The organism is Pedobacter sp. PF22-3, from assembly GCF_026239555.1.
GTDB lineage: Bacteria > Bacteroidota > Bacteroidia > Sphingobacteriales > Sphingobacteriaceae > Pedobacter.
Genome location: NZ_JAPIVP010000026.1, coordinates 1 through 54,576 on the forward strand (window position 1 = coordinate 1; position 54,576 = coordinate 54,576).

Consider the following 54,576-nt stretch of genomic DNA (forward strand, 5'->3'; position numbering starts at 1 on the left):
TGTCGAAGGGTTTTCTTCGTTTATAGACTTTTTGATACGTATTATTTCCGATCGTTAAGGCGTAAGAAATAAAGGATTGGGCAAAGGTTTTTTTTCTTAATGTCCTTAATCCCTTAATGGTAATTAGATTAATAAATTTTTTCTCACCATTAAGGTGTGAAGCAAAGTTAAGGGTTTGTTCCCACAGACCACGCTGATCTCCGCAGAGACCATTCCATCATCCATTTTACTTCTTCCATGTTCCGACCTAACTAAAATAGCCCTGGTGGAAGTGAGCACGGAGCCAATTCTTCATTGGCGGAGTAAAACGTACAGCAGGAGGGAACCCAACCTAAATGAACAGGAAACTGCGCTCCAAAAAACTAGAAGGTTTTTCTCACCATTAAGGCGTTAAGTAAAGTTAAGGGTTGTTCCCGAAGATCTCCGCAGAGACCATTCCATCACCCATTTTACTTCTTCCATGTTCCGACCTAACTAAAATAGCCCTGGTGGAAGTGAGCACGGAGCCAATTCTTCATTGGCGGAGTAAAACGTACAGCAGGACGGAACCCAACCTAAGTGAACAGGAAACTGCGCTCCAAAAAACTAGAAGGTTTTTCTCACCATTAAGGCGTTAAGCAAAGTTAAGGGTTGTTCCCGCAGATCTCCGCAGAGGCCATTCCATAACCCATTTTACTTCTTCCATGTTCCGACCTGGCTAAAATAGCCCTGATGGGAGCGGTATCCCTTTTGGCTAAGAAAAGTTGTTTAAATAGGATTCCCAAAAGGATTAAGCGCACAGCAGGACGGGCCCCGACCTATGTGCACAGGAAACTGCGCTTCAAAAGAAGATTGAAAACTATACTCTAATAAATGAAATATTTAAATGATAGTGCTAGGCCTTTGCTTCTTCTTTAACTGCCAATTGCCCACAAGCAGCATCAATATCTTTACCACGACTACGGCGGATGTTGGTATTAATGCCCTGGCTTTTTAAATAATTAGAAAAAGCATCAATTTTATCTCCTTCTGCATTAGTAAAATCAGCAAAAGAGATAGGGTTATATTCAATCAGGTTTACCTTGCAAGGAATATGTTTGCAGAATTTAGCTAAATCCATGGCATCAGAAATTTCATCGTTAAAATGATTAAAAACGATATACTCGTAGGTTACCGGATTTTTGGTTTTGGCAAAATAGTATTTTAAGGCCTCCGCTAGTGCTTTTAATGAGTTGGCCTCGTTAATGGGCATGATTTCATTACGTTTTTTATCATCAGCGGCATGCAACGATAATGCAAGATTAAATTTTGCACCATCATCACCTAATTTTTTGATCATCTTAGCAATGCCAGCAGTGGAAACGGTAATGCGCTTGTAACTCATATTTAAGCCGTCAGGAGCAGTAATACGCTCAATTGACTTCAATACATTGGCATAATTTAATAGTGGCTCTCCCATTCCCATATACACAATATTGGTAAGGGGATTGTTATAATTCTGTTTGGCTTGTTTATCAATCAATACTACCTGGTCATAAATCTCGTCGGCATTTAGATTACGTTTACGGTCCATATAGCCGGTAGCACAAAACTTACAGGTTAAACTGCAGCCTACCTGAGAGCTAACACAAGCAGTCATGCGATCTTCCAGTGGAATTAAGACACCTTCAACAATATTGCCATCGGCTAACCTGAAAGTATTTTTAATGGTATGGTCGTTACTGAACTGGGAGTTGTTAACCTGAACAGCATTAATGGCAAAAGTTTCGTCCAATACCTTACGGAGATCTTTAGAAAGGTTACTCATCTGCTCAAAACTCGTTGCCGATTTCTCCCAAAGCCACTGGTAAATTTGCTTGGCCCTAAAAGCAGGCTGTTGCATCGCTACAAGATGTTGTTGTAATTGAGGTAGATCTAATGCACGGATATCGGTTTTTTTTGCTATTACCATTTGTTGCAAAGGTACTTAAAAAAGGCAGAAGGTAAAAAGGTAGAGGATGTAAGGTTGTTAAATACAACCAAATTTTACAATTAATTAGCTTTATCTTGCTCTGCCTCTTGTGTTTGACTTACTTGAAGGTTTACCTTTTGCTGGTTTCGAATTTCTGTTTGCGCTGTTACTTTTGCCGGTAGGTTTTGCGCCTGAGCGACTAACTGTTTTTTTGCCGGTAGATTTTTGAGTAATGGGTTTAGGCTTGAACGCTTTTTTAGGCTGTTCTTCTCTCTGTTCGGGAATTTCCTCCCAGGTGTTTGTTTTTTTCTTAGCAGTGCTTTTTGTTTTCGTTTTAGCTTCTGAAGATGAATTTTCGACACTTTTGGTAATCGCCTTCATTTCTTCTTCGGTAAGTTCCCTAAATTCTCCTGTTGGGATACCTTTAAGACTAATATTCATGATGCGTGTACGCTCGAGTTTGGTTACTTCATAACCAAAATGCTCGCACATTCTTCTAATTTGTCTATTTAATCCTTGAATTAATATAATATTGAAAACAAAAGTGCTGATCTGGCGTACTTTGCATTTACGGGTATTTACGCCCAAAATGGGAACACCGTTACTCATTTCAAATATAAAATCATCCGTAATTGGCTTATTAACCGTAACTACATATTCCTTTTCGTGCTTATTTCCTGCCCTTAAAATTTTGTTAACGATATCGCCGTTGTTGGTTAAGAAGATTAGACCAGAAGAATCTTTGTCCAATCTACCAATAGGAAAGATTCTTTCACTGTGGTTAACATAATCAACAATGTTATCCCGTACACTGCCTTCGGTTGTGCTGGTAATCCCAACAGGCTTGTTAAAAGCCAGCAAGATAAAATTACTTTCTTCTTTAGGTTCGATATTATGGCCGTTAACCATTACTTTATCTCCTGCAAAAACCTGATCGCCTATTTTAGCTCTTTTTCCATTAATAAAGACTGTTCCCTTTTCAATATAACGATCTGCTTCACGGCGTGAACATAATCCACTTTCACTAATAAATTTATTTAAACGGGTTGCAGCATTATTGTTCATACTGCAATTTTACGGAAATAAATTGTGTTATCCATTCTCTATGCTGGCAACAAAAGAACGTACTAGGCTTCTCAGCGATTCTAAAGTTTCATTATGGATAATTACTGCTTCGCTCGTGATCTTAGCTTTTGCAAATGGAATAAGCAGGGGCGATATCCTCGCTTCGATTACTGTTAAAGTATCAATAATAGATTGATAGGCTTTTTCGCCTTGGGTTGAGGCTACGAGCACTAAAATCGGTTTACCAGATAATGTTGAAGAACTTACTGTCCAATCGAGCAGGTTTTTTAACGAACCGGGTAGCCCCATTGCGTATTCTGGTGTAGAAATGATGATGCCATCTGCTAATTGGATGCTTTTACGAAGCTCATAAACAATCTGCGGTGGATCTACCGAATCTAAATCAGGATTGAAATGTGGGATATCTGCAATAGTAGGAAAGATGAAGACTTCAAAATCTTTACCCAGAAGCTGGCTAATAGCCGAAATATAAAGTCCGTTTGTTGATGAAGTTTTGGTGCTGCCGGAAATCGCAAATATTTTTTTCATTGCTAAAAATAACGAAGTGCGGATAAATTAGGAAGCGGGACTGGTAATCCGATAGTCATTTCAAATGAACCATTGAAACGTAACAGGTTTCAACAGCTCATCAGAAAAATAACAATCTAAAAACGCTGATCATCGGCACTTGGGCCATAACTTCCCGGAATTGGGATATTCAACAATCTTAAATAAACACCTAATTGTGCCCTGTGGTGAGTAGTTTGGCTAAGTGAATGGCGGATGGTTTCGTATTTAGAATAATCGGCTAAAACCTGTTTGCCCATGCGCAACACCCAGCGCCCATTTAAATCTTGTTCCGTTGCTTTTTCTAATTCTGCTTTTCCCAGGGCATAATTTTTCTCCAGGATTTTAACCAGATCATCGGCATTTTCTGCAGCTTGTTCTACATAAGGTGCTGTTTCAAAATCCAGTCCCTCAGTCGTTAAAGCCATTGAAACCCAGCTCGGCAAATCGGCAATATGAACGGCGAGCGATTTCATTTTCATACTTTTTTCGTGCGGTGCCCAGTCAAATTTATCTGTGGGTACAATAGCCAGGAATTTTTTCGTGATATTAAATTCTGCTTCTAATTCTTTCAATAGTAAATTAATAATATCCATATTTTTCTGTTTTGTTTTTTCTGCGGTGTGTAATTCCATAAGTAATAAATCAGCGATGCTCATGATTTTTAATGTTTGTTTACACAAAGAAAATACTGGCTACTGACAACCCTATGGCAGCCTAGAAAAAATGTTTTTAATAATTTACCGGAAGTAGGTGCATGTAGTCACTTAGTGGCATGTGCTGTGTTTTTTTAAAAGGTACGCCTAAGTTTTTAAGGCAGATTATCCTCGTAAGGTTAAAATCCCGATATTCATTCCGATGGTGGCACCAGGCAATTAAATGCCAGCTAAAAGCATAGAAAATCAGACCAATTGGCTCAACTTCCCGTTGGCTCACCTCTTCCTTATTATTTTTATAGTCCAGCTCAATGAGGTGTTTTTCGGCAATGGCGTGCTGAATAATCGACAGGTATTCGAAATTAAAATTTAACCTCTGCGGAATCTGTAATTTAATATGTTGATTTAAAGTTTCGAGCTTTTCCTTCTGGCCGGTTTTTAATACTGCCTTTACTTTTGTTAAAACGTTAGAATAATGCATACGGATAGAATTATCGGCAAATCCACTCACTAAACTTTCAACCAGTAGCAGGGCATTGGCCTCATCCATATTAAAAGAAACAGGTGGCAGAAAATAACCCTGTACCAGGTAATAACCTTTATGCTGTTCAAAACTTACCGGTATTCCTTGTTCGCCTAATGCTTTAATATCACGATAAACGGTACGCACGCTCATATCGAACCGTTCTGCAATTTTTTCTGCAGTAACGTATTTTCTGGATTGGAGCAGGGTTAAAATTCCGAAAAGGCGGTCGATACGGTTCATGGTTTATTTTTTGAGGCGATTAAAATTAAAGTTTTTTAATCAATTTTTCTTGTGGTACGTTATTTGTAAAAGATAAATACATATCAATTCTTTAGGTTTAACCGTTATGATAATGGATAACCTACACAATCTAAATCAATGGCGGCTGTTATTCAAAAAAGATTCTTCCGGGCAATTAAAAGTAAAGTGATCATAGGTTTTTTGTTCGCCTGTTTTGCGCTGCTCCTGGCATGGGGTATCAGTAAGTTTGCCTTTACTAGGATGCTGGATACGGTTGAAGAAATTTCAGCACCGAACGATCGGTTAAGGATCGTTAACGACCTCTCCCATAAGATAGCCAGATTGGATCAATTGCAACGCGATGAAGCTTTTAACAAACAGGGCAGCTACAGTTTTCTTAAGGAATCGCGTAGGTTAAGATCAAGTTTAGATACGCTGCGTAAGTTATACCGCGGAGATTCTGCGCAGTTGGCAAGGATAACATCGATCAAAAGTTTACTTTCCGATCGCGATAAACAATTTATGAACTACCTGAAGGTGAGGGAAACATTGGTGAACACCAAATCTTTTTCTGATGAAGTTCGGAAATTGAATGAGTTGGTGGCTACACGGAGCAGACAAACGGATAGCGCTGTATTAACTACGGAAACAACCACATCAACTACGACCGTTGCACCTGAAGAAGAACAAAAATCTAGGGGGTTTTTGAGTAAACTTTTTGGTAAGAAAAAATCGGATGTTTATAAAATTATAAACGAAGAGTTTAAGGTTAAGCGCGATACTTTAAATGCAAAGGCTGAAGATAGTATCATGAAAAGTATGACGGGTTCGCTAAAAAATATTGAGCTGGAACAACGTCAGAAAAGCCAGAAATTTTTAAAGCGGGAGGCCGATTTATCAAGTGCAAGTAATGCCCTAACCGCCAAAATGCTGCAGATCTTAAGAGAGGTTGAAGGGCAAGCGGTAGCGCAGGTAGATTTGAATGGTATCCAGGCTAAAGAAGTAGTTAATGACGGCATTACCCAAATCACAACCATTATTATTATCTTTTTTCTGTTAACGGTTATTTTGCTGTATTTGATTTTGGCAGACATCACAAAAAGCAACAGGTATAGAAAGGCATTGGAACTGGCTAAAGACGAGGCCGAATACCACGGTAAAGCAAAGCAGCGGTTCCTCTCGAACATGAGCCATGAAATCAGAACCCCACTACAATCTATTTTAGGCTATGCCGAACTGATTACCCAGCAGGATGTACCTAACAAAAAAGATGTGGATGCCATTTACCAATCTTCCATTCATTTACTTCAGATTGTTAACGAGGTATTAGATTATAACCGGATCACTTCAGGAGAATTTAGCTTCAATAATCAGGTATTTAATATTAGAAAAGCTTTGGAAGAAGTTGTTTCGGTAATGCGGCCATTGGCAGAACAGAAATTACTCCAGTTGAATACAGAATTTGATCTTGCCGATTTGGAATTTGTAAAGGGTGATCCTTTTAGGCTAAAGCAGATTTTGTTTAACTTATTGGGTAATGCGGTAAAATTTACTTTGAAAGGCGAAATTAAGCTTACGGTAACTTACAAAAGGCAAGGAGAGGATTTGCATTTTCACTTTACGATAAAAGATACTGGAATTGGTTTTGATGAAAAAGATATTCCTAAAATATTCAATGAATTTGAGCAGATAGAATCTCCTGAAAAATATATGATTAACCCGACAGGTACAGGATTGGGGCTACCTATAGTTAAATCTTTGATTGAAACCCAGGGCGGAAGAATTTATGTTAAAAGTAAACCTGGCATTGGTACTACATTTAATATTTACATGAAATATGAAAATACCAACGAACGTATAAATGATGCTTTAGACTTAACGCATTATGCCATTGTAAACCCAGGCAGGGTATGGGTAATTGATGATGATAAACTTATTCTGGATTTATGTGGCATGATTTTTCAGAAAAATAAAATCCCCTACAGGAGTTTTACACAGGTGGCAGATATTCTTCAAACTGAACCCGATACTGATTTAAAATATGTTTTGATTGATATGCGAATGCCTGAAATGACAGGTTTTGAACTTTGCCACTTATTAAAAAAGAAACTGCCACAAAATATTAAATTTTATGCTATTACTGCACAGGTTTTGCCTGAAGAGCGTGAAATGGTTTTGAGCGAGGGTTTTGATGGGCTAATTATGAAGCCGTTTAGGGCGGTTGATATCCTGTCTATTTTTGATAAAACAGAAATATTACCAGAGCAGCCGGAATTTGATTTTTCTTCTATCGAAAAAATGACTTTTGGTGATCAGGAGCTATTGGAAAAAATCCTTAATCGATTTAAACAAGACTCGATTGATGATGCTGCCGAACTTAAAAAACACCTCGATGAAAATGATCAGGATAAAAGCAGGTTATTGGTGCACCGCCTTGCTGGGCGCACAGCGCAGATGGGCGCTAAGACATTAGCCAATACTTTTAGAACCTTTGAAATGGAAATGGTAGAAAAAGGATTAACAGAAAATATTAAATCTGAAGTGTTATTACAGCTTAAAGAATTGGATAATTTAATTGCTTTTATAGAAAAAATCGACTATGCTAATGCCCAATAGTTATTCTATGCCGTAGCGTTCCATTTTGGCATACAATGTTTTGCGGTCAATATTTAAGATCTTTGCGGCTTTTGATTTATTATATCTTACTTTGATGAGCGTTTCTGTAATCAACGCTTTTTCATTCTGCTCGTTAACAGCCTTTAAGTCAGATGAATTGCCCGGTGCCGATTGCTGATGGACAGAAATCATCATTTCATCAGGTAATGCATTAATCTGGGCTACATCGCCCTGGCTCAATAAAACCATTCGTTTAATCACATTGCTAAGCTCGCGGAGATTACCAGGCCAATCATAACTCAACAATAATGCTTTAGCTTCAGCAGAAACGCTTTTAACATTCCGGCCTAAATCGCGGTTTGATAATTGTATAAAGTGGTTAATAAAAAGTTCTAAATCTCCGCCTCTATCCCGCAACGGTGGAAGTTGGATTTTAAATTCATTTAACCGGTGATATAAATCTTCTCTAAATTCTCCCTGTTGCATACTATTGGCCAGATCATCATTGGTAGCCGTGATGATGCGGACATTAACAGGAATCTGTTTGGTACTGCCCAAAGGCTGAATGACCCTTTCCTGTAAAGCCCTGAGCAGTTTAATTTGCACTTCATAACTCAGGTTTCCCACTTCATCTAAAAATAAAGTTCCCCCATTGGCGGCCTCAAATTGACCTTTTTTATCATTTAATGCTCCTGTAAATGCACCTTTAACGTGTCCGAATAATTCGCTTGCAGCTAAATCTTTCGATAATGCACCACAATCTATGGCAACAAAAGGTTGATTGGCACGTTTGCTCTGCTGGTGCAGGGTTCTGGCTGCAAATTCTTTTCCTGTGCCGCTTTCGCCCTGTATAATTACCGACATATCTGTAGGTGCTACTAAATTAATATGTTCATACAGTTTATCTGCAATGGCACTTTTTCCCTTTATAAAATCGCTGTTTACTTCTTTTGGTTCAACACTTTTTAAATCCTTTTTGGTTAAAGAATTTTTGATCACCATTAAAAGCTCATCTGGATTAACCGGTTTGGTAATGTAATCAAACGCACCTAGTTGAATAGATTTTACCGCTGTACGGACATCGTTAAAACTGGTCATAATGATTACTGGAATAGAAAGACCTAAGTCACGAAGATGCGTAAGCACTTCAAATCCGGTTCCATCCGGCAGGCGGTAATCTATTAAAAGTAAATCGAATGTATTGGTTTCAACTTGCTTAAATGATTGCTTTACTTGTGTTACAAGGGTAATCTCGTGACCGTTTTTTGTTAAAAAACCATCAAGTAATTGGGCAAATGTGGTATCGTCTTCTAAAATCAGGATTCTCGCCATGTAACAAAAATAAGAAAAGCCGGACATAATCCGGCTTTCTTATCATAGGTAGATGTAATTATTTAGGTTTTATTGTACAGGCTTACCGTCTTTATCAATTTTAACAGAACCAGTTTCGGCTTCTTTTTTAACATTGATTAGGTAATATTCTTTTGTACCTTCTTTAACAGAAAAGGCTTCAGTAGCTGTCCATCCTTTATATGCATCAGATTTTAATGCTGTGGTTACTGGCGCAGGTAACTCTTCCAATTTAACTGGAGTTTTTACTGCACTATCTTGAACTGCAACAATTGCAGCGTTTTTGATTGTATTTACTTCACTTGCTTGTACTGCTGTGAATCCTGCGAATGCTAAAGTGGCGGCTAAAATGATCTTTTTCATGATATGATGTTTTAAATATGTTGTGTAACTTCGTGTTACGTTAAATACTTGTTAATTGCAGAGCGTTAACTAATCTTATTTATTGAACTGGCTTACCGTCTTTATCAAATTTAAGTGAACCAGTCTCTGCTTCTTTTTTAACATTTACTAAATAATACTCTTTGGTACCTTCTTTAACGGTGAAAGCTTCAGTAGCAGTCCAACCTTTGTAGGTGTCAGATTTTAAAGCCGTTGTAATAGGCTCAGGAAGCTCTTCCAATTTAATTGGAGTTTTTACTGCACTATCTTGAACTGCAACAATTGCAGCGTTTTTGATTGTATTTACTTCACTTGCTTGTACTGCTGTGAATCCTGCGAATGCTAAAGTGGCGGCTAAAATGATCTTTTTCATGATATGATGTTTTAAATATGTTTTGTAACTTGTGTTACGTTAAATACTTGTTAATTACAGAGCGTCAACTAAGTTTAGTTATTGAACTGGTTTACCGTCTTTATCGATTTTAACAGAACCAGTTTCTGCTTCTTTTTTCACGTTGATTAAATAGTACTCTTTAGTACCTTCTTTTACCGACCAGGCTTCAGTAGCGGTCCATCCTTTATAAGCATCAGATTTTAATGCGGTTGTTACTGGCTCAGGTAATTCTTCCAGTTTAACCGGAGTTTTCACTGCGCTATCTTGAACTGCAACAATTGCAGTAGTTTTAAAATCTTTAACTTCACTTGCTTTTACTGTTGAGAATCCTGCTAATGCTAATACTGTAGCTGCTAAAACGAACTTTTTCATAGTATATATTTTAAAATTTAATTTGTGTAACAATACTTGCTAATGTTTCATAATGATGCCAAAAGGAATATTTTAATTAAATTATTGATTATCAATATGTTGTTGGTGTGCCAAAGTTTTAATATTGTGGAGTTTATCTACATTTTGTGGTGAATAACTACAAGTTTTGCAGTCATATGTTGTTATTTCGAGAGTTTAATGTTGCTTTTTTGCTGTCAAATATCACCATCTGTCGGATTTAAAAATCTTTGGAGTGGAATTGCAACTAAAGCAACCCCATCCAACTTTCCTTTAGCTGTGAGATGGTAATATCTGCCAGCGCAGAAAAAAAATCAATTTTTTAAAATGAAGATTTTTTTCTATCATTGCAGCCCGATTAAAGCCTCCTTAGCTCAGCTGGTAGAGCAACTGACTTGTAATCAGTAGGTCATTGGTTCGATTCCGATAGGAGGCTCTTTTTCTTTTCCAATTTTCTTAATTCTTTAGAGAAATTTAAAAATCATTTCATTTTCACAAATAACTCTGGCTAAGAAAAATATTTTTTTAGCTGCTGGTATTGCGCTAATTTGCAACATGCTAAAATACTTTTCAGCCGATTGGATTTTTCCTGTTGCTTCGGCTCCGGTTAAAAATGGGGCGGTAGCTGTACGTCCGGATGGAGAAATCGTTGAAATTTTAACTGAAGAAGAAATTGTAAGCCTTGGTCTAGATATCATAAAAAATAAAGGTGCCATCGTTCCAGGTTTTATCAATACTCATTGCCATTTAGAACTTTCACACATGCTGGGGCAAATCCCTGAGCATACCGGATTAGTAGAATTTGTGCGCAGCATCATTAAAAGCAGGCAGGGCAATGCAGGGCAGATTAAAGCTGCAATGGAAACTGCCGACCAAAAAATGTTTGAAAACGGTATTGTAGCTGTTGGCGATATTTCAAACCAAATTTCCTCTAAAGAGGTAAAAGAAAACAGTAAAATCCACTACCATACCTTTATAGAGGCTTTGGGCTTTAATCCTGAACGTGCAGGTGTTATAATGAATCATTTGAAGGAAATCAAACATGATTTTGAACCTCTGTCCGCAACTATAGTTCCACACGCACCTTACACCGTTTCACCTCAACTCTTCGAATTAATTTGGCAAGAGGCTGAAAAATCAAATGCTTTTATCAGTGTGCACAACCAGGAAACTGTTGATGAAAATGCTTTCTTTGAAAGTAAAAGTGGCGGTTTTTTGAAACTTTATGAATTTTTAGGGATAGATATAGGTTTTTTTGATCCAACAAACAAAACATCATTAAAAAGCTGGTTGCCTTATATTAAAAAACAAAAAACTTTACTCGTACATAATACGGTTACGAATAAAGCAGATGTTGAATTTGCTAAACAAAGCAATCCCAATTTATATTGGTGTCTTTGTCCGAAAGCCAACTTATATATCGAAAATGCTTTACCTGATGTTGATCTGTTAATGGTTGAAAACGTAAAGATCACCCTGGGGACAGATAGCTTGGCAAGTAACCATCAACTTAATATCTTATCAGAAATGATCACTTTGCAGAAACATAAGCAAGTTACTTTTGAAAAACTTTTGAGTTGGGCAACTATAAACGGGGCAGAATTTTTGGAGATTGATCAACAAATGGGGACAATAGAGGTTGGTAAAAGACCAGGATTAAATCTGATCCAACTGTCTGCTGATTATGCAATCGAAAGTGACTTGGTCAAGAGATTGATTTAATTGCGTTTAATTCTACTTATTTTAGGTTGTTTAAGATGATTTAAAAATATATTATTAGGCTGAAAAGCCGGGTATACTATTATACTTGTTTCAACTGACTATGATCAAGGAACCTTTTTCAATAATTAAATAACTAATCTAATCTAATACACAAAGAATATGAAAATAGCCATATTGGATGATTATCAGGATGTAGTTAGAAAGTTGTCTTGTTTTAATTTAATACAGCAGCAGGAAGTTATCATTTTTAATGAAACCGAGAAAGATTCCGATGTCCTGGCAGAAAAAATAAAAGACATTGAAGCATTGGTTTTGATCAGGGAGCGGACAGCCATTACTGATGACTTACTTTCTAAATTACATAAACTTAAGCTAATTAGTCAAACAGGGAAAATTTCCAATCATTTAGATTTAAATGCCTGCTCTAAATATAATGTGGCGGTTGCCGAAGGGGTTGGTTCTCCAATTGCCCCTGCCGAATTAACATGGATTTTGTTAATGAATGTTTTAAGGCAAATTCCCAATGCCATTGAGGGAATGAAAAAAGGCAATTGGCAGGAGAATATCGGGGAAAGTGTGAATGGAAAAATCATCGGGATTTGGGGTTACGGAAAAATTGGTAAAATCATTGCTGGTTATGCAAAAGCTTTCGGTGCAAAGGTTTTGGTGTGGGGTCGTGAGCAATCTATATTGAGCGCAATAAATGATGGCTTTGAGGCTGCAGAAAGCAAAACCAGTTTTTTTAAAACGGCCGATGTGATTACACTTCACCTACGTTTAAATAAAGAAACCACTGGGATTGTAAAACTGGATGACTTAAATTTAATGAAAACGTCATCAGTGCTGATTAATACTTCGCGTGCAGAACTTATAGAAAAAGGAAGCCTTATTAAAGCTTTAAAAGCAGGCAGGCCAGGATTTGCAGGTTTAGATGTTTATGAAAGCGAACCTATTAATGATAGCGGTTTTGAGCTCCTTAATCTACCGAATGTGGTTTGTACACCTCATCTTGGCTATGTAGAAAAAAACAGTTACGAATTGTATTTTGGCAAAGCATTCGAAAATATCATCAACTATATCAGCGGAAAGCCTACAAATATTGCCAACCCCGAGATATTAGATAAAATATAAATGCGATTTATACCTCCTCTTCGCCACCTACCATGGCGGAGTTTTTCATCACGCTAAACAAAATTCCTTATGAACTCAATCTGCAAATTATTTAATATTAAATACCCGATTATCCAGGCTGGAATGGTTTGGTGCAGTGGATGGAAGCTCGCTTCAGCGGTTTCGAATGCTGGTGGCCTGGGCATTATTGGAGCAGGCTCAATGTACCCTGAAGTTTTAAGATTGCATATTCAAAAATGCAAATTAGCCACTCACCAGCCATTCGGTGTAAATATTCCATTGCTTTATCCTAATATTCAGGAAATTATAGATGTGGTAATTGAAGAGAAAGTAAAAATTGTATTTTCTTCTGCCGGGAACCCTACAACGTGGACCAGTTTTTTAAAAGAAAGGGGTATTACGGTGGTTCATGTAATTGCGAATACAAAATTTGCCATAAAAGCGCAGGAAGCAGGTGTTGATGCGATTGTTGCCGAAGGCTTTGAGGCGGGTGGTCATAACGGAAGGGAAGAAACTACCACTATGTGTTTAATCCCGATAATAAAAGAACTTGTTAACATTCCGGTCATCGCTGCAGGTGGCATTGGGAGTGGTAAAGCCATGCTGGCTGCATTTGCTTTAGGTGCAGATGCTGTCCAAATCGGTTCTGCCTTTGCAGTAGCCGAAGAATCGTCTGCTCATCAGGCTTTTAAGCATAAAATTATTGCTGCTAATGAAGGCGATACTAAATTGGCGATGAAAAAACTGGTTCCGGTAAGGTTACTAAAAAATGCATTTGCCGATACTATTGCCAATGCTGAAGCCGAAGGGGCAAGCCGGAATGAGCTGACAGCGCTTTTGGGCCATGCCAGGGCAAAATTAGGGATGTTTGAAGGTGATATGGAAAATGGCGAACTTGAAATCGGTCAGGTTTCGGCAATGCTGAAAGAAATCAAGCCAGCAGGAGTTATCCTGGAAGAAATATGGCAGGAATTTAAAATCAAAATAGCCCAGCTTGCGCAACTGCAAAACGGATTGGATTTTTAGATCGACATGGATCTGGAATGCGAAAGTTCCTTTAACGTATCCAAAAGTTCAGATCAATAACAACAAATTTTTATTGTTTCCGGGAATTGCGGACAAAATAAAGATCAGTAGTTTTGGTTTTTAGGTAACCCCAGTCCTCTATTTTCAATCTATTATCAGATAATTCTTTTTATACCAGGAATCATCAGCACAATTGAGCCCAACAAGAAGCTTCCCATAACCACAAATGGAGCCAGGACTAAAAATTTGATTGCTGGATCTGCCAACCAGTATTTAAAAATAAGCGAAACGCCTGTAATGACCAATGGATGGAAAATATAAGTGGCAAAAGTATATCTAGATAGTTTATTCAGAAATGGCGATGATTTGTTCCAAGAGTTTTTACCGAGGCTCAATAACGCGGTAAGAATCGAAAGTCCTATGCACTGTTCCCAAACAGCATACAATAGTGATTGCCAGTGAAAGCCGCCTGAGTACCAGGCAATGGGCATATTAAGCTTAGCCCTGATCAGAAAGAACAAAGGAAAGAATATTAAACCTAACCAGGCAACCCGCCTGAGGCTTTTACCAAGTTTTAAAGATAAGCCATCAAACCATTGATTCTTATAAGCCAATAAACCTATAATAAACATAACGATATATTGTGGAAAGTGACCTAACTGAAAACCAAATGGTTTAAGCACCCAACCCACCGGAAATGGGATCCTAATAAAAAAGGAGAGCACCCCCAGGAAAACAGCAAAAAGTAAAATGCTGCCAGTACCAGGTGCTGGTATAGATTTTTTAAATTTCATGGTAATGACATGTTTCGCACCAACATAAATCAGTGTAAATAGCAATAATGCTGCAACAAACCACAGTACGCCAAAATCAATCCAGGTATGATAGCCTGAAAGATATTGCAGATAAGTAATGTGATAGCCCTCTGCAAAGTAATAAACGAGGTAACTTAATAATGGTGATAGCACAAAAGAATAAAACAACAATGGGATACCGAGCCTGATGAGGCGATCTCCTAAAAATTGCCAGCTGCCTTTTCTATCATAAGATGGTGCAGTAAAGTATCCTGCCAAGAGGAAAAAAAAGCCCATAAAAAACGATTGGTTTAAGCTTACAAAAATTGTTGATGGTATAATGGCGGCCATTTGGGTTGTTTTTTCGGTATAGTACCATCCACCTGGAGCGCAATACACAATAATAGTATGATGTAATACGACCAATGTTGTTAAAAGTATCTTAAGATTATCAATGTAAAATAGTTTGTTGGCTTTGTTTGGAGCAATTTGCTGAAGTAAAATTTTTGATGGCATAACAGGCGTTTTTTTAATGATTAGGCTTGGTTAACCCAATACATAACGCAAACATACAGTGGAAAGGGCGTGGTTTATTCTAGATGTTGCCAGCAACAAACCTTTGTGATCAATAACTAGGTCTGGTAGTTTGGGTAAGAAGGAGTTCCTGATAAAGGGCATTAAATGAAACAAGGTGTGCCCTTGAAACGGGTACCTGATCAACCGTATGATCAAAGGAAAGGATATAGCCTTGCGAGTTTCCGGTTACATTCTTTATATAACGCATGTTGACCAGAAAGGCCCTGTGGCAACGGAAGAAATTACGATTTGGTAGCAGCTGTGACTCAAATTGTGTTAGGGAAATTCTTTTTAGCGCTATATTTAGCTGGTTATTATTGCGGGTTGCTATCTCAATGTAATTCCCGTCTGCTTTGGCAAAAAGTAAATCGTTTAGATCTAAAGTGAAATCGTCTTGCTTGACTTGGGTTTTAATATAAATTAAGGCGTTTTCTGATTTAAGATCGAGCGGAGTAAACTGGAAAATTAAGGAAATATCTTTTTTTGATTCAAAATAGAATATCGCCATCCTCATAAAAAAATACAAAAGTATTCCTGCTACAAAACAGTTTCTCACCTCTTCCCATAAATAGTGCCATGTCCAATTATTTGGATTGAAGTAAATCAGATCGCGGATCAGGAAGCTAACGATCCCTGTGAAAAGAAGTGAAATGCTTATATGTGCGTATTCTGATATCAAAGACCAGCCTTTGTTTTCAGAATCCTTGTCCCGTAAATAATTTAATGATGTAAAGTAAAAATATAGGATTACTGCAGGTAATAACGCATGGAGACAGCATATTATAATATAATTAACTTTCTGTTCCGATGTGTTAACTTCAAAAGGCTTCAGGAGGATTAAAAATCCGATAATAACGCAAAAAATAACAGAAACGGTTTTAAAAAGATTTTTCTTGAGGTAACGATCTGGATAATCAATTTCTTTAAATAAGTGCTTTCGGTTGAAATAAATCTTCATTTACAAAGTCCGTTTTCAGACTCATTAAATTTATGGAATTTTATGTTAGGTAGATTTGAGAATGGATAACAGTTTAAATTTGTGGAAGGTTTTATCTTGTAAAATGCGAACTTCGATTTTATGGAAAATGAATGATTTGCATTTTCGTCATTCATTTGAATGAGTATCCAAAACGATCACTTGCTCCATCTTCCAAATTAACGGTATTGGACTTTTTCGAGCAAAGAAACGGTATGTGAGAGATTTTGAATCATTTTATCTTTTAGTTCGATCGTTTTGTTTTTCTCACTTAGCAAACTTTTGAGTCTTTTAATTTCTTCTGCTGATGCCTGTGTTTCCTTTTTATTGAGTTCGGAAAAAAGTTTGCCCTTTTCGTAATAACTAAAAAAATTAAAGCCTAGCACCTCACTCACAGTGGCAAGTAAAGAAACATCAAGGGTGGCACTGTTAATGATTTCCTGAGCCCTGGTTTTGCTGATGGCCATTTTTTCTGAAAATATGGAAATGGGAATCTCTTTGGTCTTCATTTCCTTCCAGATCATCAATCCTATGTGTACACTCATTATCGTCTCCGTTTTAAAATTCAAATTACCTAAATGTTAGCCTATTCCGGAAAAATTAGTGTTAATGATAACCAGTCTAATTATAGTTTTGTTTAACGGAGAATTCCATTCTAATAAGCGCACTGCATTTTAGAATAACTTAAGCTTATTATAATGTACACTGTTTTTAACTCTATTCGATATCCACATTACAGGGAAATCGCTTTTAACTTTTCTCTGATCATTCTTCTTCTTTCTGCGCATGCCTAAGTATTATGGTTGCCACGGAAGCACGAAAAACACTGAAAAACTTTAATTTCCTCCGTGATCTCTGTGTTTTCGTGGCTAATTAATTTTTGTACATGTTTTAAAAGCAATTTCCCTGATCCGCATTACCATGTGCTAAAGAATTGTGATAATTCGTTTACCTTTGCGGTTATAAATTTCAACTTTACAACAATAAATGAAACACCTCAATATAAAAGTAACCGGTAAAGTGCAGGGCGTTGGTTTTAGAGAAACCACTAAAATTATCGCCAACCAGATGATGGTAAATGGTTTTGTAAGGAATGAAAAAGACGGATCAGTTTATATAGAAGCAGAAGGTGAAGAAATCTTTTTGGAGGAATTTGTAAACTGGTGCCATGAAGGCCCAGACCGCTCACGTGTAGAAAATGTGGCGGTGAGCGATGGCGAAGTAAAAAACTATCGTAATTTTGAAATTTTAAGAAAATAAATTGCTGAATTGTTGGATTGCTATATTGTTCCGTTAAGGAGCTTATCTCAATACGCAGTACTCAAATCTCAATATAAATGTCTGTATATAAAAAATTCGCTGGGCAAACGCTGATTTACGGTTTAAGTACCATCTTTTCGCGTTTATTCAATTTCATCTTAACCCCAATTTACACAAGAGTTTATCCAACAAGTGTGTATGGGATATTTACCAAGATGTTTAGTTACGCCTCCACCATCAACCCGATTTTGGCGTTTGGAATGGAAACCACATTTTTCCGATATCTAAATAAACACGAGGATAAAAAACAGGAAGTGTACAATAATAGCTTTTTGGTTATAGCTTTTATCTCCACGCTTTTCCTGATAACTGGATTAGTTTTTGCAGATTATTTAGCTAGGTTTACCTTAAACGGAAGTATTTCTGAACTAGCTAACCAGAAATTATATGTACAATACTTTGTATGGATTTTATTTGTTGATGCAATTAGTGTAATTCCTTTTGCTAAACTTAGGGCTGACGGGAAGCCGTTTCGTTATAGCCTGATTAAGTTCTTAAATATTGGCATCTTTGTAGGCTTTAACCTCCTATTTATCTTTGTTATTCCGTGGTTAATTAAAAATGATGGTTTTCTAAGTCACTGGCTAGCCTCTTGGTATAAAAGCAAATGGGTTGGTTATGTTTTTGTTTCCAACTTAATTGCAAGTATCATTACGTTTGTAATGTTGTTTCCACAGTTTTTAGAAATCCGGTTTAAGTTTAATAGAGCGTTATTTAACAAAATGTTTGGTTACAGCTGGCCTGTGCTTGTAGCTAATCTATCGTTTATCATTAACGAAACACTCGACAAAATTTTATTAAGTAAATATTTGCCAACTAGTATTGCCGATCATGACATTGGCATATATGGCGCTGTGAGTAAACTGGCCATTTTTATTAGTATTTTTAATACCGCATTTAGGTTAGGTGCAGAGCCTTTCTTTTTTAGTCATGCTAAAAATGCGAATGCCAAGCAGACTTATGCCACCATTTTATATTATTTTGTATTGGCATTATCGGTACTCTTCGTTGGCTTAACTGCAAATATTGAGCTTATAAAACATTTTATTTCACCACCTTACTGGGTAGGCCTTAGTGCCGTGCCATACTTATTGTTTGGCTATGTTTGTCTCGGTATTTATATGAACTTATCGGTTTGGTACCGTTTATCAGATCAAACTCGCTTCGGTTTATATATATCTTCAGTTGGAGCTATTTTTACTATTATAATGAATATTATTTTAATACCAAAATATAGTTATATTGGCTCGGCATGGGTATCAATGTTTGCCTACCTTATTATTATGATTATTTCGTATGTTCTGGGGCAAAAACATTATCCAATTCCTTACAATTTGAAACGTATGGTTGCTTATCTGTTAGTTTCTGTATTTTTGGTCTATCTTTCTTTTTGGATATTTGAACGCAACATTTATATTGGAAATGGCATTTTAGCGCTATTCCTCTTGGGTATATTCTATTTTGAGAAAAATAACATAATAAAAATGTTAAAAAAATAACCTCATTTTCTCCAATCTCATATCTCAGAAAAAATGGAAATAAAAATCATCAATACATCCGAACACCCACTTCCACAATATGAAACTGCACATGCAGCTGGTATGGATTTAAGGGCAGCGATCACAGCAGAAATAATACTTAAGCCCTTACAGCGCTTATTGGTGCCAACGGGTTTGTTTATTGAATTGCCAATTGGTTATGAAGCGCAGATCAGACCAAGAAGTGGCCTGGCCTATAAACATGGCATTAGTATTGTAAATTCACCAGGTACAATTGATGCCGATTACCGTGGCGAAATAAAAGTTTTATTGGTAAATTTATCAGATACTGATTTTAAAATCGTTAATGGCGATAGAATTGCACAAATGGTTGTCGCAAAACACGAAACTGTGAGTTGGCAGTCGGTTACAGAACTAGGCGAAACAGCACGCGGCGAAGGTGGTTACGGACATACTGGGAAATAGTTTGGAGTTGGCAGTTTTCAGTATTGAGTTAATTTTTTGGATGGATAAAATGATATGAAATACAAAGTACATTTTCTTATCGCAACTACTTTCGTGAGCCTCCAGGCTTTTGGGCAGGGAGCGGTTACGCCAAATAGCAATCGCGACAGCAATATGGTAAAGCAATTATTTTTTGCTGGGCTAAGGGAGAAAATGTCTGAAAATTATGTTGTAGCCACTACCAATTTCAATAAAATTGTTGGGTTAGACCCTAATAACCATGCTGCCTACTTCGAACTGGCCAATGCAGACCTACGTTTAGATAAGCTTTTGGAAGCCGAACAGCATATTAAGCAGGCCATTAAAATAAATGCTGGCAATTTATGGTACTGGCGTTTACTCGGAGAGGTATATAAGCGCACCAATAAAATGCCTGAGCTGATCGAGGTATTTAACCAGTTGATCCGGCTCGATCCTGAAAACGATGCCTATTATTTTGATAAGGCCAATGCGCAGTTTTTGGCTAACCAGCCAGATGCTGCTAAGAAAACCTATGATGAAATTCAATGTAAATTTGGTGATTCAAGGGATCTGGTAAATGCCAGAAAGCGACTGCAATCTAACGGAAGTGCTACTACTGAAAGTGATATTGTGAAGTTATTGGAAGGCAACCAGGCCGATGTAAAGAACTATTTATACGCCGCAGGCTTACTTCTACAGAAAGGAAATAATCCGGAAGCATTAAAAGTGTTAATCAAAGCCCAACAGCTGGAGCCAGGTAATTTTGAGGTGAACTTAGCTTTGGCCGATATTTACCGCAGTCAAAAAAATGATGAGGCCGCATTTTCGTCCTTAAAATTGGCTTTTCAAAGTAATGAAATGCCACTTGTAGAAAAGGTGAAGATTATTGCCGCACTTTTTCCGAAAATGAATCAGCCTGTTGTTGCTAAAAATGTAACCGAACTGAGTAGGTTAGTTGCAGAGAAAAACCCAACTGAGGCAAAAGCAGTGGCACTTTATGGCGATGTACTTTATCAGCAGAATAACTTAAAAGAAGCATTGGCCCAATATCAAGCTGCTTTGAAACTTAATGAACAGGTTTACATCGTTTGGGAACAGGTAATTAACATCCAAACATTGCTTGGGCACTATGATGAAGCGATAAAAGTTGGCGATGAGGCTTTAAGTATTTATCCCAATCAGGCCAGTTTATATTATTATATGGCTTATGCCCTGTTTAAAACCGGTAAATATGAGTCTGCCCAAAACAATTTAAAAACATCTCTACAGTTGGATGTGGATAATAAAAGCCTGCAAGCACAGATTTATGCACTTCAGGGCGATGTCTACATCAGCCAGAATAATTTTGGACAGGCAAAAACAGCTTTCGAAAAAGCCATTGTGATGGAGCCTGATAATTATCTCATCATGAATAACTATGCCTATTATTTGGCATTAAGGAATGACGACTTAACAAAGGCAGCTAAATATGCGGAAACTGCAGCCCTTGCCATGCCAAATAACCCCTCCATTGCAGATACCTATGCCTTCATTCTGTTTAAACAGCAGAAATACGATCTGGCCAAAACATGGATTGAAAAGGCTTTACAAAACAATAGCAATAAAAATGGTGTTTACCTGGAGCGATATGGTGATATCCTTTTTCTGAAAGGTGAAAAAGATGCTGCATTAATCCAATGGCAAAAAGCAAAAGAGGCCGGAAACGGATCAGAAGTATTAATTAAAAAGATCAATGAAAAGAAATATTTTAAATAGTGTATTCCTGTTGGGCGCAGTAATTTTTGTTTCGGCCTGTAAACCTAAAAAAGAAATTGTAGTGGCTCCGCCAACCAAAACGGAAACCAAAACAGATAATTCTAAAGCAGAAGCCTTAACCTTATTAAATAGCAAACAACTTAAATTTAGTACGCTTTCGCTTAAAGCAAAAGCAACTTTGGATATTGCCGGCGACGCAAATGATGTAACCATGAATTTCAAAATGAAAGACAAGGAGACCATTTGGGTAAGCATTACCGCATTAGGTGGAATGGCAGAGGTGGCCAGGGCTTTGATTACGCCAGATAGCATCAAAATCATGAACCGGATGAAAAGCGAATACCTTAAAAAACCGTTCAGTTATATTTATAATTTTACCAACAAACAGGTTAACTTTAATACCCTGCAGGCCATTTTAACAGGCAATGCCATGGGAGAGTTTTTAACTGCAGAATCGGATGTTAAACAGGAAAATGGCGTTTGGGTTGTTTCCGGAAGCAAGTCAGATTTAGATTATAGACTGCTTTTTAATACACTTTTCAAAGTATCTGAAACGAATTTAAATGATGCTAAAAACGGTCAGGCTTTAAAAGTTACCTATACCGACTATCAAAAATTAAACGAATCTTTATTTCCTACTGCCTTAAAAATCAAAACGCTATCTAAAGCGAAAACTATAAATATCGATCTTCAATTTGTGAAAATTGATGGCAATGTTCCGGTAGATTTTCCGTTTAATGTACCGAAGAGGTTTACAGTTGTAAAATAACTTAACTACAGTTAATATTTCATTGTATTGCCAAACAGATCTGCTGCTTTGCAACAGGCTATTTGGCAATCTTTGCATTATATGAAGATTAAGTGAAGAGCATTCTGTAATAAGTAATAATGACTTTACTATCTCAATTTTAATGCTTTTTACTGTAAAAATTTTATACTTTTGGCTTAATGAAGCTACAAAAACTCCTATTTATCCTTTTTTTAAGTGTGTTAACGCTTTCTGCGGTTGCACAAACTGAAAGCCAGCTCAGAAGGAAAAAAGAAGCTATACAACGTGAAATCGAACAGCTTCAAAAGAATTTGAATAAAACTGCTAATGGTAAAAAGCTTACCATACAGCAGATTAATACCATAAATGCCCAGATTAGGTTGCGCCAGGATAAAATTGGCACCATTAATTCTGAAATAAAAAATCTGGATAACCAAATCTCTCAGAACACAAATACCGTACATACATTACAAGGTCAGTTAGGAGATCTTAAAAAAGAATATGCAGGCATGATCCGCTTTGCACAAAGAAATAGAAACTCGTACGACAAAATGATGTTCATTTTTGCAGCAAAGGATTTTAATCAGGCTTATAAACGGATTAAATATTTACAGCAGTTTAGTCAGTACCGTAAAAAACAGGCCGGCTATATAGAAAATACGCAGCAAGACCTGAACGGAAAGATTAAAGTGCTGGATAAAACACTTAGAGAGAAAAGCGACCTCTTGAAAGAGCAGGAAAAAGAGCGCGAACGTTTAAGTCAAGATAAAAGTAAACAATCTGTTGAGTTAAATAAACTGAGCAAAGACGAAAAACAGTTTAGGCAGGATATCAATAGCCGCAAAAAACAACAGGCGCAGATAGACAGGGCCATCAGTGCAGCAATTCAACGTGCAATTGAAGAAGCAAGGAGAAAGGCGGCAGAAGAGGCAAGAAGGAAAGCAGCAGAAGAAGCAAGAATTGCTGCCGCTAAAGCTAAGGCAGAAAATAAACCTGCACCGGCAACTCCTGCTGCACCAACGCCGAAAGCCAAATCGACCGGAGAATTGCTAACGGCAACTCCAGAGACGGCAAGATTATCGGCAGGCTTTGAAAATAACAGGGGAAGGTTACCTTGGCCGGTAGCAACAGGAACAATAACCGAAAGGTTTGGACTGCATAAGTTAGACCAGGCAAGTTATACCAACGATGGTGTGGATATTACGACTACAGATGGTGCAGCGGTTAGAGCAGTATTTGCAGGTAAAGTTGCAGCGGTACAGGTAATGATGGGCAGAACGGTGGTACTGATCAACCATGGTGAATATTTTACAGTATACCAGAATTTAAAATCGGTTAGTGTAAGTGTGGGTAATTCTGTTGATACCAAACAAACCATTGGAGTTGTTGCGAACACCGGTGATGATGCGGTTTTAAAATTTCAGATCAGAAGAGGGCAGGCCGCTTTAAATCCGGAAGCCTGGATCAGTAAGTAAAAGAATAGTTTTTAAAATGTCTATATTTGTATAAATTATATTAGTGATGTATCAAGGCACGTTATTAGAGTTTTTAAACATGGGTGGATCGGAGATCGTGCTCATTTTAGTGGTAGTTCTATTGTTGTTCGGCGGTAAAAAATTACCTGAACTGGCAAGAGGACTGGGGAAAGGGATCAGGGAGTTTAAAGATGCCTCTGATGGTGTAAAGCGTGAAATCCATAGAAACATCAATGCGATGGATCTGGATAAAGAGGAAACAGAAGAAACAGCGGTAAACCATAGTCAGCGCCATCATCCAACAGAAGAAGCACCTGTTGATGAAAAGGTAACGCCAGGTGCAGTGCATACTGAAGCCACTAAACCTGCTGACGAGAAAATTATAACTGACAAAGAAAAAGTTTAAACAAAAAGTTATGTTAAATACAACAATAGCAGCAATGCTTGGAACACCAGAAATTATCATTATTGCGGTAGTGGTATTGTTATTATTTGGTGGTAAAAAAATTCCTGAACTGATGAGAGGTTTAGGTAAAGGTGTTAAAGAATTTAAAGATGGTAAAGATGGGGTTGATGGAGAACAAGTAGATCCGTCTAATCGCGATAAAACTGTTTAATTGCAATAATTTTTAGTTTTGAAGAAATACAGCTCTCTGAAAGAGATTCAAACACTCATTTCGCAAAAGCAATTAACTTTACCCGATTTATTGGCTTATTACTTTAAGCAAATTGAAAATAATGAACACCTCAATGCATTCAATGAGGTGTTTTTTTTATCGGCTGAAGTTCAAGCGAAAGCGGTACAGCAAAAAATAGAAAATGGTACTGCGGGTAAACTTGCAGGGATGGTAATTGGTATTAAAGATAATATCTGTTATGAAGGCCATATCGTTACGGCATCATCAAAAATGCTAGATGGCTTCGTATCTCCATATTCTTCTACAGTTGTGCAACGTTTATTACAGGAAGATGCCGTTATTATTGGCCGTTTAAACTGTGATGAATTTGCTATGGGCGGTTCTAATGAAACCTCATACTTTGGGCCTGCTAAAAACGCAGCAAATCCCGAGCTTGTTCCGGGCGGTTCTTCAGGCGGCTCGGCTGTAGCGGTGCAGGCCGATATGTGTTTATCTGCCTTAGGTACCGATACTGGTGGATCAGTAAGACAACCGGCTGCATTTTGTGGTCAGATTGGACTTAAGCCTACTTATGGGCGTATTTCAAGGTATGGTGTTATCGCTTATGCTTCTTCTTTTGATCAGGTTGGTCCCATCACCTCTTCAGTAGAGGATGCCGCTTTGCTTTTACAGGTTTTAGCTGGTGCGGACGATTACGATTCGACAGTTTCGCCTCTTACAGTACCCGATTATCCTATTCTGTTGAATGAACAGAAAAAACATAAGATAGCGGTATTAAAGGAAACTATAGAGAGCGAAGCCCTTGATCCCGAAATCAAATCTGCTATTTTAAAATCGATTGAGCAGCTCAAAGCTAATGGACATACTGTTGAGTATGTTTCTTTTGATCTGTTGGATTATCTGGTTCCGGCCTATTATATTTTAACAACAGCCGAAGCTTCTTCAAATCTTTCACGTTATGATGGTGTGCATTACGGACACCGTAACATGGAAGCGAAATCCCTGAATGAACTTTATAAATTATCACGTGCAGAAGGTTTTGGCGAAGAAGTAAAACGCCGCATCCTTTTAGGTACTTTTGTTTTAAGTGCAGGGTATTACGATGCATATTATCAAAAAGCACAGCAGGTTCGTCGGTTGATCAGGGAAAAAATGGATGCTTTGTTTCAGGATTTTGATTTAATTCTTTCTCCTGTGGCACCAACAGCAGCTTTTAAAATTGGCGATCAGGTTCAGGATGCAATTGTAATGTACATGGCCGATATTTTTACTGTGCTACCTTCTTTAAGCGGAAATCCGGCAATAGCTTTACCAATAGGCAATAATGCAGCAGGTTTGCCGTTAAGTATACAATTTACAGCCAAACATTTTGAGGAAGATAAGCTTCTGGCTTTTTCTCAGGCATTTTTATCATAGTTTTATCGTCATTGCAATTACGAAGCAATCTTAATGCAAAAAGCATTATCGTTAAGTATGGCAGTGGCATTTTATTAACTGTTTTCCAGGCATTGTCTGGAAGGTTCGCAGGTTCTTAACTTTTCTTTATTATGGAAAAAAAAGGGATCTGTACAAAGGTTTGTGAGGACACAAACCACGGTTAATAAAAATTTGAACCAATAGCCCATGATTAAAAAATTACTTTTTGCTTCAATTTGTGCTTGTTTAGGATTTGTTTCTTCCTCTTCTGCGCAGCAAACGCTCAAACTGGATAGCCTACCAAAGATTCGTAACAACATCTTTATCAATACCGATACCGTAGCCGTACCTGTTGTTTCAGAAAACCCATTGAGCATGGGGCAAAACTTTATCTACAAACTCAGGTTAGATTCTATTGCTAAAACAGTACCACTACCTTACAACGAATACGTTCAGCAGTATATTGATATTTATGCCAAACGCAAAGATATGTTTGGTAAAATGATCGGTTTATCGAGCTATTACTTCCCGATTTTTGATAAAGCCTTAAAGGATTATAACATTCCGCAGGAAATAAAATACCTTACCATTGTAGAATCGCAGATGAATCCGCATGCTATTTCGAGAGTAGGTGCAACGGGTATCTGGCAGTTTATGTTCGGCACGGGAAAGGCCTATGGTTTAAAGATGGATAACTTTGTAGATGAACGCAAAGATCCAATTCAGGCCAGTTATGCTGCTGCAGCTTATTTTAGAGATGCTTTTGAGGAACTTGGTGACTGGCTGTTGGCCATTGCCGCTTATAACTGCGGAAAGGGGAATGTAAACCGGGCCATTGATAAAGCAGGATCTAGGGATTTTTGGGTAATCAGGCAGTTTTTGCCTAAGGAAACCAGAAATTATGTGCCTGCCTTTATTGCTGCGGTTTATGTGATGAATTATTCCCACAAGCACCAGATTACGGCACAGGCTTCGAGTATGTTTTTGAAAACCGACACGGTGCAAACTACCCGTTTTGTATCTTTAGCCACCCTGGCCAAAGCACTTAATATTGAAGAACAAGCCATGTTGGCTTTAAACCCATCATACAAGAAAAAAATTGTTAACGGCACGGATGAGGATCCCAAGCGTATTGTAATGCCTAAATTAAGGGATATCGATTATGCAGGTATATACGATGTGCTGAATAACCACGATATAGATGTTGACATGAAAGTGGTGGCTGCCAGTACGGACGATGTAAGGGATTTAAGAAAGAAAAAGAACAAAGTTATAGCCACATCAGCTGTAGTTTATCATAAAGTTACCTCAGGACAAAGTTTAACAACGGTTGCCGATAAATATGGTGTAGAAGTGCAGGATTTAAGGGTTTGGAATGGTTTAAAAAGCAAAACCCTGGTGCCTGGACAAAGATTAAAAATCTATGCCAAAAACCGTATACCATTAAAAGCACCATCGTCGTTTTTAAGTTACAAAGTGAAAACGGGCGATACCTTATCCGAAATTGCAGAAAAATTTGATGGAGCAACTGTTCAAAGTATCAGAAGAGATAATCATTTATCAAAAGCAGGTTTGCAGGTTGGGATGGTGCTGAAAATTAGTAAGGGTTAATTTAAAATATTCAACCTTCTGCATCAGCTAAACTATTTTTCATCTTGACTATAGTAGAGAGGTCTTTGAAAATTATTCAAAAATTTCCCTCTTTATTTAATGTCCTACTGTGTGGATAAATATTCTTCTGCCGCTCTATGCCGCGGTGGCATGGTACTTTGTCGCGCCAAAGTACCCAAAGCGCTATGTCAATCCAGCAATGAGCCTTTTGCACAATCCCATGCGCATCAAAAAAACAGCGGCACTTCGTTTAATCAGTTGTATTTGTATTTTTTTTGGTCTGATTGAGCCCTTCGGGGTTTGTGTTCAATTTTTTTTAAATCTCCAATAATCGTTAAAGAACACAAAACCACTGCGTTTCAGGTTTGTTAGTGCCAATTTGCCTAAACTGCACCTGTTTTTTTGATTTCCCTGGCTCTTGGGGTTGACAGCGTTCTTGGTTAAAATTTATGCTTTATTAAAGTTGGTTAGCGAAATGCCGAAACTATAAAAGATCTCGCAAATGATAAGGGCCTATTGTCGAAATGACAATCAACTATGGCACCTTAATCCGTTAATAACTAAATAAATTAACATCTGTTAACTCCATATCTCATTTAACTTTTTTTGAACGGCTTTTTATTTTAAGCCTCATAAAAAGAATTGTACCTTTGCGGCGTCACTAATAAGTTACTTAATGAGTAATACGAATAGAAAGCAAGATGCGTTGGATTACCACTCGCAAGGTCGTCCGGGAAAGATACAGGTAGTACCTACTAAACCAACAACATCGCAAAGGGATTTAACCCTGGCATACTCTCCAGGAGTTGCTGAGCCTTGTTTAAAAATAGCAAACAATAAAGAGGATGTTTATAAATATACCGCTAAAGGTAATTTAGTTGCAGTTATCAGTAACGGAACAGCCGTTTTAGGGCTGGGCAATATCGGCCCCGAAGCAGGTAAACCGGTAATGGAAGGCAAAGGCCTTTTGTTTAAAATATTCTCCGATATCGATGTATTTGATCTGGAGCTCGATACCGAAAATGTAGATGATTTTGTAAAAATTGTTAAAGCTTTGGAGCCAACTTTCGGAGGAATTAATCTGGAAGATATTAAGGCCCCTGAGTGTTTCGAAATCGAGCGCCGTTTAAAACAGGAGATGAATATCCCTGTAATGCATGATGATCAGCACGGAACAGCCATTATTTCTGGTGCAGCATTATTGAATGCCTGCGAAATTCAGAAAAAGAAAATAGATAAAATCCAGGTTGTAGTGAGTGGCGCGGGTGCTGCTGCAGTTTCCTGCTCTAAAATGTACCTGAGTTTAGGGGTTAAAAGAGAGAATTTGGTGATGTTCGATATCAATGGATTAATTGATATCCACCGTACCGATCTGGATGATATCCGCATGAGCTTTGCGACCACCAGAAAAGGTATTTCTAATATTGGAGAGGCCATGAAAGGGGCTGATGTTTTTATCGGACTTTCAGCAGCAAACGTTATTTCTCCTGATATGTTGGTGGGTATGGCCAAAAACCCAATTGTTTTCGCAATGGCTAACCCAAATCCTGAAATTGCCTATGAGCTGGCCATCAAAACCCGTAAAGATTTGATCATGGCTACCGGCCGGTCTGATTATCCAAACCAGGTGAACAACGTACTGGGTTTCCCTTATATTTTCCGTGGAGCACTTGATGTTCGGGCAACCAGCATTAATGAAGCGATGAAAATAGCTGCAGTTAAGGCAATTGCCGAACTGGCCAAAAAATCAGTTCCAGAAGCAGTTAACCTCGCCTATAATGCGCGTAATTTAAAATTTGGACGGGATTACATTATTCCAAAGCCTGTTGATTTTCGTTTAATTACCGAAGTATCAACTGCTGTGGCAAAAGCTGCAATAGAAAGTGGTGTAGCACGAAAAATTATTACCGATTGGGATGCTTATAATGAAGAATTAAGGAAACGTTTAGGTTTGGATGATGCCATTATGAGAGCGGTAACAACCAAAGCGAAAATGGATCCTAAGCGGGTAGTATTTGCAGAGGCTGATAATTATAAAATTTTAAAGGCTGCCCAGATTGTAAAAGATGAGAATATTGCTATTCCTATTCTTTTAGGAAACCGGGAGAAAATACAAGCCATTATAGATGAGCATGCTTTGGAGCTTGGGGGAGTAGAGATCATCGATCAGATGCAGAATCCTGAAAAAACCCAGCAATATGCAGAAGCACTTTTCAAAAAACGCCAACGCAAGGGAGTTTCTTCGATGCGCGATGCTACAAAACTATTGCGAGATCGTAACTATTATGGTGCTTCGATGGTTGAATTTGGTGAGGCCGATGCCATGATTTCGGGTTTGACCAAAAATTATGGTGCTACCATTAAACCTGCTTTACAGGTAATCGGTGTAGAACCAGGTGTTAAACGCGTTGCGGGTATGTACATGATGATGACCAAAAAAGGTCCTGTTTTCTTTGGCGATACCACCGTAAACGTAGATCCAACTGCAGAAGAATTGGTAGATATTACGCTTTTGATTGATAAATCTGTTAAACAGTTTAACATCAAACCGCGTATTGCCTTGTTGTCTTATTCAAATTTTGGTTCTAATGATGGGGTAACGCCTAATAAAGTAAGGGAAACGGTAAGGCTTCTTCATCAAAACCATCCAGAAATTGTAGTGGATGGAGAGATGCAGGGAAACTTTGCCATCAATAATGAACTGTTACAAGATAACTTTCCTTTTAGTACATTGGCAGATGCCCCGGCAAACACTTTAGTGTTCCCAAATCTGGAGTCGGGGAACATTGCATACAAATTGTTACAAGAGCTTGGCGGTGCCGAAGCAGTTGGTCCGATCCTATTAGGACTGAATAAACCCGTTCATATTGTTCAATTAGGCAGTTCTGTACGCGAAATCGTTAATATGGTTACCATAGCTGTTGTAGATGTGCAGGCAAAAGAAGAAATTGCAACATCGAAACGAAAAGGTATATTTGGGAAAACAACTAAAAAGTAATATTACATGTACGCCTATATTGATGGTAGATTGACATTTAAAAACCCAGCCTATGTTGTGGTTGAAGCCGGAGGTATAGGCTATCATATAAACATTTCATTAAATACATACAGCGCTTTGGGCGATGCAGAAAGGTGCAAATTATACACCTGGCTGCATGTAAAAGAAGATGCACATACATTATACGGCTTCGCTGATGAAGGCGAACGCCGTTTATTTTTACATTTAATTTCTGTATCGGGTATTGGTCCGAATACCGGCAGGATGATTTTATCATCCATTACCCCAGTTGAGATTCAAACTGCAATTGTTAAGGCAGATTTGCCACTTATACAGCGAATTAAAGGCTTAGGTGTAAAAACCGCACAACGCCTGGTTTTAGAACTTCAGGATAAATTAAAAAAAGAAGGGGTAGATTCATTAATTTCTATGCCTCAACACAATACTGTTAAAGATGAAGCGTTATCAGCATTGGTAATGCTCGGATTTGCCAAACAAACCGCCGAAAAAACTATAGATCAGATATTAAAAGTAACAGAGGGAAGCCTTTCGGTAGAGCAACTAATTAAACAAGCTTTGAAAACTTTATAGATTAACGCCTTTGAAGAGAATATCTACATTTCTTTTTCTCATTTCTCTCTTTTTAATTGCTTCTCAAACTACTTATTCTCAAGTTGTTCCAAGCAAAACGGATACCGTCAAGCCAAAAAATAATTTCAGCTTACGTGAAAAAGAACAACTAGGGCTTAGTCCTGCAGTCAATCCATTTTATCCATCTCCAAGTAATTTAAAACGCGTTGTAGAATATGACGCAAAGAATAAACGTTATATAGTTAAGGAACTGATAGGCGAAAATTTTGTTTTAAATACCCAATATTTAACTATTGATGAGTACCAGCGACTGGTAAACAGCGAAATAAAAAGGGGTAACTGGCGTAGCATTTCCAATGCTGAAGTGAGCGATTACAGAAGTACGGGGATTATTCCAAAAATCCAGGTAAATAGTAAAGCTTTTGAAAAACTTTTCGGTGGTACAACGATTGATATCCAGCCACGTGGAGAGGCTGAACTTACTTTTTTAGGCAGGATAAACAAAAATGAAAACCCGCTTTTTAATGAAAGGCAAAGGGTACAAACCAATTTCGATTTTAACCAAAGGATCCAGATGGACCTGGTTGGAAATATCGGTACCAAGCTAAAAATTAAAAGTAATTATAATACCGAAGCACAGTTTGATTTTGAAAATCAGATCAAATTGGATTATACTGGCGGCGTAGACGATATTATTCAGAAAATAGAAGCGGGTAACGTGAGTTTGCCTTTAAATACTTCATTAATTACCGGAACACAGGCGCTTTTTGGTATAAAAACCCAACTCAAATTCGGTCGTTTGAACGTAACGAGTGTTTATACACAACAAAAATCGCAATCCAGAGAGATTAAAATTACAAATGGCGCACAGCAAAATACCACTACGTTAAGTATTGATAACTACGAAGCCAACAAACACTATTTTCTGTCGCAATATTTCAGAAATAATTATAACAGGAACCTCGCTAACGCGCCTATTATTACTTCTCCGATCCAGATCACCAAAATTGAAGTTTGGATTACCAATAAAGCTGGAAATACAACCGACTCGAGAGATGTACTGGGTTTGATGGATTTGGGTGAAAATGTTCCGTTTAACAATAATTTAATTACCGGAGGCACTTCTGGTCTGCCGGCAGGGACCACTGCTACTGGTTTCCCACAGCAGTCAAATAACCTGATCTCGCAGTTAAATACTTATCAGGGCGGTGCCATCAGGCAAACAAATTCTAATGCAGTTCTTTCTTTCTTTCAAACAACACCAGCTAACACCAGCAATACCGATAATTTTGCTAAATTAGTTTATGCCAGAAAGTTAACAGACCGAGAGTTTACCTTTCAGCCACAACTGGGTTATTTATCGCTAAACAACCCATTAAATTCCGATGAGGTGTTAGCCGTTGCCTACCGCTATACCTATAATGGTGTGGAGTATCAGGTGGGTGAGTTTTCTACCGATATTTCTTTTGATGCGGCTAACCCTAAAATGCTTTATGCAAAATTATTAAAGAATGAAACTACTAAGATCCAGTTGCCAACATGGGATCTGATGATGAAAAATATTTATTCTATTGGTGGGTACCAGATCAGCAGTCAGAATTTTAAACTGGATATTTATCGCATTGATAATGAAACAGGAGTGGATAATCCGGTAATGACCGAAGGTCAGAACACCGCTAACAAGCAGTGGATTGCCTTAACCGAATTTGATCGCCTCAATCAGCAGAATGAGCGGAGACCAGATGGCGTTTTCGATTTTGTGGCTGCCAACAATGCTTTTGGATCTTATTCTACGGCAAGCAATGCCAACCAGGCGAGTATGTTCGGTGTAGGCAGCAATGGGCAGACCTCATTGGTTACCAATACCAATTCGGGTTATATTACCATCGATCCGGCAAATGGTAGGATTATTTTTCCTGTGATTGAACCCTTTGGTAAAGATTTGGCTGCAAAGTTTTTGCCGGGCGAACAGGCATTGATCAATAAATATACGTTTACTGCACTTTACGATTCAACACAAACCATCGCGAGGCAACTGTTTCAAAACCAAAACAGGTATACCATTAAGGTAAATTACCAGTCTGATATTTCTTCTGAGTTCAGCTTAAACGCCATTAATGTTCCGGAAGGATCGGTAAAGGTTTTTGCAGGAACGATGCCGTTGACCGAAGGTGTTGATTTCACCGTCGATTACCAGGGTGGGCGAGTAAGCATTATTAATCAGGCACTTTTGGTATCCGGTCAACCGATTAGGATTACCACAGAAAACAGCGAAACTTTTGGTCTGCAGCAACGTTCACTTTTCGGGACCCGTTTAGATTATCGTGTAAACAATAAACTAAACCTTGGGGGTACAATTATGAACCTGACCGAGAAACCTTTAACCCAAAAGGTAAACATAGGAGAAGAACCCATTTCGAATACCATTTGGGGAGCAGATATTAACTATAGTTCACCATCGAGGTTTTTAACGAAACTGGTTGATAAGCTTCCGTTCATTTCAACCAAAGCACCATCTAGTGTAACATTTTATGGTGAATTTGCTCAACTCATTCCAGGCCACCCAAGAGCATTGAATTTTGCAGGCAGTAAAAACGGGGTAAGTTATTTAGATGATTTTGAGGCGTCTAGATCGGTAATCGATTTAAAGAGTGCAATTGCCTGGCAGCTATCAGGTACACCACAGCTTTTCCCTGAATTTAATAAATCTAACGATTTATCATACGGTTATAACCGCGCAAGAATCGCTTTTTACAACATCGATCCAACTTTTTATAATTCAGCAGCTTCTACTACGCCTGCCAATATCAGGGGCAACCGGACAGAACTTTCCAATCATTATGTGAGAGAAATAATTGAGCAGGAAGTTTTTCCATTTAAGGAAACGGCAACCGGCCAGGCGTTAAACATTACCACTTTGGATGTGGCTTATTATCCTACCGTTAGGGGTCCTTATAATTTCCGTTCGACTAATTTTAGGCCTGATGGAAGTTTATTGCAGCCCAGAAACAATTGGGGTGGTTTTCAGCGTAAAATAGAAACCAATGATTTTGAAGCCTTAAATGTTGGCTTTATTGAATTTTGGGTAATGGATCCATTTATTTATAAGCCAAATTCGGCCGGTGGTGATGTATATTTTAACCTGGGGAATATTTCGGAAGATATCCTCAAAGACGGTAGAAAATCATTAGAAAATGGTTTGCCAGATTCGAACGATCCGAGCAAGTATGATGAAACTGCGTGGGGGCGCGTACCAAAATTACAACCGGTTGTGCAGGCTTTCGATAACAATCCGAATTCGCGTAGGGCCCAGGATGTAGGTTTGGACGGATTATCTGATGCTGATGAAAAAATAAAATTTGCTGCGGCAATTACCCAGATTAAATCGCAACTGAATGCAACAGCTTCAACGGCGCTTGATGCCGATCCATCATCAGATAACTATACCTATTTCAGGGGACCTGCACTGGATCAGATTAATGCAGGTATTCTTAAACGGTACGAAAAATACAACGGAACAGAAGGGAACTCTAAAACTTCGCAACAGTCGCAAGAAGAATTAGGACTTGAAAATTCTGCATCTACTTCATTACCCGATGGGGAAGATATCAACCGCGATAATAACATGACGCAAAGTGATGAGTATTTTCAGTATAAAGTTTCGATGCGCCCGGGAGATTTAAATGTTGGCCAGAACTTTATTACCGATAAAGTAACCTCACAGGTAAAACTGGCCAACGGAAATACGCAGGCCGTTTCATGGTATCAATTCAGAATCCCGATCAGCCAATATCAAGATCGGGTAGGTGGTATTCAGGATTTTAAGTCAATCCGTTTCTTTAGGATGTTTATGACCAATTTTGCAGATACTGCCGTAATGCGTTTTGCGAAGTTACAATTGATCCGTGGGGAATGGAGGGAGTTTAATGCCGCTAACCAGGCTTCGCAAGTAATTGTAGATCCATCTTTACCAGCACTCACTCCTGATAATTCTACCATTGAAGTTTCGACGGTAAACATCGAAGAAAATGGAAAACGTTCACCAATTCCATATGTAACGCCGCCAGGTATTCTTCGCGAGCGTGACTATAGTAACTATCGTGGTGATACCCGTTTAAATGAGCAATCATTGTCGGTTACCGTAAAATCGTTGAGAGATGGTTACGGTAGAGCAGCATTTAAAACAGCCTACAGCGATTTCAGATCTTATAAACATCTGGAAATGTTTATTCATGCTGAAGCTGTTAATAATCAGATTTTAAATGATAATGATGTTGCAGCTTTCTTGCGGATCGGGACTGATAACCAGGATAACTATTATGAATATGTAATTCCGTTAAAGGTGACCAATCCTGGTACAAGAGATGCCGATGCCATTTGGCCGGAAGCCAATAGAATGGATATTAACTTAACGCTTTTTCAGAATGCAAAGCTGGCCCGTAACGTAGCCAAGCAAGCTAACGGACAGCCATGGCCTACAAATGTTCCATTTACCTATACCGACGGAAATAGAACAATTGTAGTTAAAGGGCAACCTGATATGAGTAAGGTTAGGGTATATATGGTTGGTGTTAAAAATCCGCTCCGTGCAGCCAATGATGAACAAAATGATGATGGCCTCGATAAAAATGCACTGGTTTGGTTTAATGAATTAAGATTAACTGAATTTGATGAAAGAGGTGGTTGGGCGGCAACTGGAAGATTAAACTTAAAATTGGCCGATTTTGCTGATGTAAATATTTCCGGAAGTAAATCTACCATAGGTTTTGGATCTATCGATTCGAAAGTAAGTGAGCGGAACCGTGCAGACAATGTATTGCTTGATGTTTCTTCAGCGATGGAGTTAGGTAAATTTCTACCACAAAAATCGGGGGTAAAAATCCCGATGTTTGTGAGTTACTCTAAACAGGTTTCTACACCACAATACAATCCAAGGACACCAGATATCGAGCTCAAAAATGCTTTATCGCAATCTACTAAAGAGCAAAAAGATTCGATTTTAAATTTTGCACAGGATTATACGATTAGAAGGGGGATAAATTTTACCAATGTTAGGAAAGAGCGGATCAATACCAGTAAACCTGCCCACCTTTGGGATATCGAAAATTTTGCAGCAAGTTATGCTTATACCCAATATAATCACCGCGATTTTATTAATCAAAATAGTATTCAGAATACCTATAGGGCATCGCTACAATACAGTTATGCCAGAGAAGCCAAAACAATAGCACCTTTTGAAAAGATTATAAAGTCGAACATGCTGGCTTTGTTAAAGGATTTTAATTTTAGTATTTTCCCAAGTGCCATTAATTTCAGGATCGATGTAGACCGTTTGTATTCGGAAAATACCTTGCGGAACAACGATCCGAATAATACCATCGGAATTTACCAGAATGGATACGGTACCACCTTTAACAAAAACTTTACCATGAGCCGTGTTTATGGTATTGCCTGGAACCTTACCCGTTCTTTACAGTTGGATTTTAATGCCACAAATTATTCGATTATTGATGAACCGGATGGCAGAATTGACGGCATAAAACGTGACACCGTTTGGCAAAACCTAAAACGCTTAGGACGTACGACCGATTATAACCACAATTTAAACGTTACCTATAATTTACCGATTGATAAAATACCTGGACTAAACTGGGTGACCGTAAAAACCCGATATGGTACCAACTTTAACTGGCAGACCGAGCCACTTTCTACCTTGCTCGATCCGAATATAAATTTGGGTAACACAGTACAAAACAGCAGGACTGTCCAGGTGAACCCAACACTAAACCTCACCACGCTATACAACAAATTTGGCTTCATCAGGAGTGCTGGCAATGATGATGGGAACAAAGCGAAGAACTTTTTCATCAATATTTTAACCAGTTTAAAAAATGTTAATGCCAGCTTTGTACAAACAAAAGGTATTTTTCTGCCGGGTTATATGCCAACCACACAGTTTTTTGGTCTTGATCGGGCTACTGGTGCACCGGGTTTAGGTTTCGTTTTTGGTAGTCAGCGCGATATCCGCGAGATGGCACTTGGCAATGGCTGGTTAACAACAGATACCTTACAGAACCAGTTATATGTAAATACACTGCGTGAAGATTTTCAGTTTACCGGTTTGTTAGAGCCTTTTAAAGATCTACGGATTACTTTAAAAGCGAACAAAGCACAAACCAGAAATTTCAGTACCAATTTTAGGTACGTGGCCAGTGTATCATCTTTTGAAAATCTGAGTGCAATTACCACAGGCGATTATAGCGTATCATACATCGCGCTGGGCACGGCATTTAAAGAAAGTAATTCTACAATTATCTCAGGGTTATTTAATCAGTTTATGGCCAACAGGATGATTATTTCCAGAAGGCTTGGTGCTGAAAATCCAAATTCTGGCGGCATTAGTGGAGGCTATGCTGATGGTTATAGCAAGGAGAGCCAGGATGTAATTATCTCTGCTTTTATGGCTGCTTATTCAGGTAAAGATGCAGGTAAAACAAAAATGAATGCTTTCCCTAAAATACCGCTTCCAAACTGGAGTTTAACTTATAGTGGCTTAACACGTATTCCTTTTATTGCCGATAAATTTTCATCTGTCGATATCCGTCACGGCTATCGCTCGGCCTATAATATCAATGGTTTTAACTCGTTATTACGCTATCAGGAAACCAATGGTGCCGTGAGTAGTAGAGATGTAAATAACAATTTTTTACCGGAATATCAGTTTGCCCAAGTAACCATTTCTGAATATTTTTCTCCATTGGTTGGTGTTGATACCAGGTTTAAAAATAACCTCACCGCTTCTTTCGAATTAAACCGGTCGCGTTTGTTGGGTCTTAGCTTATCAAACAGTCAGTTGGCGCAGTTATCAGAAAACAATATGGTGTTGGGCCTAGGCTACCGCACCAATAAATTCCGTTTTCCATTTGGATGGTTTAAAAGCCTGAAAATGGATAACAATATGGATTTTAAATTGGATGTGGCCATCCGTGATAACAAAACGGTCATCTATCGCGCTGATGTTACCGAAGCAGAAGTATCTTCAGGAGCCAAGAATATTACCTTAAGGCCAAGTGTAGATTATGTGTTAAATCAGAAATTCAACATCAAATTATTCTACGATTCAAACATTACAAAACCTTATACCTCGCAAACGTTTAATACTTCTTTCAGTAATTTCGGTTTTAGTTTGAGGTTTACGTTGAATTAAAGAATAGCCTAAGCAATTAATGAATTACTTTTTTGTGAGGAGAATATCCTGCTAAATACATATGCGGTAAAAAACATAGGAACGTAGCTGAACAACAGGTAATCAAAACTGGCAAAGTGCATAGCTCCGCTAACAAGCAAATACAGCAGAAAGAGCACAATTGAATGTGCTATAGGCCTGTCATTGATAAATCTTTTATGGCCCTGTTTTTCTTTCAGGTGATGATTTATCGTAATTGCCGAAGCAACTATGGCTATAAAGATAAATAAGTGGGTAAAGGGTAGTTTAAAACTGAAAACATAATTTTGGGGCTTAACCAGCATGATCAATCCGATATAACCGAATCCGATAGCCATTGTTACCGGAACAGAAACAACCAGGGTCGCTAGGCATACTTTTAAAGTATAAATAATTGAAGACTTCATGTTGAGGATTAATTTAGCGTTTAATATACAAAAGAATGCTAAGTTTAATATTCCACCCGGTAGACAAATGTCAACATTCGATTTTTCTGATAAGTTAATTTTTAAGCCATTGCGAATGGATAAACTAAATTGTATTTTTGAAGCAGAAAACTATAACTAACATACATATTCATAATCAATATTATAACATAATGAATTTTCCATCAGAATTAAAGTACACTAAAGACCACGAGTGGGTTAGAGTTGAAGGTAACGAAGCTTATATTGGCGTAACCGATTTTGCACAACGCGAACTAGGTGATATCGTGTATGTTGACATTAACACTGTAGGTAGCGAAGTAGCTAAGGAAGAAGTTTTCGGGACTGTAGAAGCCGTTAAAACCGTATCTGATTTATATATGCCAGTTACCGGAACCGTATTGGAAGTTAATGCTGAATTAAACGATAACCCAGAATTGGTGAATTCTGATCCTTACGGACAAGGTTGGATGGTTAAGGTATCTTTAGCTGATGCGGCTGAAGTTGATGGTTTATTAACAGCAGAAGCTTACCAGGAACTGGTAGGCGCTTAATCCTGATATTTTGTACGAAACACTAAAACAGCAAAAATGGGCCATTCTTTGGACGGTTGTTGTTTTGGTGTTTTGTAATATGCACATTTCCGATTCTATTGGGAAAAGTGGATTTTTCTTCGAAGGCTTTGATAAAATGACCCATATGGGCTTTTTCTTTGTCTTATCAGTTCTACTCTTTTCTGGCAAGATTAATTATCAAGATAACTACACTGTACAAACATTAACCATTTTTAAGATTTTGCTTATCAACGCCATAATCGGCGGTAGTATAGAGTTACTGCAATGGAAAGTTTTTACCTACCGGTCTGCAGAATGGTGGGATTTTGGCTGCGATATGTTAGGCGCATCAATGGCGGTTTTTAGTTATGTATTACTTCATAAATTAAATTTCAATGAGAAGGAAAGTTAGCATTACCTGTATAATTTTGGTTATATGTTTAAGCGGCTGCAGTATTTTTAAAAAAAACTGTAACTGCCCAAAAGTATATTACAAAAGCTATCCTTCATCGCAAAAATAACCTTCCTGCTGGTCGGTCTTCCTTTCTGCTCTACTGCTGTCCTTAGGCTGTATTTAAAATGTTACCAAGCTTTTAACACACCTTAACAAACCTTTAGGTTTTTCTACAGTCTCATAGCTTAGTTTTATTTAATAATATCTAATTTTTGATGAAAAGAAACGTTCAGACTGTAATATTTATTGTTTTTCTATTTTGTAGCTACATTGCCCATGCACAAAATACGGGTTCTGTAAGCGGGAAAGTAATTAACGCAAAAGATAAGAAGCCAGTTGATTTTGCAACAATCGCAATTAAGAGTTTAAAAGATTCGAGTGTTGTGGCATCTGGTCAAACCAATCCCGATGGAAGTTTTACTTTTAAAGCCATAGCCCCGGGTAAGTATAGGATTTATTCTGCCTTTTTAGGTTTAAAAACGGCAACCAAAGATATCGAAGTGGCTAAAGCAGCTGTAAATGCCGGTGAAATTGCCATGAGTGATGATGGTGTTGATTTAAATACGGTTAATGTAACTGCTACGATCCCGATTGTGGTAAAGAAAGATACTTTAGAATTTGATGCCAAATCTATTAAAGTGCGTGAAAATGCCGTGGTAGAGGATCTGCTAAAAAAGGTTCCAGGCGTTGAGGTGGCGAAAGATGGAAGTGTTAAAGCCCAGGGTGAAACCATTACCAAAGTAAAGGTAGATGGAAAAGAATTTTTTGGTAACGATCCATTACTGGCAACCAAAAACCTTCCGGCAGATATGGTAGATAAGATTCAGGTAATCGATGAATTATCTGAACAAGCCCAGTTTACCGGTATAGATGATGGAACAAGAAACAAGATCTTAAACATTACCACTAAAAATGGCATGAAACATGGCTATTTCGGTAACAGTACCGCAGGTTATGGCTCCAACGACCGTTATGATGCGAGCCTGAACGTAAACAAATTTGATGATGACAGGCAGATCAGTTTTATCGGTCAGTTTAACAATGTGAACAAGCAGAACTTTGGACAGGGCGGGGGTGTAGGTAATGGTTTTGGTGGCGGTGGCCGTGGTGGTTTTGGCGGTGGAGGTGGAAGTAGTTCTGGCGGAAGTGGCGGGATCACCAACACTAATGCGGCAGGTTTAAATTTTGCCGACACCTATAAGGATGGTACCCAGTTTCAGGCCAGTTATTTCTTTAATAAAGCAAATTCAGAAATTATCCAGAACTCCAATACCCAAAATCTTGCAGGTGGTACCAATAATATTGATGAAGCAATAAATAATACTTCTGATAGGCTTAATCATAGGTTCAATTTTATGGTTGATACCAAGATCAACCCATCTTTGTCTATTAAAATACAGCCGAGTTTGGCCTATACCGAAACTGATGGAAACAATTTAAATAGCTATACCAGGATACTTGATGATGGCTCAACAATTGGTACGCAGCGTAACACCACTACTTCTGCTACGCCCTCCATTGGCAATAATTTATTAATCCGCAAGAGCTTTAAGCGGAGAGGACGTACGCTATCATTAAATGTAAATACCAGTATTAATGATAATGATGGGACAAACCTTAACTATAGAAACGATAAAATTACGGAAGGAACAATAACAAGGGATACCGTTACCAATCAGTTGAACAATACGAGCAGCCATTCTATAAATAATACCACAAGGTTGGTTTATACTGAACCGCTAAACAAAACCTTAAGTGTAGAGGTTAACTATCAGAATGGTTATTCAAATAGTAATTCACACCGAGATGTATTTAACTATAATCCGCTAACCATGCAATATGATGAGGTGGATAATGAATTTTCCAATATTTATAATAACCGTACTTTAACCAATGCAGCAGGTGTAAGTTTAACCACAACCGAGAAAAAATACAATTGGAATATTGGCGTAGCCGCTCAGCAAACCAACAGGATAAATACAAATTTAACTACGGGTTTAAAACGGACGCAGAATTTCATCAATATTACCCCTTCGGCACAGTTCAGGTACAACTTTAGCAACCGTAAGCGCTTGTTCATCAATTATCGTGGTTCTACCACGCAACCAAGTATCGATCAGATTCAACCGATTCCGGATAATACCAACTCACAAACCATTTATGTGGGTAACCCTGCTTTAAAACCTTCATTTAATAACCAGTTGAGGATCAATTTTAATAACTTTAATATCGAAAATGGTAGGTTTTTCTTTGCGGGTTTAAACCTTACCCAAACATTTAACGCCATTGGAAATACCGTTGTACCCTTATCAGGTGGTGTTCAACAGGTAAGTTATATCAATGTTGATGGTGTTTATGCTGGTAATGCCAATGCAACATGGTCTTTACCCTTAATGGCAGAGCGTAAGCTAACGCTGAATATCTCTGGGAACGGCTCTTATAACAGAAATGTGAACTTTATTACCGACCAAATGAGCACTAATCTGGTGAAAAATGTAACCAATAGCTACACCATTTCAAACGGTTATAAATTGGTTACCAATGTAGATAAATTCGATTTAACAGGTGGCATAACCGGTAGTTATACCAATTCTACATTTTCTGCCAGGCCATCATCCAATACCCAGTATTATACCATCAATCCAAGTTTTGATGTCAGTTACGTGCTGCCAGCCAATATCAGGTTAGCCATAGATATCGATTATTTCAGAAACTTTGGTGGCGGTGATTTATTTAACCAGGAATACACCATTCTTAATCCTTACATCAGCCGTCAGTTTTTCAAAAACAGGGGAACGTTTAAATTTTCTGTAAATGATGCACTTAACCAAAATACCGGGGTAAGCAGAACGGCTACGGGTACTTCAATTGTTGATGTAACGTCCAATGTATTAAGACGTTATTATATGTTGTCGTTCACTTACTCGTTAACACGTATTGGGGGTAGGAACATGAGCGGCGATATGCAGATGCCGGGCCAACGCGGTGGCGGAGGTGGTGGTCAGCGTCCTAGAATGTAATAGTTGAAGTATACAATTCCTATGTAATACTACCTCGTCAGGCTAAGCATAAGCTGGGCTTGGTGAGGTATGATATAGCTTTTGGATAAGTAATTTAGTCTCACATTAAATGTATCATTGACATTTATGTATTTCAAATGTTACTAAGGGCAAATAAACCTTTCTGAAGGTCTATTGTCTCTATGCTATAAGCCAAAGTAACCGAATGAAACAAATTTTTACGCTCCTACTTATTTTATCATCTTTTTGCGTCTACGCCCAAAAAACGGGTTCTGTTAGCGGAAGGGTAATTCAATCAACAGATAAAAAACCAATTGACTATGCTTCTTTGGCACTCAAAAACCTGGCAGACTCGAGTACGCTAGGTGCTGTAAATACCACAGAAGACGGAAAGTTTATTTTTAAAAATTTAAAGCAAGGTAAATACAGATTATATGCCGCGTTTTTGGGTTTGAAGAATGCTACCAGGGATTTTACCATTACGACTGATCAAGTAGATATAACTTTAGCAGATATTGTTTTAGAAGGGGGGGCAATTGATCTCCAAACGGTAGATATTAAAGCAGAAATTCCGCCAATTGTGGTAAAAAAAGATACCCTTGAATTTAATGCGAGCTCATTTAAAGTGGTCGAAAATGCTGTAGTAGAAGATTTATTAAAGAAATTACCAGGCGTAGAGGTAGACAAAGCGGGAACAGTAAAAGCCCAGGGCGAAACCATTACGAAAGTTAAGGTTGATGGCAAAGAATTTTTTGGGAATGACCCTTTATTGGCCACTAAAAACCTGCCTGCCGATATGATCGATAAAATTCAGATTATTGATGAACTTTCTGACCAGGCACAGTTTACTGGGATTGACGATGGCTCTAGAACCAAAATTATTAATATCACCACTAAGAAAGAGAAGAAAAACGGCTATTTCGGGAATAGCACAGGCGGTTATGGTTCAAACGATCGCTATGATGTGAATGCAAATATTAACCAATTTGATCAGGATAAACGATTGAGTGTAGTGGCCCAGTTTAATAATGTAAACAGGCAAAATTTTGGCGGTGGCCTGGGTGGAGGAGGTGGTAATGGTGGACGTAGCGGTATTACCGATACCAAAGCCGGCGGGGTTAATTTCTCAGATGTTTATGCCGATCAAACTGAAATTAATTTCAGTTATTTTGTTAATAAATCTGATAACCTGATTTTAAGAAACAGCGTTACCCAAAACCTTTTGGGCAATGTAACCACAGTTTTCAATAATAGCCAAAATAATACATCCGATCGTTTAAACCACCGTTTAAATTTTATAGTGGATACCAAACTAGATTCGCTTACATCATTGCGGATTCAGCCGAATTTAAGTTATACCAATAACGAAAGTGAGAACAACAGTATTTATACACGCGATTTTGGCACCTATAATACCAGTGGTTCCCAGCGGTTAACCAATCATAACACATCGCCCGCTATCAGTAACAATATTCTTTTACGCAAAAAGTTTATGCGTTTTGGAAGAACATTGTCGCTGAATTTTAACACCAACATTAACAATAACGACGCTGATAATTATAATTACAATCCCGAAACGCGTGAAAAAGATAATCTTAAGACAGAGAAGATTATCAACCAGCTCAATGATCAGGAAAGCGAATCTATTAGTCAGAATACCCGGTTGGTTTACACAGAGCCGTTAAATAAAACACTTAGCCTGGAATTTAACTACCAGAACGGCTATAACCACAATACCTCCGATCGTTTTACTTACGATTTTAATCCGGCTACGCTAAACTATGATTTGCTAAATGATTCATTAAGTAACGTGTACGAAAATACCATCTTAACCAATACAGCTGGTTTCAGTTTTAATAAAATGGCCAAAAAATACAACTGGAATGTGGGAATGGCTGTTCAGAATACCGATCGCAAAAACAATAACATTACCCGGGGATTCATATTAAAACAGAACGTATTTAACTATACACCTTCTGCCATGTTCAGGTACAATTTTAGTAACAGCAAACGTTTGGTTTTCAATTATCGTGGCAGCACCAATCAGCCCTCCATACAGCAGTTACAGCCCATTCCGAACAATACCAACACGCAAAGTATCCCATTGGGAAACCCTGATTTAAAACCCGAGTTTAACAATAGCTTGCGCATTGCCTACAATACGTTTACGCCTGGCAAAAACAGGTCGTTATTTGTAAATGTAAACCTCACTCAAACTTCCAACAAAATTGCCAATAGCAGCAGCTTAATCGAAAGCGGTGTTAACCAGGGGAAATTTGCCGTGTTGCCCGTTAACGTAAATGGTGTTTATGCCGGATCATTATCCTCCTCATTAAGTTTGCCCATCATGGCCGAAAATAAGCTAAATTTCCACATCAATATCAACGGCAACTACAACCGCGACGTAAACTTTACCAATGCCTTAAAAAACATTACGAATAGCTGGTCGATTAATAATGGTTACCGTTTGGTTTCCAATTTGGATAAACTCGATTTAACGGCAGGTGTTAACGGCTCAATAAATAGGGCTACTTATTCTGTTCAGCCCAGTTCCAACACGCGTTATTATACTTTTAGTCCAAATATCAGTATCAGTTATATGTTTCCTGGCGATATCCGCTGGTCGGTAGATGCAGATTACAACCAGAATACAGGTAGGGGAGCGGATTTTGATACGCACTTTACTTTGGTGAATTCGTACATAAGCAAACAATTTTTTAAAAATCGTGGCACTTTTAAAGCTGCCGTAAGTGATTTGCTGAACGAAAATCAGGGTGTAAGCCGTACGGCTAATAATAATACGATACGTGATGAAAGCTATAACGTATTGCGCCGCTATTTTATGTTTTCATTTACTTATTCCTTAAACCGTATGGGCGGTACAAACATGATTAGAGAAGGTCGTGATCAGGGCGGAGGCCGTGGTAATAACGGTGGCGATGCCTTTGGTGGAGGAAGACAACGAAATTAGATCATTTTTCGGTAAAAGCTGGATAATTTATATCCTACACTAGGATATCTTATTTGGAATAAATCTAAAGAAAGGTTAACTTGCGCCAAATTTAGCACATGAAGCTGTCGCACTTAAAAGTAGGAGAAAAGGGAACAATTGTTGCCTTTACAGATTTAGATATGTCTGTAAAGTTAATGGAGATGGGTTGCTTGCCGGGCGAGGTAGTAGAAGTAGAACGTTTTGCTCCTTTGGGCGATCCTATGGCGATCCGTGTAGCTGGATATCAGCTTTGCTTACGTAAAAGCGAAGCCGATGTTATTATTATTCAATAAAAAAGCTGGGTTTGGATATTAAAGTTGCATTAGTTGGTAATCCCAATACAGGTAAATCTACTTTATTTAACCGTTTAACAGGGTTAAATCAAAAAATCGGAAACTTTCCAGGCATTACTGTTGATAAGAAAACGGGTTTTACAAAACTCGCAGACGGTAAAGAAGCAGAGATCATCGATTTACCAGGAACATATAGCTTATATCCGAAAAGTGCTGATGAAAGCATCGTTTTTCAGGTACTTGCCGATAAAAACAACAACAGCCATCCTGATGTGATTGTACTCATTGCCGATGCTTCGAATTTAAAGCGAAACATGCTGTTGTATTCGCAAGTGGCAGATTTGGGAATCCCGATCATTTTAGCGCTTAATATGATCGATCTTTCTGCTAAGCAGGGGATTGAGATTAATCTGGATAAACTTTCTGAAAAATTAGGGATCCAGGTGGTGTCCATTTCAGCAAGAAATAACATCGGGATTGACAAGCTGAAACAGACCATTGCCAATACCAATAAAATTGCCACGCAGTATCAGGATGTAGATGTGAATTTTTTGGCTCCGGAAGCGATTAATGCTATAAAAGCCAAGCTTAATTCCAATAACGATTATTATGCGCTGCAGGTGCTGCATCAACACGAACATTTAACTTTCTTTACCGAAAAAGAGCAGGAAGAAATTGAAGGTATTGAACAATCTCACCATTTCGAATCTGCTAAAATTCAGGCTGCAGAAACCATTGCCAGATATAAACACCTCAGCACTATTTTATCTGATGTGGTTATTGACAATGGCACTGAAAAGAAATTTTCTTTCAGTGATAAATTGGATGCTATTTTAACACACAAGGTTTGGGGATTTGCTATTTTCTTGCTTATTCTCTTCGTCATTTTCAATGCGATATTTGCCTGGTCATCTTATCCAATGGAATGGATTGAGACTGGTTTTGGTTTTATAACCAGCATCGGACATGAATATTTGCCCGCAGGCATGCTTACTGATTTGTTGTTGGATGGCGTGATTGCAGGTTTGGGTGGTATTTTTGTTTTTATTCCACAGATTGCCATTCTTTTCGCATTCATATCCATTTTAGAAGATACCGGTTACATGGCCCGTGTTACCTTTATGATGGATAAAGTGATGAGTAAAGTTGGGCTTAACGGTAAATCGGTTGTGCCCATGATTGGTGGTCTAGCCTGTGCTGTTCCATCTATTATGGCTGCCAGAAATATTGAAAACTGGAAGGATAGAATGATTACTATCATGGTTACACCATTGGTAAGCTGTTCGGCAAGACTCCCGGTATATATTTTAATCATTTCCTTAATTATCCCTTCTAAAACCGTTCTTGGCGTTTTTAACCTGCAAGGCTTAGCGCTAATGGTAATGTACCTGGTGGGTATTGTTGCTGCGGTGCTGGTAGCATGGGTAATGAAATTTATCATTAAAACGAAGGAAAGATCTTATTTTATCATGGAGTTGCCGGTTTACCGCATGCCAAGGTGGAAAAATGTGTTTTACACCATGTACGAAAAATCGAAAACCTTTGTTTTCGAAGCGGGGAAGGTAATTATCGCTATTTCCATTATCCTCTGGGTAATGGCTTCTTTCGCACCGGGCGACCGCTTTGAAAGCATTGATAAAAAATACGAATCTGCCCTGGCTGATACAACCAAAAATACCGACCACATTAAAACCCTGGTGGCTACCGAGAAGTTGGAAAATTCATATGTGGGTATTCTTGGGCATTGGATAGAGCCTGCCATCCGCCCATTGGGTTACGATTGGAAAATTGGTATTGGTTTAATTACCTCTTTTGCTGCCCGTGAAGCCTTTGTAGGTACCATGGCTACTATTTATAGTGTTGATGGCGGCGATGAGGATACAAGCACCATTAGAGAACGCATGTCGGCCTCGGTTAATAACCGTACAGGTTTGCCAGTTTATACTTTTGCTACAGGTATTTCACTAATGCTTTTTTATGCTTTTGCCATGCAATGTATGAGTACGGTAGCTATCGTTTACCGGGAAACCAAAGGTTGGAAATGGCCGGTAATTCAGTTAGCTTATATGACGGCTATGGCATATGTTGCAGCGCTGGTTGCTTATCAGCTCCTAAAATAGTGTTATCTTTTCTTGTTTGTCACCCCGTGCATAGTCGAAGGAAGGGCCTCCTTATAAATATGATTATTAAGATTAGGAGAGCAAGGCCTGTATAATTATTTGAGTTTGCTCCCCGCTTTCCGTTTTACTTTGCCTGCGGCTTCGTGTTCACTCTAATCGGGTCTGGGTGGCCCATTAGGTGGTGCTATTTTTGGCTGGGTGCGTAGCTGCACAAACCTTTGTTTCTAAACCCGGTAGAAGCGGCAGCCCCCGATTGCAATTCGGGGCTATAGCGGATAACGGGGCTGCTCTTCCCGAAACCCTACTGAACGTTCATTTCCAAATAAAATCACTAAAGGTTTTACCATATAAGACATATAAGGTCATCCAAGCTCAGGTATGATAACACAGATTGTGGCCTTTCATCTTTAATTAATCTTTCTGCTTTAGTCTTTCCGCTTACCCTAATTCAATCTGTCGCTTAATGCTTTCTTCCAGTGATATTAAAGTTTCTGTTCGTTGTATGCCGTTTACCGCCTGTATTTCTTCGTTTAAAACATGGCGCAAGTGATTAGTATCTCTACAGATAATTTTGGCAAACATACTATAGGCGCCGGTAGTATAATGTAATTCTACCACCTCTTTAATTTTGCTCAGCTGTGCTACGGCATCTTTATACTGGATTCCTTTTTCGAGGTAAATACCTAAAAAGGCGCAAATATCATATCCTGCCTTTTGCGGATCAATGATGAGGTGAGAACCTTTTATAATGCCCATTTCCTGCAGTTTCTTCATCCTAACGTGTATCGTTCCACCGGAAACAATCAGATCTTTAGCGATTTCTGTATAGGGTTTGGTAGCATCCTGCATCAATTGCTTTAATATATCGATATCAAGGTTGTCAATTTCTAAATTGGAATTGTCTTTTTTAAGCATATTTTTGAATTATGATAAGCGAATTTAATAAAATTTATCAATATTATAAAAATAAAATTAAATGTTTAAAATATTTGCAAGGTATTGGTTGTTCCTTTACATTTGTATCAAGCAATTAACAAAAAGGAAACGTTCTTTCAAAATTGCATAAAATCATGTAGGGTGGTGAAACAGGCAGACACACCTCCTTGTCTCGGTGGCGGAGAATAATGGGAATACCAGTAATGGCTAACCACTCCTTGAAGGTTCGATTCCTTCCCCTACAGCCAGTTCAGTTGGCAATTTACAGTTAGCAGTTTAAAACTGAAAATTGGAAATTGAAAACTGTTAACTTTTGAAATGTTGGGTGGTGAAATTGGCAGACACGCCTCCTTGTCTCGGTGGTGGGGAATAATGGGACAAACGCAGTTTATTGGGTTGACCACAAATTAATTTTTTGAACTGTAGCTAACTACCCCTTGAAGGTTCGACTCCTTCCCCAACAGCATTTTTTATGAATAATAAGTTAGTTAATCGAGCAATCCTGGATAGGTTGCTCTTTTTATTTTAGACCATTTTTTCATATCCATCACATATTTATCTGATATATTGTTATATTACCCATCAAATTTATTCGTTTATGCCTGTGATGAAGAAACGCATTTCAATTAAAGATATCGCTAGACAATTAAATATCTCCATTACCACGGTGTCGTTTGTGATTAATGGAAAAGCAAGAGAAAAAAATATTAGTGAATCGCTCACAAAAAAGGTTTTAGACCTGGTGGCTGAATTAAATTATCAGCCCAATGCCCTTGCCACTAGTTTAAGAACAGGTAAAACAAAAATTATAGGTTTCTTGGTTGATGATATTTCAGAGCCTTTTTTTGCTGGTATAGCACGCCGGATTGACGAAATTGCTTCTAGCCTTGGTTATAAAATCCTTTTTAGCAGTACCAGAAACGATACCGAAAAAGCAATAGAGCTGCTGCAGATTTTTAAAGACAGGCACGTTGATGGTTACATTATGGCCTTACCTGAAGGTTTGGAGGAAGAAGTTAAAAAATTGATTCAGACAGAGGCTCCAGTAGTATTATTTGATCGATATGTACCGGATGTTAAAACTGATTATGTCATTATCGATAATCAGAATAGTTGCTATGAAGCCACCGAGCACCTGATTAAAAATAATTATAAAAATATCGGTTTTGTAACTATTGATACCTTGCAGCAACAAATGGTTGACCGTCTGGCTGGTTACGAAAGCGCTGTCAAAAAATATAACTTGCCGGCAATTGTAAAGAAGATAAAATATGTAAACTCTGCAGAATCAATTGAGGAAATGATTAAGTTTTTTAAAGCAGAGCAGCAGCTTGATGCCGTAGTTTTTGCCGCTAACTATATTTGTTTGGATGGCTTAAGAACTTTAAGGAAATTAGGGATCAAGATTCACCAGGATATAGCGGTTGTTTCCTTTGATGATTTCGAAATCCTTGAATTTTGTGAGCCTCCGGTTACGGCTATAGCACAGCCTCTTGAGTCTATTGCAGAAAATGTGATGAAGATTTTATTAAAAAAGCTGAAAAAAGCTGGTAAGTCTATCGAAAATACGCAGGTATCGTTACCTACAGTTTTAAACATCAGGGGCTCCAGCGCGAAAAAATAAAGTAATAAAAAAGGGAATGGATTTAAGTCCATTCCCGTTCTCTTCATATTTTTATACAGGTTAAACTGTCATTACATCTTTTTCTTTAGCTTCGGCATGTTTATCAACCTTGATGATATAAGCATCGGTTAGCTTTTGTACTTCGCCTTCACCTGTTTTAATTTCATCATCAGAAACACCTTCGCCCTTTAATTTTTGAATTTTGGTGTTGGCGTCTTTACGGATATTACGAACGGTAATGCGGCCTCTTTCTGCTTCTTCCTTCACTTTTCTCACCAAATCTTTTCTGCGTTCTTCTGTTAAAGGTGGCACAACCAGACGGATAACAATACCATCGTTTTGTGGGTTGATACCAATATTGGCTACCTGAATAGCTTTTTCAATTGGCGTTAAAAGTGATTTTTCCCAAGGTTGGATGACGATTGTTCTGGCGTCTGGCGTATTAATACTGGCTACTTGTGACAATGCTGTAGCTGCGCCATAATAATCTACGAAAATACCATCCAACATTCCAGCTGATGCTTTACCAGCCCTGATTTTAGTTAATTCAGATTCACAATGATCGATGGCTCTGTCCATTGCAGATTGAGCATCCATTAATTGTAATTGTATGAGTTCGTTCATAATTGTGTGTATTCTACAAAATTAATAATTTTTATTCCTTATTTAACCAGGGTTCCAATAGGTTCACCATTAGCGATTTTCATGAAATTGCCATGTTTGTTCATATCAAACACAATAATCGGCACTTGGTTTTCTTCGCATAGGGTAAAGGCTGTCATGTCCATTACATTAAGGCCTTTATCATAAACTTCTCTAAAAGAAATTTCTTCGTATTTAGTAGCTAATGGATCTTTCTCAGGATCTGCTGTATAAATTCCATCAACACGTGTTCCTTTTAAAACAACATCCGCTTTGATTTCGATCGCACGTAAAGCAGCAGCAGAATCGGTTGTAAAGTATGGGTTCCCGGTTCCTGCACCAAAAATAACCACACGGCCTTTTTCTAAATGGCGAACGGCCCTTCTGCGGATAAATGGCTCGCAGATCTGCTCCATTTTAATGGCGGTAAGTAAGCGGGTTTTAATGCCAACTTTTTCTAAAGCATCTTGCAGGGCCATAGAATTGATTACCGTAGCTAACATGCCCATGTAATCTGCCTGCGCCCTGTCCATCCCACTTTTTTCGGCACTTAGGCCTCTAAAAATATTTCCTCCTCCAATTACGATTGCGATTTCTAATCCTTTATCGTGTACAGCTTTAATATCTTCAGCGTATTGTTTAACGCGTTCATTATCAATACCATACTGTTTTTCGCCCATTAGCGATTCTCCGCTAAGCTTAAGTAGGATGCGTTTATATTTCATGGCCCCAAAAATATTAACAATTTTTTAATACCTAGCTATGGTTTTTAATAATTGATGTAAATATTTAAATAGGTTGTGGATATAAATAAAAAGGGCAATATTTTCATATCGCCCTTTCTATTATTTAATTAATTATTGTGCTTTAGCAATCCATAATTATGCATTTAAGTGCAAAGCCGGATGAGAGGCGTATCCCCAGGTGGTACATCACCAGACCAACCATCAGAAGGTGAGCTGTCGCCAGCAAAAGCAACACTAGTGCCAAAAGTCGCAATTAGTGCATAACTCCGTTCCATTATGCCTCCAAGTTTATTAAACTTTTGAGGGTATCATCTTAAAGGGGCTAGTACTTTGTAAAAAGAACCATTTTTAAGGGAATAATTAGATAAATAATAACCTTCTCGGTGTACAGTACCACTCCCCCCAGAGCCATAATCTTCCTCATAAGTGTCATCCCACGAACTTTGGTATGTATGATTTGCTTTTATAAGAATTTTTGATTGTTTAAAGGTATTTACTACAGTTAAGCTATCGTAAGTAGTTGAAGAAGACCATGGTTGATGATCATATGGACCCTCCACTGAGCCAGCATTAGTAGTTTCTTTTTTCCATTCAAATTTAACATAATCTTGTGGGACTGTTGAGCTAGTTCCAGTCATATCTGAATAGAAACAAAGATAGACATCACAACCATTATAATTAATATATTTATCTTTATTTTGATATTCTATTCTAGCGTATACAGGCTGGGTATCAATGTTAATCCTGAATTTAGTTTTTACTACGGAGTGGTCAGCAAGGTGACTCAAACTAAAGTATATTGGCACCCCTGGATTTGATGCAGAGAAAGTTCCACCTTTAACGATAAACTGAACAAATGCATCAAAACCGTTAACAGTTTCAACGGCATCGTTTCCATCGGCCCCGATGATGTAAATCTTCATGGAAGACTCGTCAATTATTCTTTTTTCCTGTTCAGTTGCTGAGCTGCTTCCTGAAACAAATAGTGCTTTGAATGCAGAATTGTATGCATTGTTTAGTTCTTCATAACTGTAGTCGGATTCTATTGCCATAATTCCCATGCGACCATAGGTTATCGAACTTACATAAGTTGGGAATTTTTGGTTTAAAGCATTCATATCCACATTATCGTTCATGAGCCTGCCATCTGAAGGGATATCCAGATCGAGGGTAAAGTTTTTCTGTATGAACTTGGCATATAGACCTGATCTTCTTGAAATTTTATCGATGGTTTCGCTGCTGCTTGATGTTTTGCTGCCAAAAAGCGTTCCTGTTTTTACATTCGAACCAAAGGCAAGCTTCAATTCATCATATGCTGTAAATTTTTCTAAACTATAAGAGAATCCTGCTACCTGGTTCCCTATGCCTGGCTGTGCCAAAATATTGCTGATAAAGTTCCTGTTGGCCGATAGGGATGGGTTTGTGATGGTTCCGCTTACCTTTGTGGCCTGAAAAGAAACCGAAGCCGTAACAGGTTTAACGGAAGACTGGAATTCTGCTATCGGTGAAAAGTTCAGGTCGGCGATTGAGTTTCCCTGTAACAATGATCCTGCATAAATATACCGTTCGTAAGCAGAATTTTTCATCAAGGCAATTTCGTCTGTTTCCACAAATAATGTTCTTCCAAAGTCGTTAGCCCATAAACTGTCTTTATAAATATCGGCTCCACTTAGTTTTTTTTGGTCTAGGATGTTCTTGAGTGATTGACCGGTGTAAGCAGATGGGCTACCTGCTATATTGATATCAATAACTGGATCTGCAAACTTCCCGCTAAATGTGGTTTGCGGTGTTAAAATGGCTTCGTTTTTTCTGCACGATGCTAGAATGATAGCGAAACAAGCTACAAGTAGTATATATTTTTTCATTAAATAAATAGTATCTAAACTTAAAAGATCGCCATGCCCGGGAATTTATTTTATGTTAAGGCACGGCGATCAGATATGGACGGTTTTATTAATTTTTAGGAAAATTAACCAGGAACCTGGTTCTGAAAATTGAATTATCGCTTAAATAGCTCAATGTATAATATAATGGGAAACCAGGGGTTTGCGGTGTATAATTTCCACCAGAAATAATATACTGTCTAAACGCATCGTAGCCATTAATAGATTGTGCCACAGATTCACCTTCGCCACCCACATCATAAATTTCAATTGAAGAATTATCGATAATAGTTTTTAAAGAATCTGCTATAGATGCCCCGCCGCTTACTATCCCGGCATTAAATGCAGCTTTAAAAGCCCTGGTTAATGATGAATAATTATAATCGGACTCAACCTTGATCATTCCCATTCTCCCGTAAGTGATCGAACTTACATACACAGGCGAATAGGGGCCTAAAGTTGCCGGATCCACCGAATTGTCGAGCAGGTTGCCATCTTCTGGCAGATCCATATCCAGGGTAAAGTTGCGCTGTACAAACTTTGCAATAAGGCCTGTTTTCTTTTCAATTTTGGTTTTGCCCAGTGATGCACTTGCGTTAAAGATATTGCCTACTTTAATGTTGGCACCGAAAGCAAGTTTAAATTCATCATAATAGGTGAACTGGTTCATGTCGAAACTAAAGCTTGTAATTTCTTTACCGGAGAAACTGTCTGAATAAACGGATTCAAGGAAAGCGCGTGTACTTGATAAACTTGGTTTATTGATCACGCCCGAAACATTTGCC

At 38.1% G+C, this 54,576-nt stretch carries 42 protein-coding genes and 3 tRNA genes; 27 read left to right on the forward strand and 18 right to left on the reverse strand.

Annotated features, from left to right (window positions below; genetic code table 11):
- Positions 1-874: 874 nt before the first annotated feature.
- From rlmN to OQX63_RS22235, 5 genes are all read right to left on the reverse strand, one after another.
- On the reverse strand, positions 875-1,930 hold the full coding sequence (rlmN, locus tag OQX63_RS22215) for a 23S rRNA (adenine(2503)-C(2))-methyltransferase RlmN (protein WP_265852995.1): 1,056 nt from the start codon (positions 1,928-1,930) through the stop codon (positions 875-877).
- 90 nt (positions 1,931-2,020) lie between these two features.
- Positions 2,021-2,995, reverse strand: coding sequence for a 23S rRNA pseudouridine(2604) synthase RluF (rluF, locus tag OQX63_RS22220; protein WP_265852996.1), 975 nt, complete (start codon positions 2,993-2,995; stop codon positions 2,021-2,023).
- A 27-nt stretch (positions 2,996-3,022) separates the two neighbouring features.
- Complete coding sequence (locus tag OQX63_RS22225) at positions 3,023-3,544, reverse strand: NADPH-dependent FMN reductase (protein WP_265852997.1); 522 nt, start codon at positions 3,542-3,544, stop codon at positions 3,023-3,025.
- A gap of 116 nt (positions 3,545-3,660) precedes the next feature.
- Complete coding sequence (locus OQX63_RS22230) at positions 3,661-4,158, reverse strand: DinB family protein (protein WP_265852998.1); 498 nt, start codon at positions 4,156-4,158, stop codon at positions 3,661-3,663.
- 136 nt (positions 4,159-4,294) lie between these two features.
- A complete protein-coding gene (locus OQX63_RS22235) occupies positions 4,295-4,984 on the reverse strand; it encodes a helix-turn-helix transcriptional regulator (RefSeq protein WP_265852999.1) in 690 nt (229 codons plus the stop codon).
- 138 nt (positions 4,985-5,122) lie between these two features.
- On the opposite strand from OQX63_RS22235, the gene OQX63_RS22240 reads away from it, so the two are divergent.
- Entirely contained in the window at positions 5,123-7,600 is a 2,478-nt protein-coding gene (locus OQX63_RS22240; RefSeq protein WP_265853000.1) for an ATP-binding protein, read from the forward strand.
- Here the strand turns inward: OQX63_RS22240 and OQX63_RS22245 are convergent, their stop codons facing one another.
- From OQX63_RS22245 to OQX63_RS22260, 4 genes are all read right to left on the reverse strand, one after another.
- Positions 7,601-8,932 (reverse strand): sigma-54-dependent transcriptional regulator, encoded by a 1,332-nt coding sequence (locus tag OQX63_RS22245; protein ID WP_265853001.1) that lies wholly within the window; start codon positions 8,930-8,932, stop codon positions 7,601-7,603. It lies immediately after the preceding gene.
- Positions 8,933-9,001: 69 nt separating this feature from the next.
- On the reverse strand, positions 9,002-9,313 hold the full coding sequence (locus OQX63_RS22250; protein WP_057931900.1) for a hypothetical protein: 312 nt from the start codon (positions 9,311-9,313) through the stop codon (positions 9,002-9,004).
- A gap of 79 nt (positions 9,314-9,392) precedes the next feature.
- Entirely contained in the window at positions 9,393-9,704 is a 312-nt protein-coding gene (locus tag OQX63_RS22255; RefSeq protein WP_265853002.1) for a hypothetical protein, read from the reverse strand.
- A gap of 78 nt (positions 9,705-9,782) precedes the next feature.
- Positions 9,783-10,097, reverse strand: coding sequence for a hypothetical protein (locus OQX63_RS22260; RefSeq protein ID WP_090498049.1), 315 nt, complete (start codon positions 10,095-10,097; stop codon positions 9,783-9,785).
- A 381-nt stretch (positions 10,098-10,478) separates the two neighbouring features.
- Between OQX63_RS22260 and OQX63_RS22265 the strand changes: the two genes are divergently transcribed.
- The 4 genes from OQX63_RS22265 to OQX63_RS22280 all read left to right on the forward strand — a co-directional run bounded on the left by OQX63_RS22265 (position 10,479) and on the right by OQX63_RS22280 (position 13,994).
- Positions 10,479-10,551, forward strand: a tRNA-Thr gene (locus OQX63_RS22265).
- Between the two features lie 119 nt (positions 10,552-10,670).
- A complete protein-coding gene (locus OQX63_RS22270) occupies positions 10,671-11,837 on the forward strand; it encodes an amidohydrolase family protein (protein WP_265853003.1) in 1,167 nt (388 codons plus the stop codon).
- Between the two features lie 159 nt (positions 11,838-11,996).
- Complete coding sequence (locus tag OQX63_RS22275) at positions 11,997-12,968, forward strand: D-2-hydroxyacid dehydrogenase family protein (RefSeq protein WP_265853004.1); 972 nt, start codon at positions 11,997-11,999, stop codon at positions 12,966-12,968.
- Between the two features lie 69 nt (positions 12,969-13,037).
- Positions 13,038-13,994: an NAD(P)H-dependent flavin oxidoreductase gene (locus tag OQX63_RS22280; RefSeq protein WP_265853005.1), complete on the forward strand. Its 957-nt coding sequence runs from the start codon at positions 13,038-13,040 to the stop codon at positions 13,992-13,994.
- Between the two features lie 155 nt (positions 13,995-14,149).
- On the opposite strand, the gene OQX63_RS22285 is transcribed toward OQX63_RS22280, so the two are convergent.
- The 3 genes from OQX63_RS22285 to OQX63_RS22295 all read right to left on the reverse strand — a co-directional run bounded on the left by OQX63_RS22285 (position 14,150) and on the right by OQX63_RS22295 (position 16,885).
- The gene (locus OQX63_RS22285) at positions 14,150-15,304 is read right to left on the reverse strand and encodes an acyltransferase family protein (protein WP_265853006.1); all 1,155 of its coding nucleotides are present in this window, start codon (positions 15,302-15,304) and stop codon (positions 14,150-14,152) included.
- Between the two features lie 109 nt (positions 15,305-15,413).
- A complete protein-coding gene (locus OQX63_RS22290; protein ID WP_265853007.1) occupies positions 15,414-16,322 on the reverse strand; it encodes a LytR/AlgR family response regulator transcription factor in 909 nt (302 codons plus the stop codon).
- Between the two features lie 197 nt (positions 16,323-16,519).
- Positions 16,520-16,885 carry a hypothetical protein gene (locus tag OQX63_RS22295; protein ID WP_265853008.1) on the reverse strand — a complete coding sequence of 122 codons (366 nt, stop codon included), beginning with the start codon at positions 16,883-16,885 and terminating at the stop codon, positions 16,520-16,522.
- Between the two features lie 442 nt (positions 16,886-17,327).
- Here OQX63_RS22295 and OQX63_RS22300 point away from each other — a divergent pair, with 442 nt between their 5' ends.
- From OQX63_RS22300 to sprA, 13 genes are all read left to right on the forward strand, one after another.
- Positions 17,328-17,600, forward strand: coding sequence for an acylphosphatase (locus OQX63_RS22300; protein ID WP_265853009.1), 273 nt, complete (start codon positions 17,328-17,330; stop codon positions 17,598-17,600).
- Positions 17,601-17,677: 77 nt separating this feature from the next.
- Complete coding sequence (locus OQX63_RS22305; protein ID WP_265853010.1) at positions 17,678-19,159, forward strand: lipopolysaccharide biosynthesis protein; 1,482 nt, start codon at positions 17,678-17,680, stop codon at positions 19,157-19,159.
- A 33-nt stretch (positions 19,160-19,192) separates the two neighbouring features.
- The gene (dut, locus tag OQX63_RS22310) at positions 19,193-19,624 is read left to right on the forward strand and encodes a dUTP diphosphatase (protein ID WP_265853011.1); all 432 of its coding nucleotides are present in this window, start codon (positions 19,193-19,195) and stop codon (positions 19,622-19,624) included.
- Positions 19,625-19,678: 54 nt separating this feature from the next.
- Complete coding sequence (locus OQX63_RS22315; protein WP_265853012.1) at positions 19,679-21,379, forward strand: tetratricopeptide repeat protein; 1,701 nt, start codon at positions 19,679-19,681, stop codon at positions 21,377-21,379.
- Positions 21,357-22,148 carry a DUF4292 domain-containing protein gene (locus tag OQX63_RS22320; protein ID WP_265853013.1) on the forward strand — a complete coding sequence of 264 codons (792 nt, stop codon included), beginning with the start codon at positions 21,357-21,359 and terminating at the stop codon, positions 22,146-22,148. The genes OQX63_RS22315 and OQX63_RS22320 overlap by 23 nt, the downstream gene beginning before the upstream one ends.
- A gap of 179 nt (positions 22,149-22,327) precedes the next feature.
- Complete coding sequence (locus tag OQX63_RS22325) at positions 22,328-23,623, forward strand: murein hydrolase activator EnvC family protein (protein WP_265853014.1); 1,296 nt, start codon at positions 22,328-22,330, stop codon at positions 23,621-23,623.
- 46 nt (positions 23,624-23,669) lie between these two features.
- Positions 23,670-24,029, forward strand: coding sequence for a Sec-independent protein translocase subunit TatA/TatB (locus tag OQX63_RS22330; RefSeq protein ID WP_265853015.1), 360 nt, complete (start codon positions 23,670-23,672; stop codon positions 24,027-24,029).
- 10 nt (positions 24,030-24,039) lie between these two features.
- Positions 24,040-24,240, forward strand: coding sequence for a Sec-independent protein translocase subunit TatA/TatB (locus OQX63_RS22335; RefSeq protein ID WP_029287719.1), 201 nt, complete (start codon positions 24,040-24,042; stop codon positions 24,238-24,240).
- 18 nt (positions 24,241-24,258) lie between these two features.
- The gene (gene gatA, locus OQX63_RS22340) at positions 24,259-25,677 is read left to right on the forward strand and encodes an Asp-tRNA(Asn)/Glu-tRNA(Gln) amidotransferase subunit GatA (protein ID WP_265853016.1); all 1,419 of its coding nucleotides are present in this window, start codon (positions 24,259-24,261) and stop codon (positions 25,675-25,677) included.
- A 207-nt stretch (positions 25,678-25,884) separates the two neighbouring features.
- Positions 25,885-27,288 (forward strand): lytic transglycosylase domain-containing protein, encoded by a 1,404-nt coding sequence (locus OQX63_RS22345; protein ID WP_265853017.1) that lies wholly within the window; start codon positions 25,885-25,887, stop codon positions 27,286-27,288.
- A 676-nt stretch (positions 27,289-27,964) separates the two neighbouring features.
- Complete coding sequence (locus OQX63_RS22350) at positions 27,965-30,286, forward strand: NADP-dependent malic enzyme (RefSeq protein ID WP_265853018.1); 2,322 nt, start codon at positions 27,965-27,967, stop codon at positions 30,284-30,286.
- 6 nt (positions 30,287-30,292) lie between these two features.
- Positions 30,293-30,877, forward strand: coding sequence for a Holliday junction branch migration protein RuvA (gene ruvA, locus OQX63_RS22355; RefSeq protein WP_265853019.1), 585 nt, complete (start codon positions 30,293-30,295; stop codon positions 30,875-30,877).
- A 10-nt stretch (positions 30,878-30,887) separates the two neighbouring features.
- Complete coding sequence (gene sprA / locus OQX63_RS22360) at positions 30,888-38,084, forward strand: cell surface protein SprA (protein ID WP_265853020.1); 7,197 nt, start codon at positions 30,888-30,890, stop codon at positions 38,082-38,084.
- Between the two features lie 8 nt (positions 38,085-38,092).
- Here sprA and OQX63_RS22365 read toward each other — a convergent pair whose 3' ends face one another.
- Entirely contained in the window at positions 38,093-38,509 is a 417-nt protein-coding gene (locus OQX63_RS22365; protein ID WP_265853021.1) for a hypothetical protein, read from the reverse strand.
- A 191-nt stretch (positions 38,510-38,700) separates the two neighbouring features.
- On the opposite strand from OQX63_RS22365, the gene gcvH reads away from it, so the two are divergent.
- The 6 genes from gcvH (at position 38,701) to feoB (ending at position 47,960) form a co-directional block, all read left to right on the forward strand.
- Complete coding sequence (gcvH, locus tag OQX63_RS22370; protein ID WP_265853022.1) at positions 38,701-39,081, forward strand: glycine cleavage system protein GcvH; 381 nt, start codon at positions 38,701-38,703, stop codon at positions 39,079-39,081.
- Positions 39,082-39,091: 10 nt separating this feature from the next.
- Positions 39,092-39,493, forward strand: a complete 402-nt coding sequence (locus OQX63_RS22375) for a VanZ family protein (RefSeq protein ID WP_265853023.1) — start codon at positions 39,092-39,094, stop codon at positions 39,491-39,493.
- Positions 39,494-39,750: 257 nt separating this feature from the next.
- Positions 39,751-42,555, forward strand: coding sequence for an outer membrane beta-barrel family protein (locus OQX63_RS22380; protein ID WP_265853024.1), 2,805 nt, complete (start codon positions 39,751-39,753; stop codon positions 42,553-42,555).
- A gap of 205 nt (positions 42,556-42,760) precedes the next feature.
- Positions 42,761-45,526, forward strand: coding sequence for a TonB-dependent receptor (locus OQX63_RS22385; protein WP_265853025.1), 2,766 nt, complete (start codon positions 42,761-42,763; stop codon positions 45,524-45,526).
- A gap of 98 nt (positions 45,527-45,624) precedes the next feature.
- Positions 45,625-45,840, forward strand: coding sequence for a FeoA family protein (locus tag OQX63_RS22390; protein ID WP_055913318.1), 216 nt, complete (start codon positions 45,625-45,627; stop codon positions 45,838-45,840).
- An 11-nt stretch (positions 45,841-45,851) separates the two neighbouring features.
- Positions 45,852-47,960, forward strand: a complete 2,109-nt coding sequence (gene feoB, locus OQX63_RS22395) for a ferrous iron transport protein B (RefSeq protein ID WP_322974543.1) — start codon at positions 45,852-45,854, stop codon at positions 47,958-47,960.
- Positions 47,961-48,398: 438 nt separating this feature from the next.
- On the opposite strand, the gene OQX63_RS22400 is transcribed toward feoB, so the two are convergent.
- Positions 48,399-48,875 carry an Lrp/AsnC ligand binding domain-containing protein gene (locus OQX63_RS22400; protein WP_025145395.1) on the reverse strand — a complete coding sequence of 159 codons (477 nt, stop codon included), beginning with the start codon at positions 48,873-48,875 and terminating at the stop codon, positions 48,399-48,401.
- A gap of 156 nt (positions 48,876-49,031) precedes the next feature.
- On the opposite strand from OQX63_RS22400, the gene OQX63_RS22405 reads away from it, so the two are divergent.
- From OQX63_RS22405 to OQX63_RS22415, 3 genes are all read left to right on the forward strand, one after another.
- Positions 49,032-49,144, forward strand: a tRNA-Asp gene (locus OQX63_RS22405).
- A gap of 71 nt (positions 49,145-49,215) precedes the next feature.
- Positions 49,216-49,360: transfer RNA gene (locus OQX63_RS22410), tRNA-Asp, on the forward strand.
- Between the two features lie 143 nt (positions 49,361-49,503).
- A complete protein-coding gene (locus OQX63_RS22415; RefSeq protein WP_265853026.1) occupies positions 49,504-50,520 on the forward strand; it encodes a LacI family DNA-binding transcriptional regulator in 1,017 nt (338 codons plus the stop codon).
- Positions 50,521-50,580: 60 nt separating this feature from the next.
- Here OQX63_RS22415 and frr read toward each other — a convergent pair whose 3' ends face one another.
- The 4 genes from frr to OQX63_RS22435 all read right to left on the reverse strand — a co-directional run.
- On the reverse strand, positions 50,581-51,144 hold the full coding sequence (gene frr, locus OQX63_RS22420; RefSeq protein ID WP_265853027.1) for a ribosome recycling factor: 564 nt from the start codon (positions 51,142-51,144) through the stop codon (positions 50,581-50,583).
- A gap of 38 nt (positions 51,145-51,182) precedes the next feature.
- The gene (pyrH, locus tag OQX63_RS22425) at positions 51,183-51,887 is read right to left on the reverse strand and encodes a UMP kinase (RefSeq protein ID WP_090498094.1); all 705 of its coding nucleotides are present in this window, start codon (positions 51,885-51,887) and stop codon (positions 51,183-51,185) included.
- Positions 51,888-52,216: 329 nt separating this feature from the next.
- Positions 52,217-53,773: a thiol-activated cytolysin family protein gene (locus tag OQX63_RS22430; protein WP_265853028.1), complete on the reverse strand. Its 1,557-nt coding sequence runs from the start codon at positions 53,771-53,773 to the stop codon at positions 52,217-52,219.
- An 88-nt stretch (positions 53,774-53,861) separates the two neighbouring features.
- Positions 53,862-54,576, reverse strand: a 715-nt coding sequence (locus OQX63_RS22435; RefSeq protein WP_265853029.1) for a thiol-activated cytolysin family protein, incomplete at its 5' end; no start/stop codon positions are given.

Coding starts and splice junctions, on each gene's coding strand:
- rlmN (WP_265852995.1), bottom strand. CDS start 1,930: ATGGTAATAGCAAAAAAAACCGATATCCGTGCATTAGATCTACCTCAA.
- rluF (WP_265852996.1), bottom strand. CDS start 2,995: ATGAACAATAATGCTGCAACCCGTTTAAATAAATTTATTAGTGAAAGT.
- OQX63_RS22225 (WP_265852997.1), bottom strand. CDS start 3,544: ATGAAAAAAATATTTGCGATTTCCGGCAGCACCAAAACTTCATCAACA.
- OQX63_RS22230 (WP_265852998.1), bottom strand. CDS start 4,158: ATGGATATTATTAATTTACTATTGAAAGAATTAGAAGCAGAATTTAAT.
- OQX63_RS22235 (WP_265852999.1), bottom strand. CDS start 4,984: ATGAACCGTATCGACCGCCTTTTCGGAATTTTAACCCTGCTCCAATCC.
- OQX63_RS22240 (WP_265853000.1), top strand. CDS start 5,123: ATGGCGGCTGTTATTCAAAAAAGATTCTTCCGGGCAATTAAAAGTAAA.
- OQX63_RS22245 (WP_265853001.1), bottom strand. CDS start 8,932: ATGGCGAGAATCCTGATTTTAGAAGACGATACCACATTTGCCCAATTA.
- OQX63_RS22250 (WP_057931900.1), bottom strand. CDS start 9,313: ATGAAAAAGATCATTTTAGCCGCCACTTTAGCATTCGCAGGATTCACA.
- OQX63_RS22255 (WP_265853002.1), bottom strand. CDS start 9,704: ATGAAAAAGATCATTTTAGCCGCCACTTTAGCATTCGCAGGATTCACA.
- OQX63_RS22260 (WP_090498049.1), bottom strand. CDS start 10,097: ATGAAAAAGTTCGTTTTAGCAGCTACAGTATTAGCATTAGCAGGATTC.
- OQX63_RS22270 (WP_265853003.1), top strand. CDS start 10,671: ATGCTAAAATACTTTTCAGCCGATTGGATTTTTCCTGTTGCTTCGGCT.
- OQX63_RS22275 (WP_265853004.1), top strand. CDS start 11,997: ATGAAAATAGCCATATTGGATGATTATCAGGATGTAGTTAGAAAGTTG.
- OQX63_RS22280 (WP_265853005.1), top strand. CDS start 13,038: ATGAACTCAATCTGCAAATTATTTAATATTAAATACCCGATTATCCAG.
- OQX63_RS22285 (WP_265853006.1), bottom strand. CDS start 15,304: ATGCCATCAAAAATTTTACTTCAGCAAATTGCTCCAAACAAAGCCAAC.
- OQX63_RS22290 (WP_265853007.1), bottom strand. CDS start 16,322: ATGAAGATTTATTTCAACCGAAAGCACTTATTTAAAGAAATTGATTAT.
- OQX63_RS22295 (WP_265853008.1), bottom strand. CDS start 16,885: ATGAGTGTACACATAGGATTGATGATCTGGAAGGAAATGAAGACCAAA.
- OQX63_RS22300 (WP_265853009.1), top strand. CDS start 17,328: ATGAAACACCTCAATATAAAAGTAACCGGTAAAGTGCAGGGCGTTGGT.
- OQX63_RS22305 (WP_265853010.1), top strand. CDS start 17,678: ATGTCTGTATATAAAAAATTCGCTGGGCAAACGCTGATTTACGGTTTA.
- dut (WP_265853011.1), top strand. CDS start 19,193: ATGGAAATAAAAATCATCAATACATCCGAACACCCACTTCCACAATAT.
- OQX63_RS22315 (WP_265853012.1), top strand. CDS start 19,679: ATGAAATACAAAGTACATTTTCTTATCGCAACTACTTTCGTGAGCCTC.
- OQX63_RS22320 (WP_265853013.1), top strand. CDS start 21,357: ATGAAAAGAAATATTTTAAATAGTGTATTCCTGTTGGGCGCAGTAATT.
- OQX63_RS22325 (WP_265853014.1), top strand. CDS start 22,328: ATGAAGCTACAAAAACTCCTATTTATCCTTTTTTTAAGTGTGTTAACG.
- OQX63_RS22330 (WP_265853015.1), top strand. CDS start 23,670: ATGTATCAAGGCACGTTATTAGAGTTTTTAAACATGGGTGGATCGGAG.
- OQX63_RS22335 (WP_029287719.1), top strand. CDS start 24,040: ATGTTAAATACAACAATAGCAGCAATGCTTGGAACACCAGAAATTATC.
- OQX63_RS22345 (WP_265853017.1), top strand. CDS start 25,885: ATGATTAAAAAATTACTTTTTGCTTCAATTTGTGCTTGTTTAGGATTT.
- OQX63_RS22350 (WP_265853018.1), top strand. CDS start 27,965: ATGAGTAATACGAATAGAAAGCAAGATGCGTTGGATTACCACTCGCAA.
- ruvA (WP_265853019.1), top strand. CDS start 30,293: ATGTACGCCTATATTGATGGTAGATTGACATTTAAAAACCCAGCCTAT.
- OQX63_RS22365 (WP_265853021.1), bottom strand. CDS start 38,509: ATGAAGTCTTCAATTATTTATACTTTAAAAGTATGCCTAGCGACCCTG.
- gcvH (WP_265853022.1), top strand. CDS start 38,701: ATGAATTTTCCATCAGAATTAAAGTACACTAAAGACCACGAGTGGGTT.
- OQX63_RS22380 (WP_265853024.1), top strand. CDS start 39,751: ATGAAAAGAAACGTTCAGACTGTAATATTTATTGTTTTTCTATTTTGT.
- OQX63_RS22385 (WP_265853025.1), top strand. CDS start 42,761: ATGAAACAAATTTTTACGCTCCTACTTATTTTATCATCTTTTTGCGTC.
- OQX63_RS22390 (WP_055913318.1), top strand. CDS start 45,625: ATGAAGCTGTCGCACTTAAAAGTAGGAGAAAAGGGAACAATTGTTGCC.
- OQX63_RS22400 (WP_025145395.1), bottom strand. CDS start 48,875: ATGCTTAAAAAAGACAATTCCAATTTAGAAATTGACAACCTTGATATC.
- OQX63_RS22415 (WP_265853026.1), top strand. CDS start 49,504: ATGAAGAAACGCATTTCAATTAAAGATATCGCTAGACAATTAAATATC.
- frr (WP_265853027.1), bottom strand. CDS start 51,144: ATGAACGAACTCATACAATTACAATTAATGGATGCTCAATCTGCAATG.
- pyrH (WP_090498094.1), bottom strand. CDS start 51,887: ATGAAATATAAACGCATCCTACTTAAGCTTAGCGGAGAATCGCTAATG.
- OQX63_RS22430 (WP_265853028.1), bottom strand. CDS start 53,773: ATGAAAAAATATATACTACTTGTAGCTTGTTTCGCTATCATTCTAGCA.